We start from the raw sequence: 56,313 nt of genomic DNA, 5'->3' as shown, positions 1-56,313 counted from the left end.
CCACCAGGGCAGAAAGCCAGATGATGCGGCCCGAAGCGTAAATGGTGCTTTTCGCATCGATCCAGCCCAGCCAGGCCATGGCGTGAAACCCGATCATGGCCACGCCCACCGCCATCGCCCAGGTTCGCATGCGCGTCCAGTCGCCCATGTTCACAATGTCGCTGAGGGCGCCCATGGTGCAAAAATGGGTGCGCTGCGCAATGAAACCAAACGCCACCGCGACCGCGAAAGCGGCCCAGAGCACCAGGGTTTGCAGTTTTATGAGGTCGGCGATTTCCATGGGCGCCATTGTAGGAGCACGCGGACCCCGACCGCCCACGCAGGGGCGTTCAGGAAACGCTGAAACCGCCTCAGCGCAAGCGGGCCAGGCGCTCGCGACCGGCGGCTGCCGCTTCCGATTCGGGATGGGCTTTGACCAGTTCCTCCAGGGTGCGGCGCGCGGCGCGGGTTTCCTTCAGCTCAACCTGGCTGTTGGCCATGGCCAGCATGGCCTCTGGCGTGCGCAGGTGGGCCGGAAACTGGGTGACGAGGCGGCGGTGGCTCTCAATGGCCTCTTTATAGGCACGGCTGGCGTATTGCGCGTTGCCCAGCCAGTACAGGCTCGACGGGGTGTAGCCGCTGTCTGGGTAGCGGCGCAGAAATGCCGCGTAGGCCGTGGCCGCTGCTTCAAACTCGGAACGGCGCAGCACCTCCATCGCAGCGTCAAAGTCGCGCTTTTCGTTCGGTGCAGCGGTGAAGTTCAACCCGTCGTGGGTGATGCGCAAGGGCTCGACCTGGCGCAGCCGCTCGTCCAAACCCGTCTGCACGTCTTTTTGCTGGCGCTGCAGCTCGGACACCTCCCGCGAGAGTTGTTCGTTCTGGCCCCGCAAGCGGGCAATCTCGGCCCGCAACTGCTCCAACTGGTTGGCCAGATCCAGCAAGCTGCGGCGCGTGACAGCCTGTCCCTCGCGAGCCTCGGTGGCGGCCGCGTCGCCCACCTGCCGGTTGGCGTCTACCTTTTGACGCAGATCGATGATGGCCTTGCGGGCTTCATCGTCACCAAAAAAGGCTTGTGCCTGCAAAGGCCAAAGCGCCGAAGCACCCAACAACAGGGCCGACAGCGTGGGAGAGACGGAACGAATCATGGTGGGCATGGTGTTCAACGGTAGGTCAGCTCAACCCGGCGGTTCTTGGCAAAAGCGGCTTCATCAAAACCGACCACAGCCGGCTTCTCTTCACCAAAGCTCACCGCCTCCATCTGGGCTTCACTCACGCCGAGCAGCGACAGTGCCCGGCGCACCGCCTCACCCCGTTTCTGACCGAGTGCGAGGTTGTACTCGCGCCCACCGCGCTCATCCGTGTGCCCTTCCAGCGCCACGCGGCGGCGGCTGTTCGCAGCCAGGTATTTGGCGTGGGCTTCCAGCGTGGGGGCAAATTCAGCGCGCACTTCAAAGCTGTCATAGTCGAAATACACGGTGCGGGCCATGGCGGTGGGCTGGGCCACATCACCGCCCGCGACTTCCACGCCGGACACCCCGCGCTGGTCAGCAGCGCCAGCGGCAGCTGAGCCACCTCCCTGAGCCATGGTGCTGACATCGGTACCCGTGCGGTCTGCCACCGGCACGTCATCCAGTTTCACATTGGAGCCGCAGGCAACCAGCGTGGTGACCACCAGCGCGCTCACCAGCACACCCGCCCAGCGGCGGCCCGATGACGGGTGGGCAAACGATCCGTCCAAGGCCTGCTTCAGCTCAGCGGGGGTGCGTGTGTCATTCAACATGTGGTGTCCTCTTGGAGTGGTCATGGGTGTTGGAAAGAAAAGTGAAGGCGAAGCGCAGTGGCTGCGGTTTGCCTTGCCGGTCAACGCAGGAAGGGGCCCCATTCGGGCTCGCGAATGTCGCCCTGCGCACCCGCCAATCGGGTTTTGATGCGGCCGTCCACGCTGGTGGTCATCAGCGCCTCCTGGCCTTTGTCGCGGGTGGCATAAATGATCATGCGGCTGTTGGGCGCAAAACTGGGGCTTTCGTCGGCGGCGCTCTCGGTGAGTGCCGTAACGGTGCCGCTGGCGATCTCCATCACGTGCAGGCGAAAGGCACCGTTGACGCGGGAGATGAAAGCCAGCCAGCGCCCATCGGGGCTGGGTGCCGGCGAGATGTTGTAGTTGCCCGCAAATGACACCCGCTCGGCGTTGCCGCCTTGGGCACCCATGCGGTAAATCTGGGGCGAGCCACCACGGTCGCTGACGAAATAGATGCTCTTTCCATCGGCGCTGAACACAGGTTCGGTGTCGATGCTGGCCGTCTGGGTCAGGCGGCGTGGCTGAGCGCCGTTAACGTCCATGACATACACCTGCGCATTGCCTGAAAGCGACAAGGTGGCCACCAACTGGCGGCCATCAGGTGACCAGGCGGGCGCGCTGTTGGAGCCTTTGAAATTGGCCAAGAGACGGCGCTTGCCCGAGGCCACGTCGTGCGCGTAGATCACGGGCTTGCGCGCTTCAAACGACACGTAGGCGAGCTGCGAACCACCTGGCGCCCAGCTCGGGGAAATGATGGGCTCTGGGCTGGTCAGCGCGGCACGGGCGTTCTCGCCGTCGGTGTCGGCCACCCACAGGTTGTAGCGCGGCCCGGCTTTTGTGACATAGGCGATCCGGGTAGAAAACACGCCTTTTTCGCCCGTGATTTTTTCGTAGACATGATCGGCAATGCGGTGAGCCGCCAGCCGCAACTCCTGCGCCGACACCGGGTAGCTCAAGCCGCCCAGGTCTTGACCGCGCACCACGTCCCAGAGCCTGAAGCGCACGTCAAAGCGGCCATCGGCCAGGCGCATCACGCTGCCGGTTAGCAGGGAATCGGCGCCTTTTTCGCGCCATGGCGCGAGTTCGGGGCGGGATGTCTCGTCCAGCCCGCCCGCAACCGGTGGCACAAACCGAAACTGGCCGCTGCGCTCCAGGTCGGCACGCACGATGGCGGCAATGTCCTGACTGGCTGCATCGTTGCCGCGAAAGCCCACGGCCGAAAACGGGAACTGCGTCAAACCCACGCCGGAGACTTCCACTCGAAACTGAGCGCGGGCATCGCTGAGCGGCCAGGTGAGCACGGGCAAGGTGGCTATAGCGCCCAGCAGGGTGCGCCGTTGGGCAGAAAGTCTGAGGTCAAATCGCGTCAAATCCAGCATCCTTTTGGGGTATTGATCAGGCACTTGGTGGTCCCGTTTGGGACCGGCTGCGCCACTGCGACCGATAATAACGGACAGCTTTAAGAGGCCCGTGACAAGATGTGCACACCGCTACCCGGTTGCTCATGACACACCTCAACCGCAACGAACTCCCGATTTCCGATTCCCCGATGGGCCGAAACGTTCCTCAAGTTCCGAAATTTTTGATCGCCATCCGTTGACTTCCATACCCATCTCGCCCATGTCCGTCCCGACCGATACCGTGCTGCAACGGATGAAACGGCTGTGGCCCTATTTTCGCTCGGCACGCACCGGCATCGTGATGGCGGCCGCGGCCACGCTGATCGGTGCACTCACCGAACCCCTGATCCCAGCCCTGCTCAAAACCTTGCTGGACCGCGGATTTGCCCAAGGCAATATCGACCTCTGGATGGTGCCCGTGGCGCTGCTGGGTTTGTTTGGCGTACGCGGGCTGGCCGGTTTCGTGGCGCAGTACGCGCTTTCGTACACCGCCAGCCTGGGCATGCTGAACATGCGCCGGGCCATGTTTGTCAAGCTGAACGAAGCGCAGATGACGCTGTTTGCACGGCAGAGTGCCAGCAAGCTTTCAAACACGCTGGTGTACGAGGTTCAGACCGGCTCCACCATGCTGGTGGCCGCCCTGCTGACCCTGACCAAAGACAGCCTCACGCTGCTCGCCCTGCTCGGTTATCTGATGTACCTGAACTGGAAGCTGACCCTGATCGTGCTGCTGCTGTTTCCAGGCCTGATCCTGATCATGCGGGTGCTCTCGCGCCGGCTGTACAAACTCACCCGCGCCAGCCAGCAGGCCACCGACGAGCTGGCCTACGTGGTGGAAGAAAACGCCCTCGCCCACCGCATGGTGCGGCTGCACGGCGCGCAAGAACGCCAGACCCAGCGCTTTGACCACCTGAGCGTGGCGCTGCGCCGTCTCGCGCTCAAGTCGACCGTGGCCATGGCGGCCATGACACCGCTGACGCAGTTGCTCGCGGCCACGGCGCTGTCGGCCGTGATTGCGGTGGCGCTGTGGCAAAGCAGCCGCACCGGTGTCACGGTGGGCAACTTTGTGGCGTTTGTCACCGCCATGCTGATGCTGATCACCCCCATACGGCACCTGGCGGAAATCGCGGGTCCCATCACACGGGGCCTGACAGCACTGGAACGTGGGCTGGACCTGATTGAAAACACCCCTGTGCAAACCGGCGGCACGCACACCGCGGCCCGTGCGCTCGGCGCCATTGAGCTGGACAACGTGTGGGTGCGCTACCCCGCCAAAGACGGCGCAACACCGGTCGCCGCCGACGACGACAGCCGCACCGCGCTGCGCGGCATTCACCTGCGCATAGCGCCGGGCGAGGTATTGGCCTTCGTCGGACCCTCGGGCTCGGGCAAGACCACATTGGCCAACCTGCTGCCTCGGTTTGTCGAAGTAGAACGCGGTGTGGTGCGTTTGGACGGCGTGCCCGTGCCCGACTGGAGCCTGCCCAGCCTGCGTCAGCAGTTCGCCATGGTCAGCCAGGATGTGGTGATGCTCAACGACACGCTGGCTGCCAACGTGGCCCTGGGGTCGAGCGACAAGGCCATCGACGAGGCGCGTGTGCTCGCTGCCCTGCAGTCGGCCAACCTGGGCGATCTGATTGCCCGTTTGCCACAAGGCATACACAGCACCGTGGGGCACAACGCGGCCGAGCTCTCGGGTGGCCAGCGCCAGCGGTTGGCCATTGCCCGCGCCATCTACAAAGATGCGCCCATTTTGATCCTGGACGAGGCCACGTCGGCGCTGGACAACGAGTCAGAGCGGCTGGTGCAAGACGCGCTGTCCCGGCTGATGAAAGGCCGGACCACCCTGGTCATTGCACACCGCCTGTCCACCATTGAGCACGCCAACCGCGTGGTTGTGCTGGCCGACGGCCAGATCAGCGAACAAGGTACCCACCAGCAACTGATGCGCGCCGACGGGCTGTACGCGCGCCTGCACGCGCAAGGTTTCACGCCGGAACCCAACACGGATGACGCCAAACCAGGCATTTGACCGGAGCGCTCGCCCCCACCCAGCACACGCCGTGGAACCGGCTCAGCCGGGCCACCAGCGTGGTCCCCCTGGGGGGACGCCGCGCAGCGGCGCAGGGGGGAACTAAAGAAGCACGATGTCGTACTGCTCTTGCGTCATCGAGCTTTCGGCCTGCAGCGAAATAGGCTTGCCGATGAAGTCGCTCAGCCCGGCCAAGTGCTGGCTTTCTTCGTCCAGAAACAGCTCCACCACTTTGGGTGAGGCCACCACCCGAAACTCGCGTGGATTGAAGGCCCGGGCTTCGCGCAAAATTTCCCGCAGCACGTCGTAGCACACGCTGCGCGCGGTTTTCACCACGCCCTTGCCGCTACAGGCCGGGCATGGCTCGCTGAGCATGTGCGCCAGTGACTCGCGGGTGCGTTTGCGCGTCATCTCCACCAGACCCAGCTGCGAAAAGCCGCCGGTCATGGTCTTCACCCGATCGCGCGCCAGTTGCTTGCGGAACTCGGTCAGCACCGCGTCCCGGTGGTCTTCGCGCACCATGTCGATGAAATCAACAATCACGATACCGCCCAGGTTGCGCAGGCGCAGTTGCCGCGCAATGGTCAGCGCCGCCTCCAGGTTGGTGCGAAAGACGGTATCGTCAAAGTTGCGGGCACCCACATAACCACCCGTGTTCACATCCACCGTGGTGAGCGCTTCGGTCTGGTCGATCACCAGGTAACCGCCCGACTTCAACTCCACCCGGCGGCTGAGCGCACGGGCAATGTCTTCGTCGACGTTGTACAGATCAAAAATAGGGCGCTCACCGCTGTAATGCTGCAGCTTGCTCACGGTGTCGGGCATGAACTCGGCAGCGAAGGCCTGCAACAAACCGTGCTGCTCGCGCGAGTCAATGCGAATGGACTGCGTCTGCGTGCCGACCAGATCGCGCAGCACACGCTGCATCAAATTCAGGTCTTCGTGCAGCAGCGTGGCCGCTGGCTGGCGCGTGGCGGCGTCCTTGATGCGCAACCAGGTCTTGCGCAGATAAGCAGTGTCTTCGATCAGCTCCTCATCGCTGGCATCTTCGGCGTTGGTGCGCAAAATGAAGCCCCCGGCCGCTGTGCCATCGGCGGTGGCGGTGAGCCGCACCAGCCGTTGGCGCAGCGCTTCGCGCTGGGCCGGTGGTATTTTCTGCGACACGCCAATGTGGGTGTCTTGCGGCAAGAAAACCAGCAAGCGCCCGGCGATGCTGATTTGCGCCGTCAGGCGGGCGCCCTTGCTGCCGATCGGGTCTTTCAGCACCTGCACCATCAGTGCCTGGCCTTCAAAGATCTGGCGCTCGATGGGCAACACCGCATTGGGCGTGAGAACGCGGGCATTGCCATTGCTTGTGCCACTGTTGGCTTGCACCGGCGGCGCTGATGGCTCCGCCACCGACCCAGTGGCCGCGCGCTCGCGAGGGGTGGCGTGTTTGGCGGCTATGTTGGGCATGAGGTCGGCCACATGCAAAAAGGCCGCTCGGTCCAGACCAATGTCAATAAAGGCTGACTGCATCCCCGGCAGCACCCGGGAAATTTTGCCCAGGTAGATGTTGCCCACCAGGCCACGCTCCAGTGTGCGCTCCAGGTGGACTTCTTGCACAGCGCCCTGCTCCACCACCGCCACGCGGGTTTCCTGTGGTGCCCAATTGATCAGGATGTCCTGGCTCATGTGAATGGTTTGTCCCGTGTGTTTTTTGAAGCGGCGTGGCGTCAGATCAGGCGCACGCCCGCAGCGCGCAGCACCTGCGCGGTCTCGTGCGCAGGCAGACCCATGATGCCCGAATAACTGCCGCTGATGTGGCTCGCCCACAGCGCAGCGCGGCCCTGGATGGCGTAGGCCCCCGCCTTGCCCATCGGTTCGCCGGAATCCACGTAGCGGCGTATCTGAGCAGCACTCAGCGGCTCAAACGTGACCCACGAGGTGGACAGCGCAGCCCAGCTTTTGGCGCCGCGCGCGCCCGTTCGGCCCACGGCCACCGCGGTCAACACCCGGTGGCGGTGACCGGCGAGGTCGGCCAGCATCTGGCACGCATCAGCGGCGTTGGCCGGTTTGCCCAGAATGCGCCGCCCCAACGCCACCGTGGTGTCGGCACACAGCACCGGCGCAGGCGGCAGCCCTCGGCGACTGAGCCGGGCCAGCGAGGCCTGCAGCTTGAGCCCCGTCACGCGCTGCACGTAGGCCGCCGGTGCTTCGCCGGGCGCCACAGCTTCGAGCGATTCGACGTCTTCCTCAGCATCGGGCAGCAGCAGTTCGCAGCGCACGCCCCATTGCTCCAACAGCTGCAGGCGGCGCGGGCTTTGAGAGGCCAGGTAGATGAAGTCAGACATGGTGTTTGGGGTGGAGAAGTGCAAAAATTCGGCCTGGAGGCGTGCGACCACAAGGCGAACCACCCATGCAGCGGCAGGTCCGTTGCCGCAAGGCAGACGCCGGCTTCACTCCCGGTGGTACGGGTGGTTCGCGTTAACCGACCAGGCACGGTAGAGCTGCTCGATCAACAGCACGCGCACCATGGCGTGCGGCAAGGTGAGGTCGGACAGGCGAATGCGCTGGTGCGCCGCCGCCCGAAAAGCGGGCTCAAGTCCGTCGGGGCCGCCAATCACCAACGCCACGTCGTCGCTGTCCAGCTGCCATTGCTGCAGCTGCTGCGCCAGCGCCTTGGTGGTCAGCGTGGTGCCGCGTTCGTCCAGCACCACCACACGGCAACCACGCGGCAGTACCGCCTGAATGCGCTCGCGCTCAGCGGCCAGCAGCGTGTCCAGCGTTTTGGAGCCCCGCGGCTCGGTCTTCACGGTTTTGAGCTCCACCCGAAGCTCGGGCGGAAAGCGCTTGGCGTAATCGTCGTAGGCGGTCTGGGCCCAGTCGGGCACCCGTTGCCCGACCGCGACGATCAGCAGCTTCATGCCTTTTTCTTGGCGGCCGGTTTGGCTGCGGCTTTGGGCGCGCTCTTGGCTGCGGGCTTGGCAACCGCTTTGGGGGCGACCTTGGCGACAGCCTTGGGCGCGGCTTTGGCGGTGGCACGTGGCTTGTTCACCACCAGCTTTTGCAGCGTAGCCTTGGGCTGGGCGGTGGTGCTGGTGGCCGTTTTGCGGGCGGTGGTGGTTTTTTTCGCTGCCGTGGTACTCGCCGTTTTCTTGCTGGCAGGCTTGGCCGTTGCCTTGGGGCTTGTTTTCACGGCCGGCGTTGCGGCAGCGGTTTTGGCCGCTGACTTGGCTGCCGTGCGCGCCACGGTCTTGGCGGCGACCGCTTTGACGGGCGCAGCAGCCTTGCGCTTGCTGGTTTTGGCGGCGGGCTTTTCGGCCACCGCAGGCTTGGGCGCGCCATGTTTCAGGCGCACTGGCGTGGCGCCCCAGATTTCTTCCAGACGGTAATACTGGCGGATGACGGGTTGCATGATGTGAGCCACAGCAGCACCGCAATCCACGATGATCCATTCGCCGTTTTCTTCGCCTTCGATGCGTGGCTTGTCAAAGCCAGCCTCTCGAACCGCATCGCGCACGCTGGCAGCGAGTGCTTTCGTCTGGCGGTTGGACGTGCCGCTGGCCACAATCACGCGCTCAAACAAGGGCGAGAGCTTTTCCGTGTTGAAGACCACGATGTCCTGGGCCTTGACGTCCTCGAGTCCATCGACGATGGCCCGCTGAAGTTTCTGGATGTCTTTTTTGGCTATGGTTTCGCTGGTCATGAATGGTTCTGATAAAGGTGATTGTGTGAAATATAGCCTGCGACGGCCTCGGGCACCAAAACGTCGAGCGCGCCGCTGCGGCTCACGGGTCGTTCGATGTGGGCGCGCACGGCTGTGGCGCTGATGTTTTTGAGCGGCATTTGCAAGCGCTCAAAGGGCAGATCGACGCCGGAAAGGTCCATTTCCTGGACCTGATCGAGGGCGCCGTCGGCCCCGATGTTGACAGCCCGGTTGGCCACCGCCAGTGTGGCTTGCGCCAGCACCTCGGGCCAGCGCACCCAGCTTTTAAACGCCAGCAGCTGGTCGGCACCGAGCACCAGAAAGAGCTGTGCACCCGGGTATTCAGTGGCGAGTTCGCGCAAAGTGTCGGCCGTGTAGCTTGGGCCTTGTCGCTCAATTTCACGCGCGTCAATACGCGTGAAAGGCAAGTCACCAAAGGCCAGCGCACACATGGCCTGCCGGTGGGTGGCGGGTGTGAGCACCCGAGATTTGTGCCACGCCTGTCCCGTAGGCAGGATGTGCAACACGTCCAGCCCCAGCTGGCTCAGCGCCGCTTCGGCCAGGGCGCGGTGAGCCCAGTGCGGCGGATCGAAGGCGCCTCCAAACACACCCACGCGCAAGGGTCTTGCGCCTGCAAAAGACACGTCAGCGGAAGGGGTGCCGGTTGGCACGTGGTTCACACCCAGTCCTTGCGAACCAGGAATTCTTTGTTCAGACGGTCTTCGGGCGTGCCCTTTTTGCTTTGTCGGTTGTAAGACCAGCTCACCAGGGGGGGCATGGACAACAAAATGGATTCACTGCGCCCACCCGACTGCAACCCAAAATGCGTGCCACGGTCCCAGACCAGGTTGAATTCCACGTAGCGGCCCCGCCGATACAGTTGAAAACTGCGCTCGCGCTCGCCATAGGGCATGTTCTTGCGGCGGTCCACGATAGGCAGGTAGGCGTCCAGAAAGGCATCGCCCACCGAGGTCATCATGGCAAAGCTGCCGTCAAAACCGAGCTCAGAAAAGTCGTCAAAAAACACGCCCCCAATGCCGCGCTGCTCGTCGCGGTGCTTGAGATAAAAATACTCATCGCACCAGGTTTTGAAGCGGGGGTATTTGTCTACACCAAACGGATCCAGGGCGTTTTTGCATGTGTTGTGGAAGTGCACCGCATCTTCCTCAAACCCGTAGTACGGGGTCAGGTCCATGCCGCCACCGAACCAGCACACCGGCTCGCCACCCACCGGGGTGGCCGCGATCATGCGCACGTTCATGTGTACTGTGGGCACGTAGGGGTTGCGCGGGTGAAACACCAGTGAAACGCCCATTGCCTCAAAAGGCGCGCCCGAAAGCTCCGGGCGGTGCTGGGTGGCCGATGGCGGCAGGCGCGGCCCGCTCACATGCGAAAACCCGCAGCCGGCGCGCTCAAACACAGCACCGTCTTCGAGAATCTGCGTGATGCCGCTGCCCTGAAGCGTCTCGCCGGCGGGCTTCTTCCATTTGTCCACCAGAAACTGACCGCCGTCGACCAGGGCCACGGTGGAGGTGATGCGTTCCTGCAGATCGGTCAGATAGTCGCGAACGTTTTGGGTCGGGTTGTTCATAAAAATGGAATGTACGGGGTGCTGCCGCGCAGCGGCCGTTTGAAGCAGCTGTTCAAAGCGCCCGGTAACCGATGTCTCGGCGGAACTGCATACCGTCAAACCAGATGCCGTCGATCAGGGCGTAGGCACTGCGTTGCGCATCGGCCACGGTGGGGGCCAGCACGGTGGCGCACAACACGCGGCCGCCCGCAGTGAGCACGGCGCCGTTGGTTTCGCTGGTGCCTGCGTGAAACACCATGCGGTCAGATTGGTCCGCAGGCAGGCCTGTGATCGCGTCGCCTTTGCGGGGGTTCATGGGGTAACCGGCCGCAGCCAGCACCACGCCCAGCGCCACGCGGGGGTCCCATTCCAGGGCCACGCGGTCCAGCTCGGTGCGCGTGGCAGCCAGCAGCACCTGCGCCAAGTTGCTCTGCAGACGCATCAGAATCGGCTGGGTTTCGGGGTCGCCCATGCGGCAATTGAATTCCAGCGTTTTCACGCGGCCGTCGGGCGTGATCATGAGGCCGGCGTACAGGAAGCCGGTGTAAGGAATGCCATCGGCTGCCATGCCGCGCAGCGTGGGCAAGATCACTTCGTCCATCGCCCGCTGGTGCACCGCAGGTGTGACCACCGGCGCTGGAGAATAAGCGCCCATGCCGCCGGTGTTGGGGCCTTGGTCAGCATCTAGCAGACGTTTGTGGTCCTGGCTGGTGGCCAACGCCAAAGCATGCTCGCCGTCGCACAACACGATGAAACTGGCTTCTTCGCCTTCCAGGAACTCTTCAATGACCACACGCGCGCCACCGTCGTTGTGGGCCACGCCCAGGGTGTTGTCCAGCAGCATGAAGTCGATGGCTTCGTGCGCTTCGGCCAGACTCATCGCCACCACCACGCCTTTGCCCGCAGCCAAGCCGTCGGCCTTGATCACAATCGGCGCGCCCTTGGCATCCACGTAGGCATGGGCCAGCACCGGGTCGGTGAAGGTCTGGTATTCGGCCGTGGGAATGCCGTGGCGCTGCATGAAGGCTTTGCTGAACGCTTTGGAGCTCTCAAGCTGAGCGGCTTTTTGGGTTGGACCAAAAATGGCCAGACCGTGGGCGCGAAACTCATCCACGACGCCAGCGGCCAAGGGCGCCTCGGGGCCCACCACAGTCAAAGCAGCGCCGTTGGCCTGAACCCATTCGCGCAATGCCACCTTGTCGGTGATCGGCAGGTTGATAAGGTGCGCGTCGCGTGCCGTACCGGCGTTGCCCGGTGCCACAAACACCTGACTCACGCCCTCGGACTGCTTGAGCTTCCACGCCAGCGCGTGCTCGCGACCACCGCCGCCAATGACCAAAACTTTCAAACCGTTCTCCAAAATTCAGTTGTGTGTTCGACCAATGCAGTCGAAGCGCCGTGACCTACCCAGAACGCGGTGGAACCGGCTTTGCCGGGCCACTCTGCGTTTCCCCCTGGGGGCACGCACGAAGTGCGGCGTGGGTTGCCGTCAAACACTGGCGTTGTGAAAGACTTCCTGCACGTCATCCAGGTCTTCCAGCACGTCCAGCAGCTTTTGCATGCGGGCGGCATCGTCGCCGGTCAGTTCAATCGTGTTTTCTGCGCGCATGGTCACTTCAGCCACCTCGGGCACGAGGCCTGCCGCTTCCAGCGCGTTCTTCACGGCCTCAAAATCGGTGTAAGCGGTCAGCACCTCAATGGCGCCATCGTCGTCGGTGATCACGTCTTCAGCGCCCGCTTCCAGCGCCACTTCCATCACTTTGTCTTCAGAGGTGCCAGGCGCAAAAATGATCTGGCCGCAGTGTTTGAACTGGAATGCCACCGAGCCGTCGGTGCCCAGGTTGCCGCCATATTTGCTGAACGCGTGACGCACCTCGGCCACGGTGCGCACGCGGTTGTCGGTCATGGTGTCCACGATCACCGCGGCACCGCCAATGCCATAGCCTTCGTAGCGAATTTCTTCCAGGGCCTGGCCCTCCAGGTTGCCCGAGGCCTTGTCAACGTTGTATTTGATGCGGTCGGCCGGCATGTTGGCGGCCTTGGCTTTGTCGATCGCCAGGCGCAAGCGCGGGTTCATGGCCGGGTCACCGCCGCCCTGGCGGGCAGCCACGGTGATCTCACGGATGGCACGCGTCCAGATCTTGCCCCGCTTTTCGTCTTGACGACCCTTGCGGTGTTGAATATTTGCCCATTTGCTGTGTCCGGCCACGAAAGATTCCTTATGCCTGCTGAGGGTTTGATCTAATAAGCAAGCGATTTTACGATTTACCCAACCCGCCCCTCACGTCAACACCCGAAAGAAGCTGACCCCATGGCCGAACCGATGCTGATTGCCCAAAACGCCCACACCACCTGCCAGCTGTTACCTGGCCTGGCCAACCGCCACGGACTCATCACCGGAGCGACCGGCACGGGCAAAACGGTCACCTTGCAAACGCTGGCCGAGCAGTTCTCCAACATCGGCGTTCCGGTGTTCATGGCCGACGTCAAAGGCGACCTCACCGGTATCAGCCAGCGCGGCAGCTTCGGCGAAAAGCTCAGCACGGTGCTGAAAGAGCGCGGCATCACCCTGCCCGCCTCGCAAGCGTGCCCCACCACGCTGTGGGACGTGTTTGGCGAGCAGGGCCACCCGGTGCGCGCCACGGTCAGCGACATGGGCCCGCTGCTGCTGGCCCGCATGCTCAACCTGAACGACACCCAGGCAGGTGTGCTGAACCTGGTGTTCAAGATTGCCGACGACAACGGCCTGCTGCTGCTGGACATGAAAGACCTGCGCGCCATGCTGCAGCACGTGGGTGACAACGCCAAGCAGTTCACTACCGAATACGGCAACGTGAGCGCGGCCAGCATCGGCGCCATCCAGCGCGGGCTGATGCAAGTGGAGCAACAAGGGGGCGACCAGTTCTTTGGCGAACCCATGCTGGACATTCAGGACTTCATGCAAACCGTGGACGGCAAGGGTGTGATCAACATCCTGGCGGCCGACAAGCTGCTCAATGCGCCGCGCTTGTACGCCACCTTCCTGCTCTGGATGCTGTCGGAGCTGTTTGAAACCCTGCCCGAAATCGGCGACCCGGAAAAGCCCAAGCTGGTGTTCTTTTTTGACGAAGCCCACCTGCTGTTCAACGAAGCACCCAAGGTGCTGGTTGAGCGCATTGAGCTGGTGGTTCGGCTGGTGCGTTCCAAAGGCGTGGGCGTGTATTTCGTGACGCAAAACCCACTGGATATTCCGGACAGCGTGCTCGGCCAGCTCGGCAACCGGGTGCAGCACGCGCTGCGCGCCTTCACCCCGCGCGACCAGAAAGCCGTGAAAGCCACCGCGCAGACCATGCGCCCCAAGGCGGGGCTCGACATTGAAGCCGCCATAACCGAACTGGCGGTCGGCGAAGCGCTGGTGAGCCTGCTGGACGCCAAGGGCCGCCCCTGCGAAACGGAGCGCGTGTTTGTGGTGCCACCTGGCAGCCAGCTCGGCCCCATAACCCCACAGCAGCGCCAAGCCTTGCTGCAAGGCTCGCTGGTGGCGGGCGTGTACGAGGCGGTGGTGGACCGGGAAAGCGCCCACGAAATCTTGCGGGCCCACGTGGCCGCGCGCGCGCCCGAAGACACCGCACCCGCCAACCCCAAGACACCGCGCATTCCTGGGTCAGCTCAGCAAGCCCCCGAGGCCGCTGGTAGCGGCATTGGTGGCATGGTGAACGAAGCCCTGTTTGGCCGCACCGGGCCGCGGGGCGGGCAGTACGACGGCCTGGTGCAGACCATGGCCAAAACTGCGGCCCGCAGTGTGGCCAGCGGCATTGGGCGCCAGATCGTGCGCGGTGTGCTGGGCGGCCTGTTTGGCGGCAAGCGCTGAAACCGGCATGTCTACCATGAAACTCTTCTCAATGGCCCTGCCTGTGTTGCTGGGCGTGGGCCTGCTGGCCGCCCAGGGAGGCGCTCTGCGTGGCACCCAACCGAGCGATCTGGGTGTAAAGGACGGTCGCCTAAAAGCGCCCTCTGCCACCCGCAACAGCGTCAGCAGCCAGGCTGCGCTGCACCCGGACCATCCGCAAAAAGGGTACGCCAGCATCGAGCCGCTGCCGCTGAAAAACACCGATGCGGAAGCCACTTTGGCGGCGCTGACAAAAGCTCTGCAGTCGGTGCCAGGCGTGACCGTGGTCGAGCAGCAACCCGACTACATCTACGCGCAAGCCCAGACACGCTGGCTCAAGTTTGTGGACGATCTGGAATTCTGGGTCAACCCGGTGGCGGGTGTGGTGGAGCTTCGCAGCGCCAGCCGCCTGGGTCGGGAAGACTTTGGCGCCAACCGCCAGCGCATTGAAGCGGTGCGGGCTGCCTACCTGGCGCAACCCTGAAACCGGCTGCACACCTGAGCCGCAACCCTGCAAAAGGCCCGGAAGACCGGGCCTTTTGCATGGGGCCGCCGAAGCGGCATTTGAGCGCAGCGATTAGCCAGCCGTGGCTTCTTCCGGCTTGGCCTTGCCCTCTTTCTTGGGCAGCGGCAGGATGTCGAGCTTGACCTCTTGCGTCTCCTTGCCGTCTTCGCCGGTCTTGGTTTCCATGTCCACCGTGAGGCGGCCACCATCGGTCAGGCGTCCAAACAGCAACTCGTCGGCCAGGGCCCGGCGAATGGTGTCCTGGATCAGGCGCTGCATGGGGCGTGCGCCCATGAGTGGGTCAAAGCCCTTCTTGGCCAGGTGCTTGCGCAGCGCGTCGGTGAAGGTGACCTCGACCTTCTTCTCGGTCAGCTGGCCTTCCAACTGCAGCAAGAACTTGTCCACCACCCGCATGATGACGTTTTCGTCCAGCGACTTGAAGCCGACGATGGCGTCCAGGCGGTTGCGGAACTCGGGCGTGAACAAGCGCTTGATGTCAGCCATCTCGTCGCCAGCTTCGCGCGGGTTGGTGAAGCCAATGGTGGCCTTGTTCATGGTCTCGGCACCCGCGTTGGTCGTCATGATGACGATTACGTTGCGGAAGTCGGCCTTGCGCCCGTTGTTGTCGGTCAGCGTGCCGTGGTCCATCACCTGCAACAACACATTGAAGATGTCCGGGTGCGCTTTCTCGATCTCGTCGAGCAGCAGCACGCAGTGCGGCTTTTTGGTCACGGCTTCGGTCAGCAGGCCGCCCTGGTCAAAACCCACATAGCCTGGAGGCGCACCGATGAGGCGGCTCACGGCGTGGCGCTCCATGTACTCCGACATGTCAAAGCGGATCAGGTCGATGCCCATGATGTAGGCCAGTTGCTTGGCTGCTTCGGTCTTGCCGACGCCGGTGGGGCCGCTGAACAGGAAGGCGCCGATCGGCTTGTCGCTTTTGCCGAGACCCGAACGCGCCATCTTGACGCTGGAGGCCAGCACTTCGAGGGCCTTGTCCTGGCCGAACACCACGCTCTTGAGATCGCGCTCCAGCGTCTGCAGCTTGCCGCGGTCGTCGTTGGACACGTTGGCAGGGGGAATCCGAGCGATTTTCGCCACGATCTCTTCGACCTCGGTCTTGCTGATGGTTTTCTTGCGCTTGCTGGCCGGCAAGATGCGCTGCGCTGCACCGGCTTCGTCGATCACGTCAATCGCCTTGTCGGGCAGGTGGCGGTCGTTGATGTACTTGGCGCTCAGCTCAGCGGCCGCCTGCAGGGCGGCCAAGGCGTATTTCACGCCGTGGTGCTCTTCAAAGCGCGACTTCAGACCCTTAAGGATGTCCACGGTCTGCTCCACCGTCGGCTCGACCACGTCCACCTTCTGGAAGCGGCGCGAAAGCGCAGCGTCTTTTTCAAAGATGCCTCGGTATTCGGTAAAGGTGGTGGCGCCAATGCACTTCATCTGGCCGCTGGACAAGGCCGGCTTGAGCAGGTTGGACGCGTCCAGCGTGCCACCGGACGCAGCGCCCGCACCAATCAAGGTGTGGATTTCGTCGATGAACAAAATTGCGTTGGGCTTGTCCTTGAGCGACTTGAGCACGCCTTTGAGTCGCTGCTCAAAATCGCCGCGGTACTTGGTGCCGGCCAGCAGAGCACCCATGTCCAGCGAATACACGAGCGATTCAGCCAAAATTTCTGGTACATCGCCCTGAGTAATGCGCCAAGCGAGGCCCTCGGCGATGGCGGTTTTGCCCACGCCTGCTTCACCCACCAGCAGCGGGTTGTTTTTGCGGCGGCGGCACAAGATCTGAATGACGCGCTCGACCTCGTAGTCACGCCCGATCAGGGGATCAATTTTGCCGTCTTTGGCCAACTGGTTCAGGTTCTGTGTGAACTGCTCCAGCGGCGAGGCCTTTTCATTTTGCTTGCCCTCGGTGCCCTGCTCTTCGTTCTCGGAAGCGCTCTCGCCAGGTTTGGCGGCCTCGGGCGGGTCGCTCTTGCGGATGCCATGGGCGATGAAATTGACCACGTCCAGGCGCGTCACGCCCTGCTGGTGCAGGTAGTACACGGCGTGGGAATCTTTTTCACCAAAAATGGCCACCAGCACGTTGGCACCTGTGACTTCCTTCTTGCCGTTGCCCGTGCTTTGCACGTGCATGATGGCGCGCTGAATGACGCGCTGGAAACCGAGGGTGGGCTGGGTATCCACCTCGTCCGTGCCGGCGACCTGTGGCGTGTTGTCCTTGATGAAATTCGTCAGGGATTTGCGCAAGTCGTCGATGTTGGCAGAACAAGCGCGCATCACCTCAGCGGCGCTGGGGTTGTCGAGCAGCGCAAGCAGCAGATGCTCGACGGTGATGAATTCGTGGCGTTGCTGGCGGGCCTCAACAAAGGCCATGTGCAAGCTGACTTCAAGTTCCTGGGCGATCATGGACACGTCCTTTGGGCTGTGGGTGATTTGAAAAGCTGACGTTCGGGAAACGGGATATCAGAGGAGATCGCCATCAAGTGGGGGGGTTCCGCCTTTATTCAACGGGTTCGCTCACACACTGCAACGGATGCCCCGCGCCGCGCGCGGCCTGGAGCACCTGGTCGACCTTGGTACTGGCCACATCGCGGGAATAAACCCCGCAAATGCCTTTGCCTTCCAGGTGGATTCTCAACATGATCTGGGTCGCGGTTTCGCGGTCTTTGCTGAAGAACTCCTGAATGACATGGACAACAAACTCCATGGGGGTGAAGTCGTCGTTGAGCAGCACCACCTGAAACATTTGTGGTGGTTTGGTGCGCTGTGTACGGCGCTCAAGCACCACCGAGTCGTCGCTGCCCACGCTGGGCGGTGAGACCGGGTTTTCGGGTTTTTTGGGGTTCTGGGTGGCCATGAAAACGATTCTAGCGGTGTGCGACCACCCCCGATGGTCAACGGGCATAGGGAAACCCTTGCACGGCCCTGGGCACCACCCCCAACGGGCCTTGCCAATTGCAGCCAAGTACCGTCGTTCATGCCCCATTGTGAAGCCCTCACCCACCAAGAAAACCGCAGAGGAAGCGGACTTACTGCGGCTTTTTGCGCTTGCCGAGCTGCACAACGCTCCCTGGTGCCCGCAGCGCAGCGAGCGCTTTTGGCTTTGCGTGTCTTCGATCATGACCGAGCCCAACCCGGAGCAACAGACCTGGGTGGGGCTTTTCACCAGAAATGCAGTCACCTGTCAGGCTCAGCGCGCCACCACCTGGTGTTCGGCTGGCCGCGGCAAAATTTGCGGCAGAAAATTGTCGGCATGGAGTGCCTGACGATGCGGCACCATTCTTTATTCTGATTTTGGAAGTTGCACCACAGCCCGCCGCCGATCAACCCGGCGCCGACCTTGTTTTGTGCCAACGCGTTGGCCCCGTCGCGAACGCCACCTTGAGCATCACCGGAATGATGCCCAGGCCTGCGCCATCGCCTTTGATATTGGGAACGACAGGCTGGCCGAGCATGCTCAGGGACACGCCGGCTTTCACAGTGATTTTCGCCTTGGGTCGAAATTTGGATGCGAGAATAAATGGGTCGGGTCTCGGTGAAGACAAGGCGTTGAGCTGGGGCCCACGATGCCGGGCCGGGCCTCGGCACCGCCGGTACTCTCGCACATTCTTGTACCCAAGTTGCGCCTACAGGGCTTACTCTGTGGAGGGGCGGGCCCATCTGCGCAGGGCCCCAGCGAATGACGCACAATGCACACGCTTACGACCACCGCATTTGCACCATGAACCGACGCCTAGCCTCTCTGTTTGGCCTGCTGGCTCTCAGCGCCATCCCCGCCTGGTCCCAAGGCCAACCCCAAACCCAACTGCCTCGGGTCTCGCTGTCGGCCGGCATGCACCTGATCAGCGCCCAAGTAGCGGCCACCCCCGATCAGCGCTCCATTGGGCTGATGCACCGCCAGGAAATGCCCACCAACGAAGGCATGCTGTTTGCCTTTGAGCAAGCGGGCGTGCAGTGCTTCTGGATGAAGAACACGCTGCTTCCGCTGACCGCAGCCTTTGTGGCCGACGACGGCACCATCATCAACCTAGCGGACATGAAACCACAAACTCTCGACTCGCACTGCTCGGCCCAGCCGGTGCGCTATGTGCTAGAGATGAACCAAGGCTGGTTCGTCAAGCGCGGCATCCAGGCCGGCGCCAGGCTGGGTGGCTCGCCCTTCAGCCGACCCAAGTGATCTGAAGCGGTTGGGCGCACACAGCCACCGAAAGCACCTGCGCCCAGCCAACAAAAAAAGCGACCGGTACAGCCGAAGCGGACCTGATCGCCTTTATAGCCTGCGGGTTTGCGCTTTAACCTGGCAGCGTTTCCAGCGCAGCGTTCAGCGTGGGGCTTGGGCGCATCACAGCCTCCAGCTTCTCAACGTCGGGCTTGTAGTAACCACCAATGTCCACCGGCTTGCCCTGCACGGCAGCGAGTTCGGCCACGATGGTTTGCTCGTTGTCAGTCAACTGCTTGGCCAACGGGGCAAACTTGGTGGCCAAGGCCGCGTCTTCGGTCTGCTCTGCCAGTGCCTGGGCCCAGTACATGGCCAGGTAAAACTGGCTCCCCCGGTTGTCCAGCTGCCCAGTTTTGGGCGACGGGTTCTTGTTGGTATCTAGCAGCTTGCCGGTGGCGGCGTCCAGCGTCTTGGCCAGTACCTTGGCCGAGTTGTTGCCTGTTTTGAGACCCAGGTCTTCCAGCGACACGGCCAGCGCAAGGAATTCACCCAGCGAGTCCCAGCGCAGGTGGTTTTCTTCCACCAGTTGCTGCACGTGCTTGGGCGCCGAGCCACCCGCACCCGTTTCGTACATGCCGCCACCCGCCATCAAAGGAACAATGGACAGCATCTTGGCCGAAGTGCCCAGTTCCATGATGGGGAACAAGTCGGTGAGGTAATCGCGCAGGATGTTGCCCGTGGCGCTGATGGTGTCCAGCCCACGCACGACGCGCTCCAGCGTGTAACGCATGGCGCGCACCTGGCTCATGATCTGGATGTCCAGACCCGCAGTGTTGTGCTCGTGCAGGTACATCTTGACCTTGGTGATCAGCTGCGCCTCGTGCGGACGGTACTGGTCGAGCCAGAACACCACCGGCATGCCCGAGTTGCGGGCGCGGTTCACAGCCAGTTTCACCCAGTCGCGGATGGCGGCGTCTTTCACCTGGCACATGCGCCAGATGTCGCCCTTCTCCACGTTCTGGCTCAGCAACACTTCACCCGTGGCCAGGTCGGTGATGTTGGCCACGCCGTCTTCGCTGATCTCAAACGTCTTGTCGTGCGAGCCGTACTCTTCGGCCTGCTGAGCCATCAGGCCCACATTGGGCACGGTACCCATGGTCTTGGGGTCGAACGCGCCGTGCCATTTACAGAAGTTGATCATCTCCTGGTAGATGCGGGCAAAGGTCGATTCAGGCATCACAGCCTTCACGTCCTTCAAGCGGCCGTTGGCGTCCCACATCTTGCCGCCATTGCGGATCATGGCGGGCATGGACGCATCCACGATCACGTCGTTGGGCGAATGGAAGTTGGTGATGCCCTTGGCCGAGTCCACCATGGCCAGCTCGGGGCGGTGCTCATGGCAGGCGTGCAGGTCGCGCTTGATCTCGTCCTGCTTGCTCTGCGGCAGCGTGGCGATCTTGGCGTACAGGTCGGCCATGCCGTTGTTAACGTTGACACCCAGTTCCTTGAACAGGTCGCCGTGTTTGGCGAACGCGTCTTTGTAGAAAATCTTGACGCAATGGCCGAACACGATGGGGTGCGACACCTTCATCATGGTGGCCTTGACGTGCAGCGAGAACATCACGCCGGTCTTGCGGGCATCTTCGATCTCTTTTTCGTAAAACTCTTCGAGCGCTTTCTTACTCATGAACATGCTGTCAACGACCTCGCGGTCCAGCAAACTCACCTTGGGTTTGAGCACGATGGTCTGACCGCTCTGGGTCACCAGCTCCATCTTCACGTCGCGCGCTTTGTCCAGCGTGATCGACTTTTCACCATGGTAGAAGTCGCCGTGGTGCATGTGCGAAACGTGCGAACGCGAAGCCTGGCTCCACTCGGCCATGCTGTGCGGGTTCTTGCGCGCAAATTCCTTCACAGCCCGCGGCGCACGGCGGTCGGAGTTGCCTTCGCGCAGCACCGGGTTTACCGCGCTACCGATGCATTTGGCGTAACGGGCGCGAATGGCCTTCTCTTCCTCGGTTTTGGGCGCCTCGGGGTAGTCTGGCAGCGCATAGCCCTTGCCTTGCAGCTCCTTGATGGCCGCCACCAACTGGCCCACCGAAGCGCTGATGTTGGGCAGTTTGATGATGTTGGCTTCGGGCTTGAGCGTGAGCTTGCCAAGTTCGGCCAGGGTATCGGGCACGCGCTGTTCTTCGGTCAGGTAGTCGGGGAACGAAGCCAGCACGCGCGCGGCCACCGAGATGTCGCTGGACTCGACGTTGATCCCAGCGGGCGCGGTAAACGTGCGGATGATCGGCAAAAAGGCACTGGTCGCCAACAGCGGCGCTTCGTCGGTCAGCGTGTAGATGATGGTGGGTTGCTGGGTGCTCATGTTGTTTCTCCAGATATCGTTGTAGGCATCCCGCTGGTCTGCATGAGGGACCAGCCGAATCGAAGGATCGTCCAAGATTTTGCTTTCAGTGCTCTGACCCAGAGCCCGCTTTTTGAACCGTTATCTCACAATGCGGGAATTGAAAGCAAATAATCCAATTTTTATGTGATTCTGGTTGCAAGCTTAGACCTTGGGCCGCCGGCCCGACAACATCCACCCGAAAAAAAGGCCCGACGGCATTGCCGTCGGGCCTTTTCAAGCAAGCAAAACCAGGGTCAGGCGAAATTGGCTTCTGCAAACGACCAGTTCACAAGTTTGTCGAGGAAAGTTTCAACAAACTTGGGACGCATGTTGCGGTAGTCGATGTAGTAAGCATGCTCCCACACGTCCACGGTCAGCAAGGCCTTGTCACCCGTGGTCAGCGGGGTGCCAGCAGCGCCCATGTTGACGATATCCACCGAACCGTCGGCCTTTTTCACCAGCCAGGTCCAGCCCGAACCGAAGTTGCCCACGGCGCTCTTGACGAAGGCTTCCTTGAACGCTGCGTAGCTGCCAAATTTGGCATTGATGGCGTCGGCCAGCGCACCGGACGGCTCGCCGCCGCCGTTGGGCTTCATGCAGTTCCAGAAAAAGGTGTGGTTCCAGATCTGGGCCGAGTTGTTGTAGATGCCACCGCTGGACTTCTTGATGATGGACTCCAGGTCCATCGCTTCAAACTCGGTGCCCTTTTGCAGGTTGTTGAGGTTGACCACGTAGGCGTTGTGGTGCTTGCCGTGGTGAAACTCCAGCGTTTCCTGGGAGTAATGCGGCACCAGGGCGTCAATCGCGTAGGGCAATGCGGGCAGGGTATGTTCCATGGGGTTCCTCGTGCGGTGGGTGTTGTGAAAGTCAGACCATCGTGCCATGAGCGCGGTGGCCTTGCCGACCGCGCATTGTAGGCAAGGCCGCCACAATTTCGACGATCAGGGTTTCTGCGCCAGCGGCATCAGCTGTCAACGGTGAGCCCCAGTTCACCGTCGGCCAGGGTGGCGCGCAGCGCCTGCCCGGGCCGGGCCTGGCTGGCACGGGTGATGGCCAGGCCCTGGGTATCGGTCAGGAAGGCGTAGCCCCGCTCCAGCACAAGGCGCGGGTCCAGCAGACCCAGCGATGTTTCACAACGCTGCAACCGGCGGCTGTGCTGATCGACGGCGCGTTGCAACGCCACGGGAAGAACGCCTTCCAGCGCTTGTAGCCGGCCGTGTTGGCGCTGGCTGGCCAGCAGCAGCGCGCTGTGCAAACGGTGCTGCAGCGCGCTCAGCCGCTGGTGGCTGCCATGCACGCGGGCCGAAGGACGGCCCATACGCTGGGCTAGGCGGTCCAGTTGCTGGGCCCGCTGGTCCACCGCGCCATAGGCAGCTTCATTCATGCGCTCCAGCAGGTAAGCCAGCTCCCCCAGACGCAGATCGCGCGCAGGCGCGCACAGTTCGGCCGCCGCCGTAGGCGTGGGCGCACGCAGATCGGCCACAAAATCGGCCAGGGTGAAGTCCGTTTCATGCCCCACCCCACACACCACCGGCATGGGCGCCTGCGCCACGGTGCGCACGACCGACTCGTCATTGAAAGACCACAGGTCTTCCATCGAACCGCCACCGCGCACCAGCAACAGCACCTCGCTCTCGCCGGTTTCGGCGTGCCGGCGGTAGGCCGTTTTCAACGCGGCACAAAGCTCTGTCGGCGCCTGCAGCCCCTGCACGGCCGACGGGTAAACCACCACCGGGAGATGGGGCACACGGCGGCGCAGGGCGGTGACCACATCGCGCAGAGCCGCAGCTCCCAGCGAGGTCACCACACCAATGCTGTGGGGCTGCGCCGGCAAAGCCCGCTTGCGGGCTGCGTTAAACAGACCTTCGCCTTCCAACTGCGCCTTGAGGCGCAGAAACTGCTCGAACAGCGCACCCTGCCCGGCCGGCTGCAGGGTGTCCACAAGGAGTTGCAGGTCGCCCCGCGGGCCGTACACGTCGAGCTTGCCGCGGGCTTCCACACGCTGCCCGTCGCGCGGGCTGAAGTTAAGCTGTTCGGCCGCCCGGCGAAACATGGCGCAGCGCACCTGACCCGTTTCATCTTTAAGCGAAAAGTAGCAATGACCGCTGGCTGCGCGCGAAAAGCCCGCAATCTCGCCGCGTACCGCCACCGGGTTGAAACGGGCGGCCAAGGTGTCAGCAATGGCGCGCATCAGCGGACCAACTGCCCAGACCCGGCTTGCTGGAGCTGCCTCGGGTTCGAAAAACGACTCAGCCACGGGCCACACCAAGGCAAATCTGTCCACAACCCGCGCCCATGCTGGCGGTGCACTCACCAACACACGCAACACAACGGTCATTGGCCCAAGCCCTTGATTTCAATGTGTTTTGTGGTGCCTGTTTTCTCATCGTTCTGTCTAAACTGAAGTGCTGCGCGGGTTTGCACAGCGGTAGGGGCAAGTTCTTCACAAAGTTATCCACAGAATCTGTGCACGGATAGCCCCGCATGCACACCTGAATGGCGTGGCAACAAGGCGCAAGAGGCTCAACGGGAGTACCCAGGGCTTGGCGGCGGTACGGTAGGCGCTGAGCCATAATCCCAAAGATTGCACATGAGCCGCCAACGCTTGGCGGCATTTGCCTGGAGCCCCGATTTGTTTTCCATCATACAAGCCGCCGGCTGGCCCATCTGGCCGCTGATCATCTGTTCCGTGCTCGGAATGGCCCTGGTCATTGAACGGTTCATCACCCTGAAAACCGCCAAGATCGTGCCTCCCAAATTGCTCGACGAAGCCATCATGGTGTCGCGCAACGGCATACCTGGGCCCGACGTGGTCACCCAGCTGGAACAGAACTCGGTGCTGGGTGAAGTGCTGGCCAGTGGTTTTCGAGTGCTCAACAGCAACCCACGCGCCAGCGAGGACGACCTGCGCTCCAGCCTGGAAGGCGCAGGCCGCAAAGCCGCCGCCAAGCTGCAGCGCTATCTGGGCGCTATTGCCACCATTGCATCTGCCGCGCCCTTGCTGGGGCTGCTGGGCACGGTCATCGGCATGATTGAAATTTTTGGATCGCAAGCTGGCGACGGCGGCATGGGGACCACGCCAGGCGGCGGCAACCCGGAGCAACTGGCGCACGGCATCTCCATTGCGCTGTACAACACGGCTTTTGGTTTGATTGTGGCGATTCCGGCATTGATCTTCTGGCGCTATTTCAGAGCGCGGGTAGACGACTACCTGCTCTCCATGGAGCTGGCGGCCGAACGCTTTGCGCGCCACCTGGTGAGCCTGCGCAAATGAGCACGCAAGCTTTGGCGGTCGCGTTGAACCTCTTTTCGGGAGCGGTGTGGTGAACTTCAGACCCGGCAACCGCGACGAGCCCGAGATCAACCTGATCCCCTTCATCGACATCTTGCTGGTGGTGCTGATTTTTTTGATGCTCACCACCACCTACAGCAAGTTCACCGAACTGCAGGTCAATCTGCCCGTGGCCGACGCGCAGGCGCCGCGTGAAAACCCCAAAGAAGTGATCGTGGCCATCAGCAGCGATGGCCGGTATTCGATCAACAAAGAGCTGCTGGAGGGCGCGGGCGTCGACACCCTGACCCGTGCGTTGTCCGCGGCCAGCCAGGACAACCGGGAGGTGGTGGTCATCATCAGCGCCGACGCAGCAGCCACCCACCAGTCGGTCATCAACGTCATGGACGCTGCCCGTCGCGCCGGTCTGGTGCAGATCACATTTGCCACCCAGCAGTCCGGCGGCAAGACGCCAAGCACGCAACCCTGAACACGGCACCACCTCGGCATGGCCACTCCGACTGAAGGGTCCGCAGGCCGCCAAGCCCGCTGGCAAACCAACGCCCAGCGACGCAGCCTGAATGCCTGGTTGCTGCGCCCCGTTTCCTGGGTCTATGGCGCGCTCATGGCCTTGCGCAACCGCTTTTACGCTTGGGGGCTTCTCGCCTCTCACCGCCTGCCGGTGCCGGTCATTGTGGTCGGCAACGTGGTGGTGGGCGGCGCTGGCAAGACCCCCACGGTGATCGCGCTGGCGCAGCACCTGCTCGCTCAGGGCTGGCACCCCGGCGTGGTGTCGCGCGGCTACGGCCGCCAAAGCGATGAGGTGCTCGAAGTGACCGCCGCCACGCCCACAAGCGAGAGCGGTGACGAACCGGCCCTGATCCATCGGGCCACGGGTGTGCCGGTTTTTGTGGCGCGCCAGCGTGCCGCCGCCGCGAGTGCGCTGCTGGCGGCTCATCCGCACGTCAACCTGCTGCTGTGCGACGACGGCCTGCAGCATCTGGCCTTGCAACGCGACATCGCCATCGCCGTATTTGACGAGCGCGGCATCGGCAACGGCTGGCTGCTGCCCGCTGGCCTGCTGCGCGAGCCGTGGCCACCGAGCAGCGGCGCCGCCTTTCAGCCCAATTTGGTGCTGCGCCAGCACCGCGAAGGGGCCACACCGCCCAACATTGCGCCGGCACCGGGCATACCCGTCTTCACGGCAATCCGCCGCTTGGCACACCACGCGGTGGAGCTTGGCGGCCAACGCATCGCGCTGGAGCAGCTTCAAGGCCAGGCAATCACCGCTGTGGCGGGCATTGCGCGGCCAGCGGTGTTTTTTGACATGCTGCGCGCGCGTGGACTCACCCTTGCGCACGAGGTGGCCTTGCCCGACCATGCGGCGCCTGCTGCCTACGCCGCCTTGTGCAAAAGTTCGACCACTGCGGTGGTGTGTACCGAAAAGGACGCGGTCAAGTGCTTTGGACAGGCCTGTGGTGAAGGCGGCGTGGCACACCCTGGCTTGTGGGCCGTGCCGCTGGAGCTGGTGCCAGAACCGGCTTTTTTCGCCGACATCGACGCACGCCTGGCCGCCCTGAAAACCGCCCCATGAGGCGCCACCGAGCCTGGCCCGACTATCATTCCCACATGGACACCAAACTGCTCGAACTGCTGGTCTGCCCGGTCACCAAAGGACCGCTGATCTATAACCGCGACAAACAGGAACTGCTCTCGCGCAGCGCCCGTCTGGCCTACCCTGTGCGCGATGGCATCCCCATCTTGCTGGAACACGTGGCCCGCCCGATCACCGAGGAAGAAGCGGCACGCCCATCGGCACCGGCACCTCGCCCGTGAGTGCGTTGGGTCGAGGAGCCGGCTTCACGGTCTTGATCCCGGCGAGGCTGTCGTCGAGCCGCTTGCCGAACAAGCCCTTGGCCGACCTGGCCGGCTTGCCCATGGTGGTGCGCGTGGCCCAGCGCGCAGGCCTGAGCCAGGCGAGCCGCTGCGTGGTGGCGGCCGACGACCTTCGTATCGTGCAAGCTTGCGAAGCCCACGGCATCCCGGCACTGCTGACCCGCACCGACCATGTGTCGGGCAGCGACCGCCTGGCCGAAGCCTGCGCCCTGCTGGGCCTGGCAGACGACGCCGTGGTGGTCAATGTGCAGGGCGATGAGCCCTTGATTGAACCCGATCTGATCAATGCCGTGGCCGCTGAGCTACAGCACCGGCCGGACTGCGTCATGAGCACGGCGGCACACGCCATCGACGGCATGGCCGATTTTTTGAACCCGAATGTGGTGAAAGTGGTGCTGGACAAAGCCCAAACGGCGCTGTATTTCAGCCGTGCGCCCATACCCTGGCGGCGCGACGGCATGGCGCCGCTGGCTGGCGCCCCAGGTGCGGGCTTGCCATCACCAGCCCCCTTGCGGCACATCGGTATTTACGGCTACCGAGCGGGCTTCCTGCGACGGTTTCCAGCCCTGGAGCCCGCACCGTTGGAAACCATCGAGTCGCTGGAACAGCTGCGCGTAATGTGGCATGGCCAGCGCATTGCGGTGCATGTCAGCGCGGTCGCACCCGGTCCCGGCGTGGACACGCCAGAAGACTTGGAACGGGTACGCGCGCTGCTTCTGCGCGGCTGATCGAGCGCACTGCAGCGCCTTCAAAGCGCGCTTTTTTTCCCGAATTGCGTGTAAGCCAGCGTCGGGGAAGCCCGTGCTATCCTCGCCCGGTCGCCCCCGGCCCCCGGTCCAGGGGGCTGCCGCAATAGACAAGCGGCTCCCCATTGAAACTCTTAAAAGGAATGCGATGAGACTGATTTTGTTGGGCGCTCCGGGTGCAGGCAAGGGTACACAAGCCACCTTCATCTGCCAAAAATACGGCATCCCCCAAATTTCCACTGGCGACATGCTGCGTGCAGCAGTCAAGGCCGGCACCCCACTGGGCCTTGAGGCCAAGAGCGTGATGGAATCCGGTGGACTGGTCAGCGACGACCTCATCATCAATCTGGTCAAGGAGCGCATTGCCCAGGCCGACTGCGCCAACGGCTTTCTATTCGACGGCTTTCCTCGCACCATTCCCCAAGCCGACGCCATGAAGGCCGCCGGCGTGAAATTGGACTATGTGCTAGAAATCGACGTGCCTTTTGAGGCCATCATCGAACGCATGAGCGGACGCCGTTCGCACCCAGCCTCGGGTCGCACCTACCACGTCAAGTTCAATCCGCCCAAAGTGGAGGGCCAGGACGACGTGACGGGTGAGCCCCTGATTCAGCGCGAAGACGACAAGGAAGAAACAGTCAAAAAGCGGCTGGAGGTTTACAGCGCGCAGACCCGCCCACTGGTGGACTACTACAGCCAATGGGCGCAAAACGATGCTGACGCCGCGCCGAAATACCGCGCCATCAGCGGCATGGGTTCGGTGGACGACATCACCGCCCGAGCATTCGAAGCGCTGGCCAAGTAAACCCAATTGCCCTCCCTGAAAAACCCGGTCTTGCACCGGGTTTTTTTGCGCCTAGCACCCACGAACAGCACCTGAGTGCACCACGCCCGGCTTTACCGATTCACACGAACCAGTGCGTGCAACATCATCCAGCCAGGAGCTCCAAGGCCAGCGCAATACGCGCTTTGACCGGTGACAGATCCGACACCTCGCCCAACCGCTGCCCCGGATGCGCCAACACGCGTCCTCGCGCACAGCGGCTACATCGAACCACGCGCACCCCTTGCGCCTGGGCCTCCAGCAGCGCCGACTCCAGAAGCGCGTGCACGGTGCCGTTGCCCGTGCCAGCGACCACAATTCCACGCAATGGGTGAGCAGTGTCGCGGCCAACCTGGGCCAACAACGCCTGCACCATCAGCCCGTCCGCGTCAGCGTGACTCGTCAACAAGGCCGCGCGAGGCAAAGCCGAACAGGCCTGTACTCGGGCATAAACGGCAGCAACCAGGGCACCGGCCGCACGCGCTTCAGGCCAAGGCCGGAACTGCCGCAGCTGGCCCTCCTCTACACACCCCAGCGGGCCTGCATCGCCGGAATCGAAAGCATCCACGCGGTAGGTGTGCACCTTGGTCACGTCGTCAGCGCTGTGGACCTGGCCGGCACACACCACCACAACCCCCCGAGCATCCTCGTGGCGCGCCACCGCCACCGCGTCGCTCACGTTCTGCGGTCCATCGGGCACCAGAGCAGTGGCCGGGCGCATGGCACACGTCAACACCACCGGCTTGGCAGGACGCAAGACCGATTGCAAAAAAAACGCGGTCTCCTCGATGGTGTCGGTCCCGTGGGTGATGACAATACCCGCCACCTCGGGTCGCTCCAAATGAAACGCCACACGAGCGGCAAGCGCCTTCCACGCCGCGAAATCCATGTCCTTGCTGTCCAGCTGCGCCACCTGTTCCACATCCAGCGCCAGGTCATTCAGCAACGGCACGGCCCTCACCAGATCGGCCACCGACACTTGCCCCGCCACGTAGCCCACGTTGTCCCCTGCCTGGGTCGCGCGCCCAGCAATGGTTCCACCCATGCCCAAAATCACCAGGCGTTTCTCGGCCTGCACCTGCATTTCATGAATTGCCACTTGCCAAGCCTCCAAAACTGATTAAAAATACAGGTACTGGATAAGAAAACAGCCAGGCCAAAACCCTGATGTGGCTGCTGTGCCCAATCCCTCCCCTGCCAGATGCCGACTGCCCTCCTCGTGAGCGCTCTTCAAAAGGTCACCCATGCTTGAGTCCCAGCCCTATTCGCCCAAACTCACGGCCCGCCAACAGCAGATTCTGGAACTCATCCAGACCGCTATTGCACGCACTGGCGCGCCGCCAACCCGCGCAGAAATTGCCACAGAGCTGGGTTTCAAATCGGCCAACGCGGCGGAAGAGCACCTGCAGGCCCTAGCCCGCAAGGGGGTGATCGAACTCGTCAGCGGCACATCGCGTGGCATCCGCCTGCGCAGCGAAGACCTTCAGTCCATCAACGACTCGCGGGGACGCCAGCTTACACTGCCACTCCCCAGCCTCGCGCAGCTTGTGCTACCCCTCATTGGTCGCGTAGCGGCCGGCTCTCCCATCCTCGCCCAGGAACACGTTGACATAACCTACCACGTCGAGCGCAGCCTGTTTCAATCCACACCCGACTACCTACTGAAGGTGCGCGGCATGTCCATGCGCGATATCGGCATCATCGATGGTGATTTGCTCGCTGTACAAGCCACCAAAGAAGCCAAAAACGGCCAGATTGTGGTGGCTCGCCTGGGTGAAGACGTCACGGTCAAGCGTTTCATGCGGCGGCAACACCTGATCGAACTGCACGCCGAAAATCCGGACTACAAAACCATCGTGATTGAACCAGGCGAACCGTTTGAAATTGAAGGACTGGCCGTCGGCCTGATCCGAAACAGCTTCCAGGTCTGACCCTTCGGGGTTCACGTCGCCTCAGCAGGTGGCGGGCGTTTGGTCCGGAAGGCGGTTTGTACCGCCCGAACGGCACAACCCTGCGTTGGCGATTTTTTAAGCAATCCTGCCTGTGTTCAACCCCTTTTGGAGTTTCGCATGGGAATCCGTTTCACAACCAACACCTGGCGCGCACCGCTGCAACTGATCGACAGCTGGCTGCCCGCCCCGACGTTTAACCAGCAGGCCAAGACACCTCAGAAAGTTGCGCAGCAGTTCATCCGCGCGGGCTGGCTCGGACGCCATGTCAAGGGCGCTGGCACAGCGGCAAACGTGACCAGCACGCAACATGGAGTGAAGGCGCCCCGGTCGCGTCGGGTGCACGAGCTCCAGAACACCGACCCTGTCGAGAGCAGCCGCACCGAAGCCCGCCTGGTGATTTCGGGCCACATCAACGACGTGTGTGCAGAACTCGACAGGCTGGCTGCGCTCGAGCACCAGGCACTCCGGCGCCAGGCCTGAATTGACGCGCAGCCCGCTCAACTCAGGTCCACCAAAAAACATGTCATAGAGCATGTCCGGTTCATGCGCGTGACAAGGTTGCATGGTTCACTGCAATCCCCTTTGGCCATGCGGGCACAATAGAGCCCATGAATATTGTGATCCTTGATGACTATCAGGACGCTGTGCGGAAACTGCGTTGTGCCGAAAAATTAGAACTGTACCCAGCCAAAGTGTTCACCAACACCGTCAAGGGCGTGGGTCAGCTGGCGGTGCGCTTGCGGGATGCCGATGTGGTGGTGCTGGTGCGTGAGAGAACGCAGATCACACGGCAACTGATTGAAAAGTTGCCACGCCTGAAGCTGATTGCCCAAACCGGCCGTATCGGCGCGCACCTCGACGTGGCCGCCTGCACAGACCGAGGCATTGCAGTTGCAGAAGGGGTTGGCTCACCCGTCTCTACAGCCGAACTGACCTGGGGCTTGATCATGGCTTCCATGCGCCGCATCCCACAGTATGCGGCGAACCTCAAACACGGTGCTTGGCAGCAGTCCGGCCTAAAAGCCTCATCTATGCCCGTCAACTTCGGGCTGGGCATGGCGCTCAAGGGAAAAACCCTGGGCATCTGGAGCTACGGCCGCATCGGCTCGCTGGTGGCTGGTTACGGGCGGGCGTTTGGTATGCGGGTGATCGTCTGGGGCAGCGAAACTTCGCGTGCCCGTGCGTTGTCCGATGGCTACGATATGGCGACCAGCAAGGAAGGTTTTTTTGAAACAGCCGATGTGCTTTCGCTGCATCTGCGCCTGGGGGAAAGCAGTGCTGGCTGCGTGACGCTGGAGGACCTTTCGCGCATGAAACCCACTTCACTGCTGGTCAACACGTCCAGAGCGGAGCTCATCGCACCTGAAGCCCTGCTGGCGGGTCTGAACCGAGGACGCCCTGGCATGGCTGCAGTGGATGTGTTCGAATCTGAACCCATTCTTCAAGGGCATGCACTGCTGAGACTGGAAAACTGCATTTGCACACCGCACATAGGCTATGTTGAACAAGACAGTTACGAAGCTTACTTTGCGTCTGCCTTTGACAATGTAGTCAATTACATCAAGGGCACTCCGACCAACATCGTGAACCCGGGCGCCCTCCAGGTACGGCGCTGAAACCAGGCCAACAGGCTTTCCGCCATCTCCATAGATGTGAAAAAGCCGGGCAAGCCCGGCTCTTTCATATTTAATTCTCGACCGATCTTCGAGCGCAACCGAATCAGACCTTGTCAGACGGCTTTGGTTCAGGCTTCGCGTCTTCGCTGGTCATGAAGTCGAGCACATCAAAATCAATCAGGTTGTCCATCGGCTCCCGCGGCACACTTTTCGGCGGAGGATACGGCTGCGCTGTTGGCTCCACCACCATCGGCACTTCAGGCAAGGAAGCTTCGAATGCTGAAAATTCAGACAAATCACTCAAATCCACGTCGAGACCCAGACGCGGGGACGCTGGGGGAGCCCTGTCAAAGGGCTGGGTATCGCCGCCACCCAAAGGCATAGCAGACGCGACAATTTTTCCAGCGACTTTCAAAGGCTGAACGGCCGTGTGCTGAAAGTCATTGAGGGCGTTGGCAGCGTCCTCTTCGCGCTTGATCATGTCCTTGGCCATCGCATGCAACAGCAACAGCTCACGGTAGGCCTCCAGATCAAACACCTCCGAGTGTGGATCGTTCGGGTCGCGGAAGATGGATTTCTCGATGACATCAAGCACTTTGGGCTGGGGCCACAAGGCCTGAATACGCCCAAAAGCGGCTTCGTAGGCCTCAAGGCCCTGGCTCGCATCTGAATACTGCTCAAATGGCGGGGCACCCGCATTGAATACGTGGTTGAACTCTTCACGCGAGCGCTCGTAGTCGGCTTTGCATCCGAGCCGGTGGTAGATCTTGAGCAAATCCAGATACGCCAATGCGCTGGGCTCATGGCTCTCGGTCAGGTGACTGCGCAAGACTTGAATGGCTTGCTCATCCTCACCCAAGGAAACAAAAAAGTCGGCCTGCTGCTGTATATCAAACAATTCCTCGGTGGCGACGGAGCGTGAGGCACCCATCATGCTGTGGGCAAAGTCTCGCTTTTCTTTTTCTTCCGGCGAGAGCGCCTGAGCGCTCTCGTCGAGCAGTGACAAGCCGTCTTGCTCCTTGCGAGCGCTCTTCGGAGGCGCTGCTCCGCGCTTGTAAGCGCCAAACGAAGACTCTCGACCAAGATCCACATCCAAATCAAGATCAATGTCGGCGCCAATTCCCTCTGGCACCGCCCTGAGCGCTATTTTTTCAGACTTGCTTGCGCCTTCTGAAGCCCACCAAGTTTTTGCAGCGATGCCCCCCGCCTGGTCACGCCGGCGCCACAGAGCGACCAAGGCCAGCAGAGCCAACGCGAGCGCAGCGCCCAGCAGGTAGACCAGCCAGTTCATGAAACGCTCTTCCTTGGCAGCCTCCAGATCGCTGTTCAGGGCGGCAATGGTGGCCTTGCTCTGGCTCTCGGCGTCACGCAGACCTTTTGACTCGGACTCGAGCACAGACAGCTTCTGCACATTGCCCAAGGCCTCTTCGGGCGAGGCGCTGATGGTCTTCCACAGCAGTGCTGCGGCAGCGCGGGTTTCGTCGGATGTCGTGGGCTCGCTCAAGAGCGAGATGGACATCCTCAACACCGGGTCGCGCTCAATCGCCAGGCTCAGGTCGACAGGTTCCAGTTGAAGGCGCGGGGTGACTTCGCTGCGGGGAGTTACAGCGCGCCGCACCACACTGGTCACTTTGGGTCTGGGCGCGCGCGCAACGGGCTGGGCATATGGCGCAGCAGACACCGGCCTTGGCGCTACCCCAAGCTGCGATGGCTGTTCATCGACCCTGGCTACGGGCGCTGCGTCAGCAGGACCGGAGGCGCCCGCCAGGACGCCGTTCACCAAGGACAAGCGCCCAGGTGCGGCCATAGAACCCGCCCCCGCCCGGCTTCCCGTTGCGGGCGTGGGCGCTGGCTGCACCGATGGCTCGGTGATCGGATCGGCAAGCAAGACGAACCGGCGGGTAAACGGCGTGTTGCAGCCGGCACGCACATAGACCGTAACAATGGGCTCGTTTACGGCCTGAAAAGACTGAACCCGGACGAACCCTTCTGCGTCGAGTGTTGTTTTTTGCGGCGTGCTGCGCACCTGGCTACCCGGCACCTGCGAGTCGCCGTAGAAGACGTCTGCCCCGATGCACAAGCCGCCAATGTCTTCGCCGGGTGCCATCAACACCTGAACTCTCACGTCCAACGGCCGGCCGATGACAGCAGCGCCACTGTGCTTTCCGAGCGTGACAGCGGCACTGCTTACCGCAGTTGATAGCAAAATACACCCCACCCAGATCTGGCGCACGTCAGACATCCTTATTTTGAATTCTGGAACATTTTGTCATAGCTTGCTCTGGCCTTCATTTAAATAACACTTTCATATGCAATCCATCTTCAAGACCGTGGGAATAGTTGGCACCGGGGCCATGGGCCGGGGCATCGCGCAAATGGCCGCGCAGGCTGGCAGCCAGGTGCTGTTGTTCGATGTGCAGCCAGATGCTGCCATGGCTGCCATGCAGGCGCTGCAGAGCACCTGGCAGACGCTGCAAGCCAAAGGCAAGCTCAATGACGATCAACTGGCCACCTTTGTGGCGCGCCTCTCGGTGGCAGATTCCGTGGCCGAGCTCGCCCCCTGCGACCTGGTGGTGGAGGCGGTGGTCGAGCGCCTTGATGTGAAGCAACGCCTGTTTGCGGAGCTCGAGGACATCGTGAGCCCAACGGCCGTGCTCGCCACCAACACCTCGTCGCTGTCGGTAACGTCGATTGCTGCAGCGCTGAAGCGGCCCGGCCAGCTGGCGGGTTACCATTTTTTCAATCCAGTTCCCTTGATGCGGGTGGTCGAGGTGATTGCGGGCCTGAAGACCAGCGCTGCGGTTTGCATGCAGCTAACCGACTACACCCGCCAATTTGGTCATACGCCTGTATCGGCACAAGACACCCCGGGCTTTATCGTGAATCACGCCGGACGCGGTTACGGCACCGAAGCCTTGCGCGTCGCGGGCGAACGCGTCGCCGATTTCGCCACCATTGACCGCATCTTGAAAGACCAGATGGGATTTCGACTCGGTCCTTTTGAGCTGATGGACCTGACCGCGCTGGATGTCTCGCACCCGGTCATGGAGTCCATCTACCGCCAGTATTACGACGAACCGCGCTACCGTCCCAGCGTGATCACCGCGCAGCGGCTTGCTGGGGGCGTGGTGGGCAAGAAGGTGGGCGAAGGCTTCTACAAATACGAAGGCGGTCTGGTGCAAATGCCCGCAGAGCCTGCCGTGCCCGTGGTGGCCGACATGCCACCCGTCTGGGTGTCGCCCAAGGCGGCCCGGCGCGCCGAGCTTTACCAATTGCTGAAAAATCTGGGCGCCAGCATCGAAACCGGCGCTGCGCCATCCAGTATGGCGCTGATTCTGGTGGCGCCGCTGGGCCTGGATGTGACCACGCTGGCCGCCGTGGAGCGCCTGGACGCGACCCGCACGATGGGCATCGACATGATGCTGGACGATGCGGCCACCAAGCGCCGCGTGCTGGCCACCAACCCGGCCACCCGCCCGGACATGCGCAACGCGGCACACGCCCTCTTCGCCCGAGACGGCAAGTCCGTCAGCGTAATCCGTGACAGCGGGGGTTTCGTCACGCAGCGCGTGGCGGCCACCATCGTCAACATTGCTGCCGACATGTGCCAGCAAGGCATCTGCACGCCAGCCGATTTGGACGTGGCGGTCACGCTGGGTCTGGGCTACCCCATGGGGCCACTGGCCATGGGCGACCGCATCGGTCCCACCAATGTGCTAGAGGTCTTGTTCAACATGCAAACGGTGTACGGCGACACGCGCTACCGCCCCTCGCCCTGGCTGCGCCGCCGCGGCGCCCTGGGCCTGAGCCTGACGCACGAGGAGGGATAACCCCCCTGCGCCACTTCGCGTCTTCCCACCAGGGGGACCCCACCTGCAGCCCGGCCAAGCCGGTCCTGCGGTGTGTACTGGCAGGACTTCCCTTAAGACACAACCGAAAGACCATCCCATGACCGCCAGCCTCAAGAGCCACAGCCATGGCCAGACCATGGTGCTGACCATCAGCAACCCCGAGCACCGCAACGCCCTGGGCCCCGACTTGTATGCCGCTGGCGTGGAAGCGCTCAACGTGGCGGAAAACAGCCCCGAGGTGCGCAGCGTCGTCATCACCGGTGAAGGCAACCACTTCTGTGCAGGCGGCAACCTGCAACGGCTGCAGGCCAACCGCCAGCAGCCACCCGAGGTGCAGGCGCAAAGCATCGAAGGCCTGCACAACTGGATCGAAACCATACGGGCCTTTCCCAAACCGGTGCTCGCTGCGGTCGAAGGCTCTTGCGCGGGGGCGGGGTTTTCGCTCGCGCTGGCCTGCGACATGGTGGTGGCTGCGCACAACAGCGTGTTCGTCATGGCCTACAGCAACGTGGGCTTGTCGCCCGACGGTGGCGCCACCTGGAGCCTGATGCGCGCCATGCCCCGGGCCACCGCACTGCAACTGCTCATGGGCGGCGAGCGCATCACGGCCGAGCGCCTGCAACAGCTTGGCGTGATCAACGCCGTGAGCGGAACAGGCGAAGCACTGGGTGATGCGCTGTCACTGTGCGAACGGCTCAACGCGCGAGCACCCAACGCGCTGGCCAGCATCAAAGAGCTGGCGAACGACGCGCCCACCGTCACACTTCACACCCAGCTGAGACATGAGCGCGACCACTTTGTGCGCAATCTGCACCACGCCAATGCGGGCGAAGGCATTGCCGCTTTCATGGAAAAACGGCCGGCGAACTACCGCTGAACCACACAGCAGCAGCCCAACAACCCACCTTGTCGGGACGCTTGCGGGACAGCGTGGCACCCTACCCCACACGGTCGCCCGGTCTCTGTGGCGACAATCATTCCGTTTTCAGTCACTCATAAGACAGCCCATGGACGAACCGATTCTGACAATGGAAGAACGCGAGGCGATCAACAGTGGTCGCTGGTTCAGCAGCCTTTCACCCTCCCTGCGTCACGACATACTCCGATGTGCCTACGTCAAGCGATACAAAGACGGCGACTTGATCGTTGCCCGCGGCGACCCGCCGACCGAGTGGACGGCGGTGGCCAAGGGTGCGGTACGGGTGAGCTCGACCTCGCTCTCGGGCAAGCAGATCACGCTGACCTATGTGGAGCCCGGCGTGTGGTTTGGCGATGTGGCCATGTTCGACGGCGACCACCGCACGCACGACGCCTACGCGCACGGCCCCACCACGCTGCTGTGCGTGGCCCGCAACGACTTCCAGAAGATTCTCAGCGTGCATGTGGAGCTGTACGAAGCGCTCATGCGCCTGCAGGCGCGGCGCATCCGCAACCTGTTTGGTCTGGTGGAAGACCTGAACACACTGCCCTTGCGCGCCCGGCTGGCCAAGCAACTGCTGCACTTGGTACGCAGCTACGGCGTGCCCTGCCTGTCCGATGGCAACGAAATGCGCATTGGCCTGCAACTGGCCCAGGAAGAGCTGGCACAACTGCTGGGCGCGTCGCGCCAGCGGGTGAACCAGGAGCTCAAGTCGATGGAGCGCGAAGACGCGATCCGCATCGAGCAGGGCGGACTGGTGGTGCGCAACCGCGACATGCTGATGCGCATCGCAGAAGCCGACGCCTGAACGCAGCCGCTCAGCGGTTGCGGGGAGGCAAGGCTCATAACTTCTCTCTCACAAGGCTTTCCGCATGAGCGACACGCAAAACTTCACCGGCACACGAGCGGTGTCAGAACAGCACGCCTTTGACACCGCCGCGCTGCAACAGTGGCTGCAAGCCCACCTACCGGGCTTCAGCGGGCCGATGACGGTGGAAATGTTCAAAGGGGGCCAGTCCAACCCGACCTACAAGCTCATCACGCCCACACGGGCCTATGTGATGCGTGCCAAGCCAGGCCCTGTGGCCAAGCTGCTGCCGTCGGCCCACGCAATTGAACGCGAATTCCGCGTGATGAGCGCGCTGCACGGCACCGGTGTGCCGGTGGCGCAAATGCATGTGCTGTGCGAAGACGAGTCCGTCATCGGGCGCGCCTTCTACGTCATGGAGTGTGTGAATGGCCGCGTCATGTGGGACCAAGCCCTGCCCGACATGACGCGCGAGCAGCGCGGCGCCATCTACAACGAAATGAACCGGGTCATGGCCGCTTTGCACACGGTGGACCCGGTGGCCATTGGACTGGAAAGCTACGGCAAGCCAGGCAATTATTTTGAACGCCAGATTGGCCGCTGGAGCAAGCAATACCAGGCCTCCGTGACGCAGCCTATTGCTGAGATGGACCGGCTCATGGAATGGTTGCCAAAGAACATTCCGGCCATGGCGCGTGACGCATCCCTGGTGTCGGTGGTGCACGGCGACTACAGGCTCGACAACCTCATGTTCCACCCCACCGAGCCGCGCGTGCTCGCGGTGCTCGATTGGGAACTGTCCACCCTGGGCCACCCGCTGGCTGACTTCAGCTACCACTGCATGGCCTGGCACATACCGCCGGGTTTGTTTCGCGGTATTGGCGGGCTCGACGTGAAAGCGCTGGGCATTCCCACCGAGGCCGACTACATCGCGCTGTATTGCGAGCGAACCGGCTTTGCCACACCCGAACAGTTGAAGGCCGACTGGAATTTTTACCTCGCCTACAACATGTTCCGCCTAGCCGCCATTCTGCAAGGCATTGCCAAGCGGGTCGAAACCGGTACGGCTTCAAGCGCGCAGGCGGTGAAGTCTGCTGCCGGGGCCCGCCCTATGGCCGAACTGGCCTGGCGTTTTGCCCAGCCAGCCTGAAAAACTTTCTATCCGAATTACCACCCACAGGAGCCACGATGAACTTCGATTACACCGACAAAGTCAAGGACATGCGCGCGCGCCTGCTTGCGTTCATGGACGAGCACATCTACCCCAACGAAGCGCGCTTCTTCGCCGAAATTGCCGCCAACCGCGCTCAGGGCAACGCCTGGATTCCCACCACCATCATCGAAGAGCTCAAACCCAAGGCCCGCGCCGCCGGTCTGTGGAATCTGTTCCTACCCAAGAGCCCGCGTGCGCCAGAAGGCCTGTCCAACCTCGAATACGCCCCTCTGTGTGAAATCATGGGGCGGGTACCGTTTGCCGCCGAGGTGTTCAACTGCTCAGCGCCCGACACCGGCAACATGGAGACCTTTGAACGCTATGCCAGCGAGGAGCTGAAAGACCAATGGCTGGAGCCCTTGCTGAGGGGTGAGTTCCGCTCGGCCTTCCTCATGACCGAACCCGAGGTGGCTTCGTCTGACGCGACCAACATCCAGTGCCGCATTGAGCGCGACGGTGATGAATACGTCATCAACGGGCGCAAGTGGTGGTCCTCTGGCGCTGGCGACCCTCGCTGTGCGGTCTACATCGTCATGGGCAAGAGCAACCCCGAGGCACCGCGCCATTCGCAGCAGTCCATGATCATCGTGCCCTCTAACGCCAAGGGCATCACCGTGGTGCGCCCGCTCAGCGTGTTTGGCTACGACGATGCGCCGCACGGTCACATGGAAGTGCTGCTGCACAATGTGCGCGTGCCCGTGGGCAACCTGCTGCTGGGCGAGGGCCGTGGGTTTGAAATCGCCCAAGGCCGCCTTGGCCCTGGGCGCATCCACCACTGCATGCGCTCCATCGGCGCGGCCGAGCGCGCGCTGGAGCTCATGTGCCAGCGGCTGAACTCACGCATTGCTTTTGGAAAACCGGTATCGGCCCAGTCGGTCTGGCACGAACGTATTGGCGACGCACGCTGCCGCATTGAAATGGCCCGCCTGCTCACGCTCAAGGCCGCCTACATGATGGACACCGTGGGCAACAAGGTGGCCAAGGCCGAAATTGCCATGATCAAAGTGGTGGCACCCAACATGGCCTGCGACATCATCGACATGGCTATACAGGCACACGGCGGTGGCGGCGTCAGCGACGACTTCCCGCTGGCCTACAGCTACGCCAACCAGCGCACCCTGCGCCTGGCCGACGGCCCAGATGAAGTGCACCGCCAATCCATCGCCAAGCTGGAACTGGCCAAGCACATGGTGGTGAAGACGAATATGGACATGCCCATCACGCGCGGATGCTGAGGCAACGGCGCATATGCGGTTGATCCAAAGACCCGCTGCACCTTGATGGCGCGCCGCGACAAGCAAGGCCGGTTCAAGTGGTTTTTAGACCGCTTGGGTGCTATTTCAAACCCAAGCAAGCACATGACGTGCGCTGCGTGCCCGGCTTTGTCACGAGGCATGGCTGTGCCCAAGCACACTGCAGCGCCTGGTGTTTGAAGCCACGATGCGCTGGCGCATTGAGCGCGGGGACCAAGACCTCAAGCAGAGACTGGGACTGGGACTGCGGCACTGCGAAAGCAGAGGATGGTGCGGTTTGCACCATCAAGCCTGTTTGAGCAGCTCCGCCCTAGGTTTCTTGATGGCGGAGCAACTTCGGCACCCCGAAGGGGCGGATAAAAACGCTGCACGGCGCCAGGAACCTGCCCTATCGAGCCTGTCAGAAATTTCGTGTGTGCGGCCTAGCATGTCGACAAGGAGCATGAACGCCAAGCAAGACCAAAAGCACCGCTACGGCGGACAAAGCAGCGCATCTGCAAATTCCAACCGAGTTGCTGGACCAACTCGTGAGCGGCCCCATGACAGCTGGGCAAGTCCAGAGCCTGTTTGACCAGTTCAATAAAGCTGTGCTCGAGCGGGCATTGGCTGGCGAAATGAGTCACCACCTGGGCTACGCACCGGGTCAGGCCAAGCCCGAAGCAGCGGCAAACCACCGCAACGGCAAGAGCGCCAAGACGGTGCTGACCGATGCAGGCGCGCTGCGCATCGACATCCCCCGTGACCGTGAGGGCACGTTCGAGCCGCAGCTCATTGGCAAGCACGAACGCCGCTTCACCGGCTTTGACGACAAGATCGTTGCCATGTACGCACGCGGCATGACCGTGCGCGAGATACAGGCCTTTTTGAACGAGATGTACTCGGTAGAGGTCTCCCCCGACCTCATCAGCTGCGTCACCGATGAAGTCATGAGCGAGGTCACGGCCTGGCAAAGTCGCCCACTGGAAGCCATGTACCCGGTGGTGTTCTTTGATGCCCTGCGCGTGAAGATCCGCGAGGATGGGGTGGTGCGCTCCAAGGCCGTGTACCTGGCCCTTGGCGTGCTGGCCGATGGCAGCCGAGACATCCTGGGGATCTAGGTCGAGAACACCGAGGGTGCCAAATTCTGGATGAAGGTGTTCAACGACTTGAAGACCCGTGGCGTGCAGGACATCCTGATCGCCGTTACCGATGGGCTCAAGGGTATGCCAGAGGCGCTGGGCGCCGTGTTTCCGGCCACAACGCTTCAAACCTGCATCGTGCACCTGATTCGCAACAGTCTGGACTTTGCCAGCTGGAAGGACAGGAAGGCACTGGCAGCGGCCATCAAGCCGATATACACGGCCACCAGCGCTGAGGCCGCTGAGGCTGAGCTGGATGCGTTTGAAGCGGGGCCATGGGGGAAGAGGTTCCCCAAGGTGGTGGGTGCCTGGCGCAGGGCCTGGGATAGGGTCATTTCGTTCTTTGCCTTCCCGCCAGAAGTGCGCCGGGTGATCTACACGACCAATGCCATCGAGAGCGTGAACGCGCGGCTGCGTAAGATCATCAAAACGCGTGGTCACTTCCCCAGTGACGATGCCGCGACCAAGCTGATTTGGCTGGCACTGCGCAACATCACGCAGGACTGGGGGCGGGCGGCGAACCACTGGAAATCAGCGATGAACCAGTTCGCCATCCTGTACGGCGACAGGTTCACTCAGCCCGCTCAAGGGGGTGCCAAATGAAAGGATGGAATCTCGTCATGCGAGGGCTCAACCGGGGGCGCCTCCGGCGCCCTGGCAGGGGCCTGAGCTTGAATAAAATTTACCCATCAGCCCATTTCTGAAACCGCCTCACACACAGAAATCCTGACACTCCCTTGCAGCGGGGCCAAACACACAAACACATCTGACTGCGCTTCGCCACCCTTAAAGGGCGGCCGACTTATCCACACTCTCCCAGCACTGCGTCCAGGCGATTGCCTCTATTTTTTGACCAGAAAAAGGATCGAACGGCGGATGTAGCTATCCGTCGTCATCTATTCATTACAGACAAGAACTCGAAGAATGAGCAGTCGTCAATGGCTTGACTCTTGAATAATTATTCAGGCAGGCAATTTAAACAGCAAGTGGAAGCAATGTGCCATCGGCCAGAACCTCCCGGCGCGCATCCAATTTATTATCAGGATCTTCGCAAGGCTTTTGATAGATCACGCGGTACGCGTTGCCCACCTCATCCTTGAGCCAACGGGACAGTTGCATGCCGCGTTCATGTTGAGCAGCCCAATCCCAACCACTGGTGGCGAAGTCATCGGAATAGAACGATGTCCGATCAAACGCGATCGCCCAGTCTGCAAACTTTCGCCAGAGCCCTTCCGACATCGGACAGGTCTCATCCCACCCCGAACCGTCGCATATGTTTTCGCCGACGCCTGCCTGTTCCGGTGCACCGACGCACCACAAGAACGGCGCGTTGCCATAGTCCACCATCACGGTGAGGATCGGGACGAACGGCTGCGGGTCCGTCACTGTGCCATCCGCTTCTTCCGCCATTTGATGGCCCCGGGCTGAGTGCCCTTCAGCCAGGCTGATTCGCCGTCCTCCGAAAGTTCGAGCCAGTCGCAAGGTAGCGTGGGACCGCCCAGCATGGACTCGACGACGCAGCAGTCCTGCCAGATGCGTTGTCCGTCGACCTCTGCGGTCGGCTGGAATCCGAAGGATGTCCACTCCTCGACAAGGGATTCGATGTCAGCCGGATTCATAGCTCCATCCCGCAGCAGGTGTTCATCGAACCATACACGCCCTCCGATCAGGCGCTCGTGGTCTTTCAGGCATTGCTCCCAGCCGCCCGGATACTTCTGCCGGATGAGGGCGATCGGTACGACAAAGTCGATGAATTCAAGTGCAATGGCCATGGTTCAGCCCTTCGCGCAGACGACCTGCTTTAGCGTGTGAAGGATTTCGGTCAGGTCGCGCTGGTTCGCCATGACCTGATCAATGTCCTTGTAGGCCCCCGGAATCTCATCGAATACGCCCTTGTCTTTTCGGCAGATGACGCCTGCGGTCTGTGCCTGCAGATCGGCCTCAGTGAAGCGCTTTTCAGCCGCCGTTCGACTCATACGGCGACCGGCACCATGGGCGCTGGAGCAGAAACTCTCGGCATTTCCCTTGCCACGAACGATGTAGCTTCGCGCACCCATACTGCCCGGCACAATGCCCAGATCACCTTCGCGGGCGCGAATGGCGCCTTTGCGCGTCACCCAGACATCGGCGCCATAGTGGTGCTCTTTGGCCACGTAGTTGTGGTGGCAGTTCACCGCCTCGGTGGTCACAGTGAACGGCGGTAGGTGCCGCGCCAGCGCATCGAGCACCAGGTCCAGCATGGCCTGACGGTTGGCCATGGCGTATTCCTGCGCCCAATGCACTGCCTCCACGTAGTCATTGAAGTGCTCGGTACCCTCTGGGAAATAAGCGAGGTCACGGTCCGGTAACTGGATCATCCAGCGCTCCATGTCTTTGCGCGCCAACTGGATGAAGTAGTCGGCAATCGCATTGCCGATACCCCGGCTGCCCGAATGCAACATCACCCAAACCTGATCGGACTCGTCCAGACACACCTCAATGAAGTGGTTGCCGCCTCCGAGCGTGCCCATCTGATTGGTCCATTTGGAAAACTTGCCGAATGCCTTGAGCAACTGAGGGTGACGGTCGGTTAGCGCTTTCAATCCTGGCTCGAAGGGCCGCGAAGCCTCCACCAGTACACGGTCATCGGCGTGTTGACCCCGTCCCACGGGCACATCCCGGGTGATTTGGTCGAAGACCTTTTTCAGGGCTTTCTCGTCCAGTTCGTTGGCCGTGATCGACAACCGAGCGGCGACCATGCCGCAGCCGATGTCCACACCGACAGCCGCCGGGATGATGGCCTTGTGCGTGGCGATCACTGATCCGATGGTGGCGCCAATTCCAAGATGCACGTCAGGCATCGCCGCGACGTGGTGATGTACAAAAGGCAGCCCCGCAATATTGGCCAGCTGCTCTTTCGATCGGTCGTCGACATCATCGGTCCAGATCTTGACCGGTACGCGCTGGTCGGTGAGAACTTGTTGAACTGGCATTTCTAACCTCCACCCTCGATGTCATAGAAGGGCTTGCTTACATCAATATTCACCACGTCCTGAACGAATAAGCCATGCACTGGCCACTCGAACTTGCTCGGCTCTACGCCGACCAGTGCGCGAACTGCATCCAGGTAGTCGACAATAGCCTTCACCATCTGGGCCCGCTCAAAAGTCAGCACGACCGGGACTGCCGTCTTCTCCCATTAACTCAGCGCGGGGTCCATGAGATTGCCTGCGCTCTGTGGCCTACGGAATGACCACCGAACAAGATCTGCGTCGTGCGTGACGTGTATGCCGTCGACGATGCCCGCACACCCCCCGATCCCGCACCCGCAAGTAAAGATCTCGAACCAGCGCTGCGCATGCAGGCTCTGGACGAGCAGAGGCAGATCAATAAAGTGCGGCTCATCGATGTGGCGCCCATCGACCCATATTTCCGAATACAGCGTGATCTTCCTGCCGGGGAGATGCTTGCCTTGCGCAACACCCTCCTCAAGACGCAGCTCGAAGTGGTTGCAGTGCTTCTCCCGATCAAACGGTAGTGGAGTCTGATCTGGCATCACACACCTCGTCCATCGCACCGCCCAACGAAAACACCCGATCTGGCCACGCACTGGCTGTCATTTCTTCCAGAGCAACCACCATCGCGTCGACCAAGGCCATGTCCGTGCTGGCTGCCTGGACAACTGGGCCACTGGCAAACACGCCTCGCAGCCGCAGTACCGTCGACTTCAGGGTACTGAGCGGGCCTTCGGACCTTGCCAGCGATTCATAGGTGTCGTGTCTGGACATCAGGTACAAGAATGCCTCGACCACTTTGGACTCAGCATACAAAGTGCCCTGGTACCTGCCCATGACGAGCTCCAGCCAATCCGCCAGCCATTCACCAACGCCCATCTGCCGCAACCCCATGTAGGTGGTTGGCCATTCAGGTACGGGCGTGAGGCGCAACCATGCGCTAATCCCAAACGGTGTCAGACCGGAGTAATGTTCTGACTCAGCCCAATACCGAGGGTCCTGGTGATCAATGATCTGGTCGCGTTTGCGCAGGAAGGCCGGAAGGATGAAGCTGTCAGTTTGAGCGCGCAGAAAGGCAGGCGCCTGAGCGTCATCCACCACGCTGAACTTGGTTGCAGGAACCGGAGCTCTGGCAGTCCTCCACAGAGCGGCCACTGGGACCGTATCTTGACCAGAAATGTCGCGCACGTTGCTGCTGCCGTGCCTTGTACTGCTCCGCGAAAACCGCACCGATCCCATGCCAGCCCAGCCAGCCGGAACCATCTGATCAACTTTTTGGAGCTCCGGCATGTCGGTGGCTTTTTCGCCAACCGGGCGCTCGTGGAGCAGCAGGAAGTTGGTCTTGTCGGTCACCAATTGGTAGCCAATGGCCAGCTGGGTCACCTCCATCGGTCGATCGTTCAAGAGCTGGTTGTCAGCCGTGAGGACATAAACCGACGCGGCCATTCGAGTCAGGGTGTCTGCCGCCTCCAGCTCACTTGGAAGGGTTGCCGTGCCCAACACCTGAGGTGAGTCCTCATTGGAGCACCGGCCCAAAAGCGTCACAACACCGGTGGGTACTTGTCGGAGCCATGCAAAAACGTTGACAGTGTCACCATCAAAAACAGAGGGCAGCAGCGGCGACACCCACTCTCGAACCAATCCTGCTGGCCATTCAAGACGCAAGTCAGCCAGTCGGGGCGACCTCAGGCGCGCAAACATGCGCAGAACAGCGGGTTCCACTGCCTCGCCAGGCGCCACAAAGTCACAAGCACCGCCCGTGGCCTCGGCCAAGCGCCGCAGATGCGTTTCTGCTGGGCTGCTGCCGATGCCCACCACAAACAAGCGATGACCAGAGCCTTTGGCCGACGCGATGGTGCGATCGATCGCGCTGATTTCTCCATCCGTCACCAACAGAATGTCACTGCTGACCGTTTGTGCCAGAGCGAAGGTCGAGGCCAGGGCCGCCTCCATTTCGGTTCCACCCAGATCGGCGTTCAACGCACGCACCCATCGCTGGGCGGCGAGCTTCGTCGTTTCAGTGGCTTTCCAAAGGCCGCGCGAGCGGTGCTCTACAGAGTCACCAAAGCGCGATAACGAAAACCGGTCACCGGCACCCAATTGCTGGACGAGGGCTTGCAGAGCCCGCTTTGCCGCATCGATGCTGTCACCCGCCATCGAGCCAGAACAATCGACCAGTATTTTGACGGCCGTTGAGGGTTGGCTTTGCGTAGGAATGCGAGGGCAAAAACTGGCCAGAACCGCTACACGATGGGATTCGACACCATCTTGAGCCACCACAGCCACCGAGTCGTGTACGAGCTGATCGACCACCAGTACAAAGTCTCGATCCAAAGATTCGCGGCGCGCCAATGACACGGTCAGGACACTGCCTTGATCGGAGGCTCCATGGGTAACACCGACCGGGTGACTGGGTGAGGCCACGCGTGCCCGAGCCAAGTCGCCATGAAGTCGCAGCTCAAGTTCAAACGGATGATCTGCCCTAAGGCTATGGCTGGGAACCTGGTGCGGCATCAGACCGCCATCATGCGCAAGATAGCCATACTGAGGTGCAATCACCGTCGGGATCAGCAGCCGCAGCCCACGTTGTTCAAACTGCAGTGTCTGAGCGTAGCGCAGCGTAATGGTGCAATTCTCACGCGCCTCAAGGTTGCCTAGGTTAAGGCTGTAGCTGTGATCATGGTTTTTCTCCAGCATGATCGCAGCATCACCATCAGATATGGCCTCCTCGTAGCGCGCCTCTGCCTGTTTCTTCTCAACGACCGCACCCGTGAGTCGCTTGTCACCGAGCACCACGCCAATGCCCAGCAAAACCGCGCCCCAAGGCAAGGGGAAGGTGTAGACCACCTCCACGTTTTTGGTGCTCGGATTGCAAAAGCGCTGCTCGATGCTGGCCTCAAACATCAAGCCGCGCAGGTCTGCTGAAAGCTTGACTCCCAACAGACTCACCGCCTGCCCGTCCCGCGTCTCCAAACGCGCGCACTCTCGCTGGTCCATGTTCTTGCCTTTCATTGCTTGCTGTTTGACTCGTCCGTTGGCGCCACATCACCGCCGCTGACCTGAGCGAATACCGCCATGACACCGTTGATGAATTGGCGTACCTGCTCGGGCGACAGGCCTGCACGACCTGGTTCAATCACCACGTCCACGCCGTCTGCCACCATCAAGTGGCTTCGCACCTCGACCGACCCGATGGCCCGCGCTCGTGGTGGAACCTGTGCTGGCTCACCGCGCAACAGTTCCCGAATGCGATCCAGAGCCAGGCCTGCCGCAGTCCACTTCTTGATCAGCAGCAGCTGCTCCAACTGCGTTGAGCCATAGCGCGCCGCTCGGGTCTCCCCTTCGGGACGATCAACCAAACCAATCTGCACGTAGTAGCGCACCGTTCGGGGTGGCAAGTCCGCGAGCACGCAAAGGTCGGCCAGTGGGTAGCTGGGTGATGACGACATTGAATCTGTGCTCATGGGTACATTAAAACATCATCACTGTATTTATACAACTGTCTTAATAATGGGTATCTGTCGCGGCTTCTACCGCCGCCCCTTCCACCGCGAGGCAAACGTCCAGCAGCGCAGCGACGCAGGCATAGACACCAGGACGCTTCTCTTCGCGCGGCCCCGCCACCAAGGCCACCATCATCACCAGCCAGCTGCCCATCGAGCACTGGCACGCTTGGGTGGGTGACGCCACGATTGCTGACGCGATGCTGGACAGACTGATGCAGCGCCATCACCGTTTCACCCTGACGGGCGAGTCCCTACGTCAGAGATCCAAAACAGCCCAACAGGAGAAAAATCCAGACCCATCGTGACCGATCAACCTAAAATTTGAGCGCGCAACACTTCACGCGGCGCGACCGGTCACGATGCGCCGGAATCAGCGGTCACGTTCGCCGGAATACGCAACAGCGGCCGTGTCGGCCTTGAAGTCGCAGAACCTCCTGTTGAAAGCACGCCCGGCCAGCAGCGTTGTGTGCCCCGGCTGCGAAGAGGAATGCAACATGCCCGTGGAGATGCTCAACCGCGTGAATGCACCCGCCACGTTCTTCGTCGTGTGTGACAAGCGCAGCGACACCAGCCAGGTAGCGGTCGCGGCTGCGCAGCTGGCTCAGTGGCGTTGCGATGCCCAGGCGGTGCGTGGATTTGTGGCCACCAGCCTTGAGCTGCGGGAGACCCAAGCGCAACCGACTGAGGCCGACTTGCTACCCATTGGGATGGCGAGCGGCAACAAGCGCACCCAGATGCTGTGGTTGCGCGTGCGGGGGCTGTTGGCGTTGGTTGTGGGCGCGAGCGCGACTCCGCTGGCTGATTTGGTGGCCTTTGAAGACGGCCGCTTCACGCTGGACGGTTTGGTGATTCGGCACCTGGTGGATGCAGCGGCCACCGCCGATCCGCGCCACACGCCCAGCACGGCCAAGCGCGAGGCAGGCAAGATCGACACACAAGCCATGTATGCGAGTTGGCAGAAGGCCTATCGGGCTCTGTGCAAGAAGAGTCCGGACAAGTCAGACGTTTGGTATTCGCGGCAGATCGCTAAGACGCCAGTTGCGAAAGGTCGCGACGCCAGCACGATCAAGAAACACATGCTGGCCTGAACGAGCGTCACTCGGACACCGCCACTCAGAGCGGTGTGCCAGCCCCCAACTCGGTGAAGTTCTTGATCTTGACCGAGCCTTCTGGGAACCGCGCAATCACGTCCAGCTCGCCGCCCATAGCCTCGATGTGGCTGCGCAGGGTGGACAGGTACATATCTGTCCGTTTCTCAATCTTAGCAATCGAAGGCTGCTGCACATGCAGCACTTCGGCGAGCATTTTTTGGGATAGACCACGGGCTTGGCGCAGTTCGTTGAGCGGCATTTCAGCCAACATCTGCCGGGCCATGACATCCGACTTCTCGCGGGCGGCCTGGCTCATGCCTGCGCGCAGCTCGGTAAATTTCTTAGCCATCTATTTCTCCTTCACGTCGAAGTTGGTCCAGGTGCTGGTCGTACAGCCGGTCGGCCATGGGCACATGCACGTCATACCAACGGTTGTCGCCCGTCTTGTCTCCGCCAATCAAAAGAATCGCCATACGGCGTGGATCGAAGGCGTACAGCGTGCGAAATGGGCGACCACCATGCTGGGTGCGCAACTCGCGCATGTGCCCATGTTTGGAACCGTTGATGCCGCTGCTGTGTGGGTGCCCCAGCGATGGCCCCCGCGCTTCCAGCAACTGCACAGAGGCTGCCAATGAAACTTGTTCATCCTCCGTCAGGCTGGCCCACCAGTCACCAAATTCGTCTGTGTATTCCACGTCCCAAGTCATGAGGAAATATAGCCTTTATGGAATATTCCGTCAAGTGCATATTTTCAGCCGGTGAACAGGATGCCTTGAAATAGTTGGGCGGAAAATTTTCGCCCAGTTTTCTCCCATGGAGATGCGCTGATTTGCGCAGTTTGGTTCCAGGCCTCTACTCGCTATTCCCCTCTGAAAGACGGCTCGCTGCAGGTCGAGGCATGGGCCTTTTATCGCCCAAATCGCCCAAACACACTGCGTCTGAGTTTGTTCCATACCCGTCAAAGAGGACCCAACATGACGCACATCATCCTACGTATCCCTGCTGCAAAAACCCGATCGGGTTACTCCCGTTCCACCATCTACCTGCGCATTGCGCAGGGCTTGTGGACCAAGCCCGTCCGCCTGGGGCCGCGCGCTGTGGGCTGGCCTGCGCATGAGATCGATGCACTGAATGCCGCGCGTATTTCCGGCAAGACCGATGCCCAGATCCGCGAACTGATCGAGTCGCTGCACATCAAGCGCAAAGAGCTGATGGTGGCCAGGGGGCTGTAAGCATGAAATACCTCCTGCATGCCCTCTGCTATTGGCTGGTTCAGTCCTCCCCTTATGCCGCTGCAATCCTCTTGGGTATTGTGTTGAAGGGATGTGTATGGACGACCTGACCCACCTGTCACCGCTGGCGACCGGGAATCTCGCAACGCCAGACAACTCTCGCAACTGCGAACCGCCCAACGCGGGGGATGCGGAGTCATGCACACCCGCCGCCCCCAAACTGCCCTTGACCTTTACGGTCATCACCAGCATCGAACCGGCCCGACTGACCAAGATCATTGGCTTGAACGCCTCTGGCGGCATGCGCAAGGAGACATCAGCCATGCTGAGCCGGGGACAGGCGCAGCGCGTGGTGGTGGCCGATCTGCACGATCTCAAATTGCATCTTGAAGCGCTGACCGTTGCGCAGGCAGTGACCTGGGGCGTGACCAAAGAAGTCGCGGTAGAGGTCTGTACCCAATGGGATACGGACGCGCAAGAAGCCGGGGCCATCGCCCGTACCCGCGAGAACTTCAAGTTCAGGGCCGCACCGGGGTTGATGATGCTGGACCACGATGGCTTGCCCGACGGCGAGCTGTCACCCCTCCAATTCTGGGACCGCCTGATTGCAGCAGCACCGGCGCTGGCCAATGCCCCCATGCTCTGGCGACCCAGCGCGTCGGCGGGATGCATGGGGCCCCATGGTGGCATTTTGTCTGGCCTGACCCGGCACCGCCTGTACATCCCGGTGGCAGATGCCACACTGATCCCCGAGGCGGGCAAGGCGTTGGAAGCCCTGCTGTGGGCTACGCCGGGCGCGGTCTGGTGCGAGGTGGGTGGCGCGGGCCAGCGCTTGCCACGGTGCCTTGTGGATGTGTCGGTGTGGCAGCCTGAGCGGCTGGACTTTGCAGGGCCCTCGGTGTTGGTGGACGGGGTGACCCGAGCCGGCGTTGAAGGAGTCATCTACGGTGATGCAACGGCGCAGTTCGACTTGCACCTGCTGATTAACGCTGCCACGTCTTCGATCAAAAAGCAGGCGCAAGCAGCACTCAAGGCGGCACGAGCAGCAGTCACCGAAAAGTGCGAAACCGCCCGACGCCTTTGGGTGGCAGAAAAAGCCCCTGCACTGGCGCAGAGTCGTGGCATCAAGCTGGCGCAGGCGGCCAATGTGCTAGAGCGCGCCGTTGTGCACCAGGTGCTGATGGGCGACTTTGAGCTGACTTGCTCTGATGGCCAGGTGGTGACTGTGGCGCAGCTGCTGGATAACCCGCACCGCTGGCACAACACCCGTTTTGCCGATCCGCTGGACCCGGACACGGATAAGCGTGTGGCAGTAGCCCGCCTGCTGAACGGTACACGCCCCGACCTGTTCTCACACCGGCATGGCGGCACGCGCTACGAGTTGCGCCGCCAGTCGGCACGGGTTCAGTTGGGCCGGGGGATGCGGGTGGACGCCACTGATGCGGTGTTGCATGTTTTGCGCGACCGCAGCGAGTTGTTTGACGTTGGCACCAATGCCATTGCGTTTGTCGCCGACGGGAAAGCCACGCCGGTCAGCCGCGACTGGCTCGTGGACCACGCGGGCCGGGTGGCCGAGTTCTACAGCGTCAAGACCGAGCGCGACGAAGATGGCAACGTCACATCCACCCGAGAGATCCCGGAAGACGCGCCCACTTATATTGCCAACGCAATCCTGGCCAAACACGGCGGGCGTCACTTTCGTAAGCTGACGGCCGTCACCAGGGCGCCGACCCTTCGGCCTGATGGCAGCGTGCTGGATGAACCTGGGCATGACCCGGCGACAGGGCTGATGTACGTCACCACGGACGCCTACCCGCTGGCCGTGCCGTCGGCACCCACCGCCGCGCAGGCCCTGGACGCATTGGCCAAGTTGTGGCACCCAATCCGCCTGTTTCCATTTGCCGATGAAGTCGCCGTCGGTGTCACCCTGGCCGCCATGCTGGCCGCGTGTTTGCGCCCTGCCCTGCCTACCTGCCCGGCCACCGGCTTTGATGCACCAGCGGCGGGCACCGGCAAAACATTGCTGGCCAAGTGCATCGGTGCTCTGGCCACAGGCGGTGATGTGGCGGTACTGCCACCCACCAATGAAGAAGACGAATGCCGCAAGCGCCTGTTTGCGGCACTGCGCGGGGGCTCCAAGGTGCTGCTATGGGACAACGTGCGCGAGCCGCTGGGCAACTCGGTGATCGACTCTTTTTTGACCTCGTCTTTGTTTGCTGACCGCGTGTTGGGGGTGTCGGAAAACGTGGAGCTGCCCAACCGATCGCTGTTTCTGGTGTCGGGCAACAACCTCGTTTTGACGGGCGACACCCACCGCCGGATTCTGCTGGCGAGGCTGGATGCCCAGATCGAAACACCCTTCAAACGCGAGTTTGAGTTTGACCCGCTCACCGAGGTCTGCAACAACCGCCAAGCCTTGGTGGTGGCAGCGCTGACCATTGTGCGTGCCTACATTTCCGCAGGCAGGCCCAAGGCAGCCAAGGGGCGCATAGCGTCGTTTGAGCTGTGGGATGACTTGGTGCGCCAGCCCTTGTGCTGGCTTCGGGAACGCATGATGGAGTCTGGTCGGGACTTGGCCGACTTACCCATGTTTTTTGACCCAGCGGAGTCTATTGACCGCGCTGCATCGGAGAACCCGGAAACCGCCAAGCTCGCTGCGCTGTTGAATGCCTGGATAACGACCTTTGGAACCACGCCAACGTCACCGGCGCAGGCTATCACCAAGGCGACGGAGGCATATGGCGCGCCGTCTGCCTTGTTCGATGCACTTGACGAAATCGCGGGCCAAAACGGCAAGCTCAACGTGCGCATTTTGGGCCGCTGGCTTGAACGCCACGCCGGTCAGCTTTGTACCGGCCTGCGCCTTGTACTTGGCAACAAGACCAACGGCTTGAAACGCTGGACGGTGGTGCGCACGGTGGAGCGCGCAACAACAGAAAAGGCCAGCCCAACAGTTGCGAGAGTTGCGCGGAGTTGTGAGATTACGGACGCTGCCGAAACAACGCGTGCGAGTCAGCCGGACGACGTGGAGATCTTCTAATGCCTGCGCAGAACATAGAAGCGGTGGTTGCCAAGCTTTCACACGCTGGCCTGAACCTGTCCCTAGCCCCCGCCGGGGGGCTGGCAGTGGCACCGTCGAGCCATTTGACTGCCGACTTGCGTGACCTCATTCGCAGCAGTAAGTCGCTATTGATCACTTGGTTGATAGCGGCAAACGACGCCGCCAAACAAGCCGCCGATCCACTCGATAACCCGTTGGACTGGAGAGAACTGGCAGAGGCCTATCACGCCCACCATTTCAATTGCCCAACTTGCATTGCCGCTGGACGTGACAGCCGCCGGTATGAACAACGTTGCGGCGCTGGCATGGCGCAGTGGCGTGCTTATGCGAATGTCCTGAAGCTCGATATTGAAAGCCCCCCATGAACAACAAGACCAGCTTCGCACCCTTGATCACCAAAACTGACCCGAGCACCCAGCCCTATGAAATGGTCCGATTCAACGCACTCAAACACGGCATCCTGAGCCGCTACACCGTGCTCAGCCACGAGAGCCATGCCGACTATGAGAGTCTGGTCAATTCGCTGATGGATGAACACCTGCCTGCGGGTGCCACCGAGCAGCACCTGATTGAAGAATTGGCCAGCGTAATCTGGCGCAAGCGCCGTGTGCTGCAAGCCGAGGGCGCCACCATCAACAAGGGGTTGAAGGAGTCCGCCCGAAGCGGGAAAACCGTCATTCCGGCGGCTGCACCTTTTGAAGTATGGCTTTCTGGCGAAGGCACCGACATCCGTAACCTGATGGATTTGAAGCCGTCTGACGTTGCGGAAAGCCAACAGTCAGCTCTGCAGGACATTGAAGCGACCAACAAGGCCAGTGCAATCCTGCGCAAAGGCGGCGACCGAGCCTACGAAAAAGCCCTCCGCGCCCTGCTGCCAGATACCCGTGAATGGTGGCAAAACCACTTGGACGAGGAGGAGTACACCGCCGACGCGACGGGCCTGGCAGCGTTCATCTCCGAACATGTCACGCCCTTGGTCTACCAACTCGAAAAAGAGGCGCGCCACCACGACGCTATCGTGAATCAAACCATTGGCGAGGGGCTGCAAGCCTTCAAGCTGGAGAAGCTTTTCCGCTACGAAACGCATCTGGACCGCAAGTTTGAACGCACCTTGGCGATGCTTATCAAGCTCAAAGATCTCCGAGCTGGCCGCGTGACATAAGCGCATGCGGGAACAGGACTTGAGCATCCATGCGGGTTACAGCCCGATTCTTGGGGTTTCCTCACGCGATACCTGCTGAACTTGCCAATTGATTTCGACAAAAATTGGAGATTAAAAATGGGCGGACTTGGCAGTGGACGGCGCAGCAACTACAGCGGCAAACCGGACACCAGCGATTCAATGCCGCTGGACATCCGCAAGATCACTCGCAAAGGCTTGCTGGTGCCAGGCAACGTCTTTAGCTGGCAGTGGCTGTTGAACGACCGTCAGGTGGCCAGCATCAATATCCAAGTGGACTTCCAGAGCATGATGTTGTCCTACCGCATGAAGAGCACCGGCGAAGTGGTCAATCAACGGGTGCAGACGCAGACCTCCCCCGCCACCTGGGTGGACACCGCCACTGGTTCACCTGCCCTCGGCGCACCAAGCGAGTGGCAGTGCTGTACGCACCAGGCCGCAACTTTCTCTGCCGGCAATGCGGTGGTCTGAGCTATGCGACACAAAAGGAAGGTGTTGGCGACCGAGCGTAAGCGCCCGGCGAACCCCATCTTGAATGACTGAGTCGAACTGAGGAAGATCGTGTGCACGCAACAAGAACGTGGACACGATGCTCAAAGACCCTCAGACCCCGCGGTATGCGCAGCGGCGCACGCACCGCACTTACACCCCGCAATTCAAGGCCGCACTGGTGGCCATGTGCCACAAGCCCGGTGTATCGATCGCTGCGGTAGCCCAGCAGCACGGCATGAACGCCAACTTGCTGCATCGCTGGCGCAAGGAGTGGGCGCAGGGACTGCACCGCCTCGAAGGTGGCGTCACCACTGCAGTCGCAACACCTCAGTCCCCGGCCTTCATCCCCATCGAGCTGAGCACCGCAGCGTCAACGACCGCCAGTGAGCAGCCAGCCGTTGACGCCTCAACGCCAGCGGCTGACATCCGCATCGAATGCCAACGTCCCGGTATGTCCTTGACCGTGCACTGGCCTCTGTCTGGCGCAGCCGAATGTGCCCAGATGCTTGGCCCGTTGCTGCGGTGATCCGCGCATGATCCGCATCGATGCTGCCTGGCTGGCCACCGCCCCGCTGGACATGCGCGCAGGCACCGACACCGCCCTGGCGCGGGTGATCGCCACCTTCGGCGCGGCCCACCTGCACCACGCCTACGTCTTTGCCAACCAGCGTGCCAATCGCCTGAAGGTCCTGGTACACGACGGCGTGGGTCTGTGGCTGGCCACGCGCCGGTTGCACGAGGGCAAGTTCGTCTGGGCGCCGCCAGGCAGCCCGAACGTGGCGCTGGAACACGCCCAACTGGATGCCCTGGTTCTGGGCCTGCCCTGGCAACGCGTGGGCTCACAGGGCGCCATCACCGTGATCTGAATCTTCAGTTCGACGATGAACTCATGGCAATTGGGAGATGTGCCAATGGCCTTGGCTGTTGGTGCTTGGCACACTGCGGGTCATGGTGATCGACGAGCAAGCCCTGAGCGAACTGAACGCAGAACAACTGCGCGAAGTGACTCAACGCCTGCTCACCGAATTGCGTCACCAGCGAGCTCTGAGCGAGAAGCTCGCCTATGAATGCGCGCTGCTCAAGCGTCTGAAGTTCGCCGCCAAGTCCGAGCGCCACAGCGCCGATCAGCGCAACCTGCTGGAAGAGGAACTCGACGGCGATCTGGCGGCGGTCGAGCACGAGATCGAACAACTGCGCCCGACCAAGCCAGCCGCCGACAAGCAGCAACCCAAACGCACACCACTACCGGCCAACCTGCCACGGCGCGAGGTTCGTCATGAGCCCACGTCCACGACATGCAGCACACCCGGTTGCGGCTGTCAGATGAAGCGCATCGGCGAGGACGTGGCCGAGAAGCTGGACTATGTGCCTGGCGTCTTCACCTTGGAGCGCCATGTCCGGGGCAAGTGGGCCTGCGCAAAGTGCCAGACCCTCACACAGGCGCCGGTGGCCGCCCACGTCATCGACAAAGGCATCCCGACGGCTGGCCTGCTGGCGCAGGTGCTGGTGGCCAAGTACGCCGACCACCAGCCCTTGTACCGGCAAGAGAACATCTTCGGCCGGGCCGTTCTGGCGATTCCAAGATCGACCCTGGCGCAATGGGTGGGCGCCTGCGGCGCGCGCTTGCAGCCGCTGGTCGATGCCCTCAAGACCGAGGTGCTCCAGCACCGGGTACTGCACGGCGACGAAACCCCGGTGGCCATGCTCAAACCGGGCAACGGCAAGACGCACCGGGCCTACCTGTGGGCCTATGCCCCGGGAGCGTTTGAAGCCACGCGCGCGGTGGTCTATGACTTCTGCGAGTCCCGCGCCGGAGAACACGCACGAGCCTTCCTGGGTGACTGGCGCGGCAGCCTGATCTGCGACGATTACGCCGGGTACAAGGCCAGCTTCTC

The 56,313-nt window shown here is 61.8% G+C and carries 54 protein-coding genes and 3 pseudogenes (1 of these 57 only partly in view); 31 read left to right on the top strand and 26 right to left on the bottom strand.

The window, feature by feature from the left end:
* From ACTG4K_RS16510 to tolB, 4 genes are all read right to left on the bottom strand, one after another.
* On the bottom strand, positions 1-280 hold the 5' end (the start) of the coding sequence (locus ACTG4K_RS16510; RefSeq protein WP_439115310.1) for a YeeE/YedE family protein. Its footprint begins 833 nt before the window's first position; only the first 280 of its 1,113 coding nucleotides appear in the window; it begins with the start codon at positions 278-280; its stop codon lies off the left edge, out of view.
* Between the two features lie 70 nt (positions 281-350).
* On the bottom strand, positions 351-1,133 hold the full coding sequence (ybgF, locus tag ACTG4K_RS16505; protein WP_439115309.1) for a tol-pal system protein YbgF: 783 nt from the start codon (positions 1,131-1,133) through the stop codon (positions 351-353).
* A gap of 5 nt (positions 1,134-1,138) precedes the next feature.
* Positions 1,139-1,759 (bottom strand): peptidoglycan-associated lipoprotein Pal, encoded by a 621-nt coding sequence (gene pal, locus ACTG4K_RS16500; RefSeq protein WP_439115308.1) that lies wholly within the window; start codon positions 1,757-1,759, stop codon positions 1,139-1,141.
* Positions 1,760-1,839: 80 nt separating this feature from the next.
* Positions 1,840-3,147 (bottom strand): Tol-Pal system beta propeller repeat protein TolB, encoded by a 1,308-nt coding sequence (tolB, locus tag ACTG4K_RS16495; RefSeq protein ID WP_439115307.1) that lies wholly within the window; start codon positions 3,145-3,147, stop codon positions 1,840-1,842.
* Between the two features lie 250 nt (positions 3,148-3,397).
* Here tolB and msbA point away from each other — a divergent pair, with 250 nt between their 5' ends.
* Positions 3,398-5,209: a lipid A export permease/ATP-binding protein MsbA gene (gene msbA / locus ACTG4K_RS16490; protein ID WP_439115306.1), complete on the top strand. Its 1,812-nt coding sequence runs from the start codon at positions 3,398-3,400 to the stop codon at positions 5,207-5,209.
* Between the two features lie 102 nt (positions 5,210-5,311).
* Here msbA and ACTG4K_RS16485 read toward each other — a convergent pair whose 3' ends face one another.
* The 8 genes from ACTG4K_RS16485 to ACTG4K_RS16450 all read right to left on the bottom strand — a co-directional run bounded on the left by ACTG4K_RS16485 (position 5,312) and on the right by ACTG4K_RS16450 (position 12,676).
* Positions 5,312-6,883 (bottom strand): Rne/Rng family ribonuclease, encoded by a 1,572-nt coding sequence (locus ACTG4K_RS16485; protein ID WP_439115305.1) that lies wholly within the window; start codon positions 6,881-6,883, stop codon positions 5,312-5,314.
* A gap of 41 nt (positions 6,884-6,924) precedes the next feature.
* Positions 6,925-7,542, bottom strand: a complete 618-nt coding sequence (locus tag ACTG4K_RS16480; protein ID WP_439115304.1) for a Maf family protein — start codon at positions 7,540-7,542, stop codon at positions 6,925-6,927.
* A gap of 105 nt (positions 7,543-7,647) precedes the next feature.
* The gene (gene rlmH, locus ACTG4K_RS16475) at positions 7,648-8,115 is read right to left on the bottom strand and encodes a 23S rRNA (pseudouridine(1915)-N(3))-methyltransferase RlmH (RefSeq protein ID WP_304830895.1); all 468 of its coding nucleotides are present in this window, start codon (positions 8,113-8,115) and stop codon (positions 7,648-7,650) included.
* On the bottom strand, positions 8,112-8,897 hold the full coding sequence (rsfS, locus tag ACTG4K_RS16470) for a ribosome silencing factor (RefSeq protein WP_439115303.1): 786 nt from the start codon (positions 8,895-8,897) through the stop codon (positions 8,112-8,114). Before rsfS ends, rlmH begins: the two co-directional genes overlap by 4 nt.
* Complete coding sequence (nadD, locus tag ACTG4K_RS16465; RefSeq protein ID WP_439115302.1) at positions 8,894-9,577, bottom strand: nicotinate (nicotinamide) nucleotide adenylyltransferase; 684 nt, start codon at positions 9,575-9,577, stop codon at positions 8,894-8,896. The genes rsfS and nadD overlap by 4 nt, the downstream gene beginning before the upstream one ends.
* Positions 9,574-10,488 (bottom strand): oxygen-dependent coproporphyrinogen oxidase, encoded by a 915-nt coding sequence (hemF, locus tag ACTG4K_RS16460; protein ID WP_439115301.1) that lies wholly within the window; start codon positions 10,486-10,488, stop codon positions 9,574-9,576. Before hemF ends, nadD begins: the two co-directional genes overlap by 4 nt.
* Positions 10,489-10,540: 52 nt before the next feature.
* Positions 10,541-11,815, bottom strand: a complete 1,275-nt coding sequence (gene purD / locus ACTG4K_RS16455) for a phosphoribosylamine--glycine ligase (RefSeq protein ID WP_439115300.1) — start codon at positions 11,813-11,815, stop codon at positions 10,541-10,543.
* A 141-nt stretch (positions 11,816-11,956) separates the two neighbouring features.
* A complete protein-coding gene (locus ACTG4K_RS16450; RefSeq protein WP_439115299.1) occupies positions 11,957-12,676 on the bottom strand; it encodes a YebC/PmpR family DNA-binding transcriptional regulator in 720 nt (239 codons plus the stop codon).
* A gap of 102 nt (positions 12,677-12,778) precedes the next feature.
* Here ACTG4K_RS16450 and ACTG4K_RS16445 point away from each other — a divergent pair, with 102 nt between their 5' ends.
* Positions 12,779-14,317: a helicase HerA-like C-terminal domain-containing protein gene (locus ACTG4K_RS16445; protein ID WP_439115298.1), complete on the top strand. Its 1,539-nt coding sequence runs from the start codon at positions 12,779-12,781 to the stop codon at positions 14,315-14,317.
* 16 nt (positions 14,318-14,333) lie between these two features.
* Complete coding sequence (locus ACTG4K_RS16440; protein WP_439115297.1) at positions 14,334-14,819, top strand: DUF1499 domain-containing protein; 486 nt, start codon at positions 14,334-14,336, stop codon at positions 14,817-14,819.
* A 93-nt stretch (positions 14,820-14,912) separates the two neighbouring features.
* On the opposite strand, the gene clpA is transcribed toward ACTG4K_RS16440, so the two are convergent.
* Both clpA and clpS read right to left on the bottom strand, forming a co-directional pair.
* Positions 14,913-17,252, bottom strand: a complete 2,340-nt coding sequence (gene clpA, locus ACTG4K_RS16435; protein WP_439115296.1) for an ATP-dependent Clp protease ATP-binding subunit ClpA — start codon at positions 17,250-17,252, stop codon at positions 14,913-14,915.
* Between the two features lie 94 nt (positions 17,253-17,346).
* The gene (clpS, locus tag ACTG4K_RS16430) at positions 17,347-17,703 is read right to left on the bottom strand and encodes an ATP-dependent Clp protease adapter ClpS (protein ID WP_439115295.1); all 357 of its coding nucleotides are present in this window, start codon (positions 17,701-17,703) and stop codon (positions 17,347-17,349) included.
* Positions 17,704-18,567: 864 nt separating this feature from the next.
* Between clpS and ACTG4K_RS16425 the strand changes: the two genes are divergently transcribed.
* Positions 18,568-19,023 carry a DUF192 domain-containing protein gene (locus ACTG4K_RS16425; RefSeq protein ID WP_439115294.1) on the top strand — a complete coding sequence of 152 codons (456 nt, stop codon included), beginning with the start codon at positions 18,568-18,570 and terminating at the stop codon, positions 19,021-19,023.
* A 115-nt stretch (positions 19,024-19,138) separates the two neighbouring features.
* Here ACTG4K_RS16425 and ACTG4K_RS16420 read toward each other — a convergent pair whose 3' ends face one another.
* From ACTG4K_RS16420 to xseA, 3 genes are all read right to left on the bottom strand, one after another.
* A complete protein-coding gene (locus ACTG4K_RS16420) occupies positions 19,139-21,376 on the bottom strand; it encodes an NADP-dependent isocitrate dehydrogenase (RefSeq protein ID WP_439115293.1) in 2,238 nt (745 codons plus the stop codon).
* 275 nt (positions 21,377-21,651) lie between these two features.
* Positions 21,652-22,233, bottom strand: coding sequence for a superoxide dismutase (locus tag ACTG4K_RS16415; RefSeq protein ID WP_439115292.1), 582 nt, complete (start codon positions 22,231-22,233; stop codon positions 21,652-21,654).
* 128 nt (positions 22,234-22,361) lie between these two features.
* Complete coding sequence (gene xseA, locus ACTG4K_RS16410) at positions 22,362-23,588, bottom strand: exodeoxyribonuclease VII large subunit (RefSeq protein WP_439115291.1); 1,227 nt, start codon at positions 23,586-23,588, stop codon at positions 22,362-22,364.
* 441 nt (positions 23,589-24,029) lie between these two features.
* Between xseA and ACTG4K_RS16405 the strand changes: the two genes are divergently transcribed.
* The 6 genes from ACTG4K_RS16405 to adk all read left to right on the top strand — a co-directional run bounded on the left by ACTG4K_RS16405 (position 24,030) and on the right by adk (position 28,115).
* On the top strand, positions 24,030-24,671 hold the full coding sequence (locus ACTG4K_RS16405) for a MotA/TolQ/ExbB proton channel family protein (protein WP_439115376.1): 642 nt from the start codon (positions 24,030-24,032) through the stop codon (positions 24,669-24,671).
* Positions 24,672-24,720: 49 nt separating this feature from the next.
* Positions 24,721-25,158, top strand: a complete 438-nt coding sequence (locus tag ACTG4K_RS16400) for an ExbD/TolR family protein (protein WP_439115290.1) — start codon at positions 24,721-24,723, stop codon at positions 25,156-25,158.
* A gap of 18 nt (positions 25,159-25,176) precedes the next feature.
* Positions 25,177-26,262, top strand: coding sequence for a tetraacyldisaccharide 4'-kinase (gene lpxK / locus ACTG4K_RS16395; RefSeq protein WP_439115289.1), 1,086 nt, complete (start codon positions 25,177-25,179; stop codon positions 26,260-26,262).
* Positions 26,263-26,297: 35 nt separating this feature from the next.
* Positions 26,298-26,504, top strand: a complete 207-nt coding sequence (locus tag ACTG4K_RS16390; protein ID WP_439115288.1) for a Trm112 family protein — start codon at positions 26,298-26,300, stop codon at positions 26,502-26,504.
* 5 nt (positions 26,505-26,509) lie between these two features.
* A complete protein-coding gene (gene kdsB / locus ACTG4K_RS16385) occupies positions 26,510-27,292 on the top strand; it encodes a 3-deoxy-manno-octulosonate cytidylyltransferase (RefSeq protein WP_439115375.1) in 783 nt (260 codons plus the stop codon).
* A gap of 166 nt (positions 27,293-27,458) precedes the next feature.
* Positions 27,459-28,115, top strand: a complete 657-nt coding sequence (adk, locus tag ACTG4K_RS16380) for an adenylate kinase (protein ID WP_439115287.1) — start codon at positions 27,459-27,461, stop codon at positions 28,113-28,115.
* A gap of 124 nt (positions 28,116-28,239) precedes the next feature.
* On the opposite strand, the gene ACTG4K_RS16375 is transcribed toward adk, so the two are convergent.
* Positions 28,240-29,232 (bottom strand): asparaginase, encoded by a 993-nt coding sequence (locus tag ACTG4K_RS16375; RefSeq protein ID WP_439115286.1) that lies wholly within the window; start codon positions 29,230-29,232, stop codon positions 28,240-28,242.
* Between the two features lie 145 nt (positions 29,233-29,377).
* Here ACTG4K_RS16375 and lexA point away from each other — a divergent pair, with 145 nt between their 5' ends.
* The 3 genes from lexA to ACTG4K_RS16360 all read left to right on the top strand — a co-directional run bounded on the left by lexA (position 29,378) and on the right by ACTG4K_RS16360 (position 31,701).
* Positions 29,378-30,064: a transcriptional repressor LexA gene (gene lexA, locus ACTG4K_RS16370; protein WP_439115285.1), complete on the top strand. Its 687-nt coding sequence runs from the start codon at positions 29,378-29,380 to the stop codon at positions 30,062-30,064.
* Between the two features lie 138 nt (positions 30,065-30,202).
* The gene (locus tag ACTG4K_RS16365) at positions 30,203-30,565 is read left to right on the top strand and encodes a hypothetical protein (RefSeq protein WP_439115284.1); all 363 of its coding nucleotides are present in this window, start codon (positions 30,203-30,205) and stop codon (positions 30,563-30,565) included.
* A gap of 128 nt (positions 30,566-30,693) precedes the next feature.
* On the top strand, positions 30,694-31,701 hold the full coding sequence (locus tag ACTG4K_RS16360) for a D-2-hydroxyacid dehydrogenase family protein (RefSeq protein ID WP_439115283.1): 1,008 nt from the start codon (positions 30,694-30,696) through the stop codon (positions 31,699-31,701).
* A gap of 103 nt (positions 31,702-31,804) precedes the next feature.
* Here ACTG4K_RS16360 and ACTG4K_RS16355 read toward each other — a convergent pair whose 3' ends face one another.
* Entirely contained in the window at positions 31,805-33,934 is a 2,130-nt protein-coding gene (locus tag ACTG4K_RS16355) for a type IV pilus assembly protein FimV (RefSeq protein ID WP_439115282.1), read from the bottom strand.
* A gap of 76 nt (positions 33,935-34,010) precedes the next feature.
* Here ACTG4K_RS16355 and ACTG4K_RS16350 point away from each other — a divergent pair, with 76 nt between their 5' ends.
* The 7 genes and pseudogenes from ACTG4K_RS16350 (at position 34,011) to ACTG4K_RS16320 (ending at position 41,466) form a co-directional block, all read left to right on the top strand.
* Positions 34,011-35,531 carry a 3-hydroxyacyl-CoA dehydrogenase gene (locus tag ACTG4K_RS16350; RefSeq protein WP_439115281.1) on the top strand — a complete coding sequence of 507 codons (1,521 nt, stop codon included), beginning with the start codon at positions 34,011-34,013 and terminating at the stop codon, positions 35,529-35,531.
* Positions 35,532-35,649: 118 nt separating this feature from the next.
* Positions 35,650-36,429, top strand: a complete 780-nt coding sequence (locus ACTG4K_RS16345) for an oxepin-CoA hydrolase, alternative type (protein ID WP_439115280.1) — start codon at positions 35,650-35,652, stop codon at positions 36,427-36,429.
* 130 nt (positions 36,430-36,559) lie between these two features.
* Positions 36,560-37,279 (top strand): Crp/Fnr family transcriptional regulator, encoded by a 720-nt coding sequence (locus ACTG4K_RS16340; protein WP_439115279.1) that lies wholly within the window; start codon positions 36,560-36,562, stop codon positions 37,277-37,279.
* 64 nt (positions 37,280-37,343) lie between these two features.
* Positions 37,344-38,429, top strand: a complete 1,086-nt coding sequence (locus ACTG4K_RS16335; protein WP_439115278.1) for a phosphotransferase — start codon at positions 37,344-37,346, stop codon at positions 38,427-38,429.
* Between the two features lie 38 nt (positions 38,430-38,467).
* Positions 38,468-39,727, top strand: a complete 1,260-nt coding sequence (locus ACTG4K_RS16330) for an acyl-CoA dehydrogenase family protein (protein WP_439115277.1) — start codon at positions 38,468-38,470, stop codon at positions 39,725-39,727.
* Positions 39,728-39,905: 178 nt separating this feature from the next.
* Positions 39,906-40,316: pseudogene (locus ACTG4K_RS16325) on the top strand (hypothetical protein); the annotation flags it as partial.
* Positions 40,240-41,466, top strand: a pseudogene (locus tag ACTG4K_RS16320) (IS256 family transposase). The pseudogenes ACTG4K_RS16325 and ACTG4K_RS16320, both read left to right, overlap by 77 nt.
* Positions 41,467-41,838: 372 nt before the next feature.
* Here the strand turns inward: ACTG4K_RS16320 and ACTG4K_RS16315 are convergent.
* Genes ACTG4K_RS16315 through ACTG4K_RS16305 form a run of 3 tightly spaced genes read right to left on the bottom strand, consistent with a single transcriptional unit; the run spans position 41,839 to position 43,835 of the window.
* Positions 41,839-42,273 (bottom strand): hypothetical protein, encoded by a 435-nt coding sequence (locus tag ACTG4K_RS16315; RefSeq protein ID WP_439115276.1) that lies wholly within the window; start codon positions 42,271-42,273, stop codon positions 41,839-41,841.
* A complete protein-coding gene (locus ACTG4K_RS16310; RefSeq protein ID WP_439115275.1) occupies positions 42,246-42,635 on the bottom strand; it encodes a hypothetical protein in 390 nt (129 codons plus the stop codon). Before ACTG4K_RS16310 ends, ACTG4K_RS16315 begins: the two co-directional genes overlap by 28 nt.
* Positions 42,636-42,638: 3 nt before the next feature.
* Positions 42,639-43,835, bottom strand: a complete 1,197-nt coding sequence (locus ACTG4K_RS16305; RefSeq protein ID WP_439115274.1) for an RtcB family protein — start codon at positions 43,833-43,835, stop codon at positions 42,639-42,641.
* A gap of 281 nt (positions 43,836-44,116) precedes the next feature.
* On the opposite strand from ACTG4K_RS16305, the gene ACTG4K_RS16300 reads away from it, so the two are divergent.
* The gene (locus ACTG4K_RS16300; RefSeq protein WP_439115273.1) at positions 44,117-44,380 is read left to right on the top strand and encodes a hypothetical protein; all 264 of its coding nucleotides are present in this window, start codon (positions 44,117-44,119) and stop codon (positions 44,378-44,380) included.
* Here ACTG4K_RS16300 and ACTG4K_RS16295 read toward each other — a convergent pair.
* Together ACTG4K_RS16295 and ACTG4K_RS16290 are read right to left on the bottom strand one after the other, a co-directional pair.
* Positions 44,370-46,868 carry a VIT domain-containing protein gene (locus ACTG4K_RS16295; RefSeq protein ID WP_439115272.1) on the bottom strand — a complete coding sequence of 833 codons (2,499 nt, stop codon included), beginning with the start codon at positions 46,866-46,868 and terminating at the stop codon, positions 44,370-44,372. The genes ACTG4K_RS16300 and ACTG4K_RS16295 overlap by 11 nt on opposite strands.
* Entirely contained in the window at positions 46,865-47,320 is a 456-nt protein-coding gene (locus tag ACTG4K_RS16290; RefSeq protein WP_439115271.1) for a helix-turn-helix domain-containing protein, read from the bottom strand. Before ACTG4K_RS16290 ends, ACTG4K_RS16295 begins: the two co-directional genes overlap by 4 nt.
* 155 nt (positions 47,321-47,475) lie before the next feature.
* On the opposite strand from ACTG4K_RS16290, the pseudogene ACTG4K_RS16285 reads away from it, so the two are divergent.
* Together ACTG4K_RS16285 and ACTG4K_RS16280 are read left to right on the top strand one after the other, a co-directional pair.
* Positions 47,476-47,667: pseudogene (locus tag ACTG4K_RS16285) on the top strand (ATP-binding protein); the annotation flags it as partial.
* 189 nt (positions 47,668-47,856) lie between these two features.
* Positions 47,857-48,450, top strand: coding sequence for a hypothetical protein (locus tag ACTG4K_RS16280; protein WP_439115270.1), 594 nt, complete (start codon positions 47,857-47,859; stop codon positions 48,448-48,450).
* Positions 48,451-48,475: 25 nt separating this feature from the next.
* On the opposite strand, the gene ACTG4K_RS16275 is transcribed toward ACTG4K_RS16280, so the two are convergent.
* Together ACTG4K_RS16275 and ACTG4K_RS16270 are read right to left on the bottom strand one after the other, a co-directional pair.
* Positions 48,476-48,802 carry an XRE family transcriptional regulator gene (locus tag ACTG4K_RS16275; RefSeq protein ID WP_439115269.1) on the bottom strand — a complete coding sequence of 109 codons (327 nt, stop codon included), beginning with the start codon at positions 48,800-48,802 and terminating at the stop codon, positions 48,476-48,478.
* Positions 48,795-49,160 carry a type II toxin-antitoxin system RelE/ParE family toxin gene (locus tag ACTG4K_RS16270; protein ID WP_439115268.1) on the bottom strand — a complete coding sequence of 122 codons (366 nt, stop codon included), beginning with the start codon at positions 49,158-49,160 and terminating at the stop codon, positions 48,795-48,797. Before ACTG4K_RS16270 ends, ACTG4K_RS16275 begins: the two co-directional genes overlap by 8 nt.
* Before the next feature lie 267 nt (positions 49,161-49,427).
* On the opposite strand from ACTG4K_RS16270, the gene ACTG4K_RS16265 reads away from it, so the two are divergent.
* The 8 genes from ACTG4K_RS16265 to tnpC form a co-directional block, all read left to right on the top strand.
* Positions 49,428-49,685: a helix-turn-helix transcriptional regulator gene (locus ACTG4K_RS16265; RefSeq protein WP_439115267.1), complete on the top strand. Its 258-nt coding sequence runs from the start codon at positions 49,428-49,430 to the stop codon at positions 49,683-49,685.
* 97 nt (positions 49,686-49,782) lie between these two features.
* A complete protein-coding gene (locus ACTG4K_RS16260; RefSeq protein WP_439115266.1) occupies positions 49,783-52,725 on the top strand; it encodes a hypothetical protein in 2,943 nt (980 codons plus the stop codon).
* Positions 52,725-53,111, top strand: coding sequence for a hypothetical protein (locus ACTG4K_RS16255; protein WP_439115265.1), 387 nt, complete (start codon positions 52,725-52,727; stop codon positions 53,109-53,111). Before ACTG4K_RS16260 ends, ACTG4K_RS16255 begins: the two co-directional genes overlap by 1 nt.
* The gene (locus ACTG4K_RS16250) at positions 53,108-53,908 is read left to right on the top strand and encodes a hypothetical protein (RefSeq protein ID WP_439115264.1); all 801 of its coding nucleotides are present in this window, start codon (positions 53,108-53,110) and stop codon (positions 53,906-53,908) included. The genes ACTG4K_RS16255 and ACTG4K_RS16250 overlap by 4 nt, the downstream gene beginning before the upstream one ends.
* 180 nt (positions 53,909-54,088) lie before the next feature.
* On the top strand, positions 54,089-54,397 hold the full coding sequence (locus ACTG4K_RS16245; protein WP_439115263.1) for a hypothetical protein: 309 nt from the start codon (positions 54,089-54,091) through the stop codon (positions 54,395-54,397).
* A 118-nt stretch (positions 54,398-54,515) separates the two neighbouring features.
* Positions 54,516-54,944 carry an IS66-like element accessory protein TnpA gene (gene tnpA / locus ACTG4K_RS16240; protein WP_439115262.1) on the top strand — a complete coding sequence of 143 codons (429 nt, stop codon included), beginning with the start codon at positions 54,516-54,518 and terminating at the stop codon, positions 54,942-54,944.
* Positions 54,945-54,951: 7 nt separating this feature from the next.
* Positions 54,952-55,284 carry an IS66 family insertion sequence element accessory protein TnpB gene (gene tnpB, locus ACTG4K_RS16235; RefSeq protein ID WP_439115261.1) on the top strand — a complete coding sequence of 111 codons (333 nt, stop codon included), beginning with the start codon at positions 54,952-54,954 and terminating at the stop codon, positions 55,282-55,284.
* An 82-nt stretch (positions 55,285-55,366) separates the two neighbouring features.
* The coding region (gene tnpC, locus ACTG4K_RS16230) for an IS66 family transposase (RefSeq protein ID WP_439115374.1) at positions 55,367-56,313 on the top strand (947 nt) is incomplete at its 3' end.

The organism is Hydrogenophaga sp. (assembly GCF_965657535.1).
GTDB lineage: Bacteria > Pseudomonadota > Gammaproteobacteria > Burkholderiales > Burkholderiaceae_C > Hydrogenophaga.
This window is presented reverse-complemented; position numbering and strand designations above follow the sequence as displayed.

Excerpts from the sequence above, each read along its gene's own strand:
- ACTG4K_RS16280 (WP_439115270.1), top strand. The coding sequence starts at position 47,857 with ATGCCCGTGGAGATGCTCAACCGCGTGAATGCACCCGCCACGTTCTTC.
- adk (WP_439115287.1), top strand. The coding sequence starts at position 27,459 with ATGAGACTGATTTTGTTGGGCGCTCCGGGTGCAGGCAAGGGTACACAA.
- ACTG4K_RS16390 (WP_439115288.1), top strand. The coding sequence starts at position 26,298 with ATGGACACCAAACTGCTCGAACTGCTGGTCTGCCCGGTCACCAAAGGA.
- ACTG4K_RS16245 (WP_439115263.1), top strand. The coding sequence starts at position 54,089 with ATGCCGCTGGACATCCGCAAGATCACTCGCAAAGGCTTGCTGGTGCCA.
- ACTG4K_RS16335 (WP_439115278.1), top strand. The coding sequence starts at position 37,344 with ATGAGCGACACGCAAAACTTCACCGGCACACGAGCGGTGTCAGAACAG.
- ybgF (WP_439115309.1), bottom strand. The coding sequence starts at position 1,133 with ATGCCCACCATGATTCGTTCCGTCTCTCCCACGCTGTCGGCCCTGTTG.
- ACTG4K_RS16340 (WP_439115279.1), top strand. The coding sequence starts at position 36,560 with ATGGACGAACCGATTCTGACAATGGAAGAACGCGAGGCGATCAACAGT.
- xseA (WP_439115291.1), bottom strand. The coding sequence starts at position 23,588 with ATGCGCGCCATTGCTGACACCTTGGCCGCCCGTTTCAACCCGGTGGCG.
- ACTG4K_RS16310 (WP_439115275.1), bottom strand. The coding sequence starts at position 42,635 with ATGGCCATTGCACTTGAATTCATCGACTTTGTCGTACCGATCGCCCTC.
- ACTG4K_RS16480 (WP_439115304.1), bottom strand. The coding sequence starts at position 7,542 with ATGTCTGACTTCATCTACCTGGCCTCTCAAAGCCCGCGCCGCCTGCAG.
- tnpB (WP_439115261.1), top strand. The coding sequence starts at position 54,952 with ATGATCCGCATCGATGCTGCCTGGCTGGCCACCGCCCCGCTGGACATG.
- ACTG4K_RS16330 (WP_439115277.1), top strand. The coding sequence starts at position 38,468 with ATGAACTTCGATTACACCGACAAAGTCAAGGACATGCGCGCGCGCCTG.
- ACTG4K_RS16265 (WP_439115267.1), top strand. The coding sequence starts at position 49,428 with ATGACGCACATCATCCTACGTATCCCTGCTGCAAAAACCCGATCGGGT.
- ACTG4K_RS16305 (WP_439115274.1), bottom strand. The coding sequence starts at position 43,835 with ATGCCAGTTCAACAAGTTCTCACCGACCAGCGCGTACCGGTCAAGATC.
- ACTG4K_RS16440 (WP_439115297.1), top strand. The coding sequence starts at position 14,334 with ATGAAACTCTTCTCAATGGCCCTGCCTGTGTTGCTGGGCGTGGGCCTG.
- ACTG4K_RS16415 (WP_439115292.1), bottom strand. The coding sequence starts at position 22,233 with ATGGAACATACCCTGCCCGCATTGCCCTACGCGATTGACGCCCTGGTG.
- rlmH (WP_304830895.1), bottom strand. The coding sequence starts at position 8,115 with ATGAAGCTGCTGATCGTCGCGGTCGGGCAACGGGTGCCCGACTGGGCC.
- ACTG4K_RS16295 (WP_439115272.1), bottom strand. The coding sequence starts at position 46,868 with ATGAAAGGCAAGAACATGGACCAGCGAGAGTGCGCGCGTTTGGAGACG.
- ACTG4K_RS16315 (WP_439115276.1), bottom strand. The coding sequence starts at position 42,273 with ATGGCGGAAGAAGCGGATGGCACAGTGACGGACCCGCAGCCGTTCGTC.
- pal (WP_439115308.1), bottom strand. The coding sequence starts at position 1,759 with ATGTTGAATGACACACGCACCCCCGCTGAGCTGAAGCAGGCCTTGGAC.
- ACTG4K_RS16425 (WP_439115294.1), top strand. The coding sequence starts at position 18,568 with ATGAACCGACGCCTAGCCTCTCTGTTTGGCCTGCTGGCTCTCAGCGCC.
- clpA (WP_439115296.1), bottom strand. The coding sequence starts at position 17,252 with ATGATCGCCCAGGAACTTGAAGTCAGCTTGCACATGGCCTTTGTTGAG.
- ACTG4K_RS16365 (WP_439115284.1), top strand. The coding sequence starts at position 30,203 with ATGGGAATCCGTTTCACAACCAACACCTGGCGCGCACCGCTGCAACTG.
- tnpA (WP_439115262.1), top strand. The coding sequence starts at position 54,516 with ATGCTCAAAGACCCTCAGACCCCGCGGTATGCGCAGCGGCGCACGCAC.
- hemF (WP_439115301.1), bottom strand. The coding sequence starts at position 10,488 with ATGAACAACCCGACCCAAAACGTTCGCGACTATCTGACCGATCTGCAG.
- ACTG4K_RS16270 (WP_439115268.1), bottom strand. The coding sequence starts at position 49,160 with ATGACTTGGGACGTGGAATACACAGACGAATTTGGTGACTGGTGGGCC.
- ACTG4K_RS16275 (WP_439115269.1), bottom strand. The coding sequence starts at position 48,802 with ATGGCTAAGAAATTTACCGAGCTGCGCGCAGGCATGAGCCAGGCCGCC.
- ACTG4K_RS16260 (WP_439115266.1), top strand. The coding sequence starts at position 49,783 with ATGGACGACCTGACCCACCTGTCACCGCTGGCGACCGGGAATCTCGCA.
- ACTG4K_RS16360 (WP_439115283.1), top strand. The coding sequence starts at position 30,694 with ATGAATATTGTGATCCTTGATGACTATCAGGACGCTGTGCGGAAACTG.
- ACTG4K_RS16250 (WP_439115264.1), top strand. The coding sequence starts at position 53,108 with ATGAACAACAAGACCAGCTTCGCACCCTTGATCACCAAAACTGACCCG.
- ACTG4K_RS16420 (WP_439115293.1), bottom strand. The coding sequence starts at position 21,376 with ATGAGCACCCAGCAACCCACCATCATCTACACGCTGACCGACGAAGCG.
- ACTG4K_RS16485 (WP_439115305.1), bottom strand. The coding sequence starts at position 6,883 with ATGAGCCAGGACATCCTGATCAATTGGGCACCACAGGAAACCCGCGTG.
- clpS (WP_439115295.1), bottom strand. The coding sequence starts at position 17,703 with ATGGCCACCCAGAACCCCAAAAAACCCGAAAACCCGGTCTCACCGCCC.
- ACTG4K_RS16290 (WP_439115271.1), bottom strand. The coding sequence starts at position 47,320 with ATGAGCACAGATTCAATGTCGTCATCACCCAGCTACCCACTGGCCGAC.
- ACTG4K_RS16345 (WP_439115280.1), top strand. The coding sequence starts at position 35,650 with ATGACCGCCAGCCTCAAGAGCCACAGCCATGGCCAGACCATGGTGCTG.
- msbA (WP_439115306.1), top strand. The coding sequence starts at position 3,398 with ATGTCCGTCCCGACCGATACCGTGCTGCAACGGATGAAACGGCTGTGG.
- ACTG4K_RS16445 (WP_439115298.1), top strand. The coding sequence starts at position 12,779 with ATGGCCGAACCGATGCTGATTGCCCAAAACGCCCACACCACCTGCCAG.
- lpxK (WP_439115289.1), top strand. The coding sequence starts at position 25,177 with ATGGCCACTCCGACTGAAGGGTCCGCAGGCCGCCAAGCCCGCTGGCAA.
- ACTG4K_RS16350 (WP_439115281.1), top strand. The coding sequence starts at position 34,011 with ATGCAATCCATCTTCAAGACCGTGGGAATAGTTGGCACCGGGGCCATG.
- ACTG4K_RS16255 (WP_439115265.1), top strand. The coding sequence starts at position 52,725 with ATGCCTGCGCAGAACATAGAAGCGGTGGTTGCCAAGCTTTCACACGCT.
- lexA (WP_439115285.1), top strand. The coding sequence starts at position 29,378 with ATGCTTGAGTCCCAGCCCTATTCGCCCAAACTCACGGCCCGCCAACAG.
- rsfS (WP_439115303.1), bottom strand. The coding sequence starts at position 8,897 with ATGACCAGCGAAACCATAGCCAAAAAAGACATCCAGAAACTTCAGCGG.